At 62.7% G+C, this 57,315-nt stretch carries 55 protein-coding genes and 1 other annotated feature (2 of these 56 running past the window's edge); of the genes, 38 read left to right on the forward strand and 17 right to left on the reverse strand.

Annotated features, from left to right (window positions below; genetic code table 11):
• A protein-coding gene (locus tag PH256_RS03450; RefSeq protein ID WP_270912987.1) for an APC family permease crosses the window boundary here: on the forward strand, positions 1-146 show its final stretch. The gene continues 1,249 nt to the left of window position 1, outside the view; only the last 146 of its 1,395 coding nucleotides appear in the window; its start codon lies off the left edge, out of view; the stop codon is at positions 144-146.
• 78 nt (positions 147-224) lie between these two features.
• A complete protein-coding gene (locus PH256_RS03455; RefSeq protein ID WP_270912988.1) occupies positions 225-1,466 on the forward strand; it encodes a metal-dependent hydrolase family protein in 1,242 nt (413 codons plus the stop codon).
• A gap of 142 nt (positions 1,467-1,608) precedes the next feature.
• Here PH256_RS03455 and PH256_RS03460 read toward each other — a convergent pair whose 3' ends face one another.
• Positions 1,609-2,970 (reverse strand): PFL family protein, encoded by a 1,362-nt coding sequence (locus PH256_RS03460; RefSeq protein ID WP_270913085.1) that lies wholly within the window; start codon positions 2,968-2,970, stop codon positions 1,609-1,611.
• 22 nt (positions 2,971-2,992) lie between these two features.
• Positions 2,993-3,262 carry an ACT domain-containing protein gene (locus tag PH256_RS03465; protein WP_087183511.1) on the reverse strand — a complete coding sequence of 90 codons (270 nt, stop codon included), beginning with the start codon at positions 3,260-3,262 and terminating at the stop codon, positions 2,993-2,995.
• Positions 3,263-3,475: 213 nt separating this feature from the next.
• Between PH256_RS03465 and PH256_RS03470 the strand changes: the two genes are divergently transcribed.
• The 9 genes from PH256_RS03470 (at position 3,476) to PH256_RS03510 (ending at position 10,701) form a co-directional block, all read left to right on the forward strand.
• On the forward strand, positions 3,476-3,955 hold the full coding sequence (locus tag PH256_RS03470) for an Lrp/AsnC family transcriptional regulator (RefSeq protein ID WP_087181664.1): 480 nt from the start codon (positions 3,476-3,478) through the stop codon (positions 3,953-3,955).
• Positions 3,955-5,142, forward strand: coding sequence for a pyridoxal phosphate-dependent aminotransferase (locus tag PH256_RS03475; protein WP_270913086.1), 1,188 nt, complete (start codon positions 3,955-3,957; stop codon positions 5,140-5,142). The genes PH256_RS03470 and PH256_RS03475 overlap by 1 nt, the downstream gene beginning before the upstream one ends.
• Positions 5,135-6,277: a DUF362 domain-containing protein gene (locus PH256_RS03480; RefSeq protein ID WP_270912989.1), complete on the forward strand. Its 1,143-nt coding sequence runs from the start codon at positions 5,135-5,137 to the stop codon at positions 6,275-6,277. The genes PH256_RS03475 and PH256_RS03480 overlap by 8 nt, the downstream gene beginning before the upstream one ends.
• 13 nt (positions 6,278-6,290) lie before the next feature.
• Positions 6,291-7,226: a 4-(cytidine 5'-diphospho)-2-C-methyl-D-erythritol kinase gene (ispE, locus tag PH256_RS03485; RefSeq protein WP_270912990.1), complete on the forward strand. Its 936-nt coding sequence runs from the start codon at positions 6,291-6,293 to the stop codon at positions 7,224-7,226.
• 96 nt (positions 7,227-7,322) lie between these two features.
• Positions 7,323-7,913: a stage II sporulation protein R gene (locus tag PH256_RS03490; protein ID WP_270912991.1), complete on the forward strand. Its 591-nt coding sequence runs from the start codon at positions 7,323-7,325 to the stop codon at positions 7,911-7,913.
• A 53-nt stretch (positions 7,914-7,966) separates the two neighbouring features.
• Positions 7,967-8,752: a peptidoglycan-binding domain-containing protein gene (locus tag PH256_RS03495; RefSeq protein ID WP_270912992.1), complete on the forward strand. Its 786-nt coding sequence runs from the start codon at positions 7,967-7,969 to the stop codon at positions 8,750-8,752.
• A gap of 194 nt (positions 8,753-8,946) precedes the next feature.
• A complete protein-coding gene (locus PH256_RS03500) occupies positions 8,947-9,909 on the forward strand; it encodes a hypothetical protein (protein WP_270912993.1) in 963 nt (320 codons plus the stop codon).
• A gap of 13 nt (positions 9,910-9,922) precedes the next feature.
• Positions 9,923-10,435 (forward strand): InlB B-repeat-containing protein, encoded by a 513-nt coding sequence (locus tag PH256_RS03505; RefSeq protein ID WP_270912994.1) that lies wholly within the window; start codon positions 9,923-9,925, stop codon positions 10,433-10,435.
• Positions 10,432-10,701, forward strand: a complete 270-nt coding sequence (locus PH256_RS03510; RefSeq protein WP_270912995.1) for a hypothetical protein — start codon at positions 10,432-10,434, stop codon at positions 10,699-10,701. The genes PH256_RS03505 and PH256_RS03510 overlap by 4 nt, the downstream gene beginning before the upstream one ends.
• 72 nt (positions 10,702-10,773) lie before the next feature.
• On the opposite strand, the gene PH256_RS03515 is transcribed toward PH256_RS03510, so the two are convergent.
• Positions 10,774-11,346, reverse strand: coding sequence for an HD domain-containing protein (locus PH256_RS03515; protein ID WP_087183502.1), 573 nt, complete (start codon positions 11,344-11,346; stop codon positions 10,774-10,776).
• Between the two features lie 216 nt (positions 11,347-11,562).
• Positions 11,563-11,845 (forward strand) — a binding site (T-box leader).
• 74 nt (positions 11,846-11,919) lie between these two features.
• Here PH256_RS03515 and ilvD point away from each other — a divergent pair.
• From ilvD to addA, 4 genes are all read left to right on the forward strand, one after another.
• Positions 11,920-13,578 (forward strand): dihydroxy-acid dehydratase, encoded by a 1,659-nt coding sequence (gene ilvD / locus PH256_RS03520; RefSeq protein WP_270912996.1) that lies wholly within the window; start codon positions 11,920-11,922, stop codon positions 13,576-13,578.
• A gap of 70 nt (positions 13,579-13,648) precedes the next feature.
• Positions 13,649-14,671: a bile acid:sodium symporter family protein gene (locus tag PH256_RS03525; protein ID WP_270912997.1), complete on the forward strand. Its 1,023-nt coding sequence runs from the start codon at positions 13,649-13,651 to the stop codon at positions 14,669-14,671.
• A 118-nt stretch (positions 14,672-14,789) separates the two neighbouring features.
• Positions 14,790-18,038 carry a PD-(D/E)XK nuclease family protein gene (locus PH256_RS03530; protein WP_270912998.1) on the forward strand — a complete coding sequence of 1,083 codons (3,249 nt, stop codon included), beginning with the start codon at positions 14,790-14,792 and terminating at the stop codon, positions 18,036-18,038.
• Positions 18,039-18,056: 18 nt separating this feature from the next.
• Positions 18,057-21,560 carry a helicase-exonuclease AddAB subunit AddA gene (gene addA / locus PH256_RS03535; RefSeq protein ID WP_270912999.1) on the forward strand — a complete coding sequence of 1,168 codons (3,504 nt, stop codon included), beginning with the start codon at positions 18,057-18,059 and terminating at the stop codon, positions 21,558-21,560.
• Between the two features lie 55 nt (positions 21,561-21,615).
• Here the strand turns inward: addA and PH256_RS03540 are convergent, their stop codons facing one another.
• Together PH256_RS03540 and PH256_RS03545 are read right to left on the reverse strand one after the other, a co-directional pair.
• Positions 21,616-21,840 (reverse strand): hypothetical protein, encoded by a 225-nt coding sequence (locus tag PH256_RS03540; protein ID WP_270913000.1) that lies wholly within the window; start codon positions 21,838-21,840, stop codon positions 21,616-21,618.
• Positions 21,841-21,864: 24 nt separating this feature from the next.
• Entirely contained in the window at positions 21,865-22,032 is a 168-nt protein-coding gene (locus PH256_RS03545) for a hypothetical protein (RefSeq protein ID WP_158096358.1), read from the reverse strand.
• Between the two features lie 348 nt (positions 22,033-22,380).
• Between PH256_RS03545 and infC the strand changes: the two genes are divergently transcribed.
• The 23 genes from infC (at position 22,381) to PH256_RS03660 (ending at position 45,341) form a co-directional block, all read left to right on the forward strand.
• Positions 22,381-22,932, forward strand: a complete 552-nt coding sequence (gene infC, locus PH256_RS03550; protein ID WP_270913001.1) for a translation initiation factor IF-3 — start codon at positions 22,381-22,383, stop codon at positions 22,930-22,932.
• Positions 22,933-22,957: 25 nt separating this feature from the next.
• Positions 22,958-23,155, forward strand: a complete 198-nt coding sequence (gene rpmI, locus PH256_RS03555) for a 50S ribosomal protein L35 (RefSeq protein WP_058963212.1) — start codon at positions 22,958-22,960, stop codon at positions 23,153-23,155.
• 68 nt (positions 23,156-23,223) lie between these two features.
• Positions 23,224-23,577, forward strand: coding sequence for a 50S ribosomal protein L20 (gene rplT, locus PH256_RS03560; protein ID WP_058963213.1), 354 nt, complete (start codon positions 23,224-23,226; stop codon positions 23,575-23,577).
• Between the two features lie 131 nt (positions 23,578-23,708).
• Positions 23,709-24,491 carry a TrmH family RNA methyltransferase gene (locus tag PH256_RS03565; RefSeq protein ID WP_270913002.1) on the forward strand — a complete coding sequence of 261 codons (783 nt, stop codon included), beginning with the start codon at positions 23,709-23,711 and terminating at the stop codon, positions 24,489-24,491.
• Positions 24,488-25,591: a DNA-processing protein DprA gene (dprA, locus tag PH256_RS03570; RefSeq protein WP_270913003.1), complete on the forward strand. Its 1,104-nt coding sequence runs from the start codon at positions 24,488-24,490 to the stop codon at positions 25,589-25,591. The genes PH256_RS03565 and dprA overlap by 4 nt, the downstream gene beginning before the upstream one ends.
• A 51-nt stretch (positions 25,592-25,642) precedes the next feature.
• Positions 25,643-27,727 (forward strand): type I DNA topoisomerase, encoded by a 2,085-nt coding sequence (gene topA / locus PH256_RS03575; protein WP_270913004.1) that lies wholly within the window; start codon positions 25,643-25,645, stop codon positions 27,725-27,727.
• Positions 27,728-27,736: 9 nt separating this feature from the next.
• Positions 27,737-29,047, forward strand: a complete 1,311-nt coding sequence (gene trmFO, locus PH256_RS03580) for a methylenetetrahydrofolate--tRNA-(uracil(54)-C(5))-methyltransferase (FADH(2)-oxidizing) TrmFO (RefSeq protein ID WP_270913005.1) — start codon at positions 27,737-27,739, stop codon at positions 29,045-29,047.
• A gap of 42 nt (positions 29,048-29,089) precedes the next feature.
• Complete coding sequence (plsX, locus tag PH256_RS03585) at positions 29,090-30,097, forward strand: phosphate acyltransferase PlsX (protein WP_087183491.1); 1,008 nt, start codon at positions 29,090-29,092, stop codon at positions 30,095-30,097.
• A 3-nt stretch (positions 30,098-30,100) separates the two neighbouring features.
• Positions 30,101-30,766, forward strand: a complete 666-nt coding sequence (gene rnc, locus PH256_RS03590) for a ribonuclease III (RefSeq protein WP_087181543.1) — start codon at positions 30,101-30,103, stop codon at positions 30,764-30,766.
• Positions 30,767-30,915: 149 nt separating this feature from the next.
• Positions 30,916-34,473: a chromosome segregation protein SMC gene (gene smc / locus PH256_RS03595; RefSeq protein ID WP_270913006.1), complete on the forward strand. Its 3,558-nt coding sequence runs from the start codon at positions 30,916-30,918 to the stop codon at positions 34,471-34,473.
• Between the two features lie 91 nt (positions 34,474-34,564).
• On the forward strand, positions 34,565-35,482 hold the full coding sequence (gene ftsY, locus PH256_RS03600; protein ID WP_087183489.1) for a signal recognition particle-docking protein FtsY: 918 nt from the start codon (positions 34,565-34,567) through the stop codon (positions 35,480-35,482).
• Positions 35,483-35,502: 20 nt separating this feature from the next.
• Entirely contained in the window at positions 35,503-36,138 is a 636-nt protein-coding gene (gene rdgB / locus PH256_RS03605; RefSeq protein WP_270913007.1) for an RdgB/HAM1 family non-canonical purine NTP pyrophosphatase, read from the forward strand.
• A 41-nt stretch (positions 36,139-36,179) separates the two neighbouring features.
• The gene (locus tag PH256_RS03610; protein WP_087181547.1) at positions 36,180-36,485 is read left to right on the forward strand and encodes a YhbY family RNA-binding protein; all 306 of its coding nucleotides are present in this window, start codon (positions 36,180-36,182) and stop codon (positions 36,483-36,485) included.
• Between the two features lie 121 nt (positions 36,486-36,606).
• Entirely contained in the window at positions 36,607-37,194 is a 588-nt protein-coding gene (gene nadD / locus PH256_RS03615) for a nicotinate (nicotinamide) nucleotide adenylyltransferase (protein ID WP_270913008.1), read from the forward strand.
• 6 nt (positions 37,195-37,200) lie between these two features.
• Positions 37,201-37,788 (forward strand): bis(5'-nucleosyl)-tetraphosphatase (symmetrical) YqeK, encoded by a 588-nt coding sequence (gene yqeK / locus PH256_RS03620; protein ID WP_270913009.1) that lies wholly within the window; start codon positions 37,201-37,203, stop codon positions 37,786-37,788.
• Complete coding sequence (locus tag PH256_RS03625) at positions 37,781-39,097, forward strand: LCP family protein (protein ID WP_270913010.1); 1,317 nt, start codon at positions 37,781-37,783, stop codon at positions 39,095-39,097. The genes yqeK and PH256_RS03625 overlap by 8 nt, the downstream gene beginning before the upstream one ends.
• A gap of 56 nt (positions 39,098-39,153) precedes the next feature.
• The gene (gene rsfS, locus PH256_RS03630) at positions 39,154-39,528 is read left to right on the forward strand and encodes a ribosome silencing factor (protein WP_087183484.1); all 375 of its coding nucleotides are present in this window, start codon (positions 39,154-39,156) and stop codon (positions 39,526-39,528) included.
• Between the two features lie 200 nt (positions 39,529-39,728).
• Positions 39,729-42,149 carry a leucine--tRNA ligase gene (gene leuS / locus PH256_RS03635; protein ID WP_087183529.1) on the forward strand — a complete coding sequence of 807 codons (2,421 nt, stop codon included), beginning with the start codon at positions 39,729-39,731 and terminating at the stop codon, positions 42,147-42,149.
• Between the two features lie 185 nt (positions 42,150-42,334).
• Entirely contained in the window at positions 42,335-42,511 is a 177-nt protein-coding gene (rpsU, locus tag PH256_RS03640) for a 30S ribosomal protein S21 (RefSeq protein WP_058963227.1), read from the forward strand.
• A 119-nt stretch (positions 42,512-42,630) separates the two neighbouring features.
• The gene (locus PH256_RS03645) at positions 42,631-43,134 is read left to right on the forward strand and encodes a YqeG family HAD IIIA-type phosphatase (protein ID WP_087183483.1); all 504 of its coding nucleotides are present in this window, start codon (positions 42,631-42,633) and stop codon (positions 43,132-43,134) included.
• Positions 43,131-43,985: a TIM barrel protein gene (locus PH256_RS03650; protein WP_270913012.1), complete on the forward strand. Its 855-nt coding sequence runs from the start codon at positions 43,131-43,133 to the stop codon at positions 43,983-43,985. Before PH256_RS03645 ends, PH256_RS03650 begins: the two co-directional genes overlap by 4 nt.
• A gap of 200 nt (positions 43,986-44,185) precedes the next feature.
• A complete protein-coding gene (efp, locus tag PH256_RS03655) occupies positions 44,186-44,743 on the forward strand; it encodes an elongation factor P (protein WP_058963230.1) in 558 nt (185 codons plus the stop codon).
• A gap of 154 nt (positions 44,744-44,897) precedes the next feature.
• Positions 44,898-45,341: a CD1247 N-terminal domain-containing protein gene (locus PH256_RS03660; RefSeq protein WP_143424497.1), complete on the forward strand. Its 444-nt coding sequence runs from the start codon at positions 44,898-44,900 to the stop codon at positions 45,339-45,341.
• A gap of 140 nt (positions 45,342-45,481) precedes the next feature.
• Here the strand turns inward: PH256_RS03660 and PH256_RS03665 are convergent, their stop codons facing one another.
• From PH256_RS03665 to PH256_RS03720, 12 genes are all read right to left on the reverse strand, one after another.
• Positions 45,482-46,885, reverse strand: a complete 1,404-nt coding sequence (locus tag PH256_RS03665; RefSeq protein ID WP_270913016.1) for an MATE family efflux transporter — start codon at positions 46,883-46,885, stop codon at positions 45,482-45,484.
• Positions 46,886-46,998: 113 nt separating this feature from the next.
• The gene (locus PH256_RS03670) at positions 46,999-47,298 is read right to left on the reverse strand and encodes a hypothetical protein (protein WP_087183480.1); all 300 of its coding nucleotides are present in this window, start codon (positions 47,296-47,298) and stop codon (positions 46,999-47,001) included.
• A gap of 79 nt (positions 47,299-47,377) precedes the next feature.
• On the reverse strand, positions 47,378-47,743 hold the full coding sequence (locus tag PH256_RS03675) for a DUF2304 domain-containing protein (protein WP_087183479.1): 366 nt from the start codon (positions 47,741-47,743) through the stop codon (positions 47,378-47,380).
• A gap of 5 nt (positions 47,744-47,748) precedes the next feature.
• A complete protein-coding gene (locus PH256_RS03680; RefSeq protein ID WP_087183478.1) occupies positions 47,749-48,471 on the reverse strand; it encodes a glycosyltransferase family 2 protein in 723 nt (240 codons plus the stop codon).
• A 6-nt stretch (positions 48,472-48,477) separates the two neighbouring features.
• Positions 48,478-49,644 carry a glycosyltransferase family 4 protein gene (locus tag PH256_RS03685; RefSeq protein WP_270913021.1) on the reverse strand — a complete coding sequence of 389 codons (1,167 nt, stop codon included), beginning with the start codon at positions 49,642-49,644 and terminating at the stop codon, positions 48,478-48,480.
• Between the two features lie 28 nt (positions 49,645-49,672).
• Entirely contained in the window at positions 49,673-50,740 is a 1,068-nt protein-coding gene (locus tag PH256_RS03690) for a bifunctional glycosyltransferase family 2/GtrA family protein (protein ID WP_270913023.1), read from the reverse strand.
• 37 nt (positions 50,741-50,777) lie between these two features.
• Positions 50,778-52,952, reverse strand: a complete 2,175-nt coding sequence (locus tag PH256_RS03695) for a DUF2142 domain-containing protein (protein WP_270913025.1) — start codon at positions 52,950-52,952, stop codon at positions 50,778-50,780.
• A gap of 22 nt (positions 52,953-52,974) precedes the next feature.
• Complete coding sequence (gene araD, locus PH256_RS03700; protein ID WP_270913027.1) at positions 52,975-53,664, reverse strand: L-ribulose-5-phosphate 4-epimerase AraD; 690 nt, start codon at positions 53,662-53,664, stop codon at positions 52,975-52,977.
• A gap of 4 nt (positions 53,665-53,668) precedes the next feature.
• Positions 53,669-54,178, reverse strand: a complete 510-nt coding sequence (locus tag PH256_RS03705; protein ID WP_270913028.1) for a KdsC family phosphatase — start codon at positions 54,176-54,178, stop codon at positions 53,669-53,671.
• 7 nt (positions 54,179-54,185) lie between these two features.
• Positions 54,186-55,736, reverse strand: coding sequence for an aldolase catalytic domain-containing protein (locus tag PH256_RS03710; RefSeq protein WP_270913029.1), 1,551 nt, complete (start codon positions 55,734-55,736; stop codon positions 54,186-54,188).
• A gap of 34 nt (positions 55,737-55,770) precedes the next feature.
• Positions 55,771-56,835 carry a glycosyltransferase family 2 protein gene (locus PH256_RS03715; RefSeq protein ID WP_270913030.1) on the reverse strand — a complete coding sequence of 355 codons (1,065 nt, stop codon included), beginning with the start codon at positions 56,833-56,835 and terminating at the stop codon, positions 55,771-55,773.
• A 13-nt stretch (positions 56,836-56,848) separates the two neighbouring features.
• Positions 56,849-57,315 carry the 3' portion of a 3-deoxy-manno-octulosonate cytidylyltransferase gene (locus PH256_RS03720; protein ID WP_270913031.1) on the reverse strand. 274 nt of this gene lie beyond the right edge of the window, so the window shows 467 of its 741 coding nt (coding positions 275-741); its start codon lies beyond the right edge, outside the window; its stop codon occupies positions 56,849-56,851.

The raw sequence follows: 57,315 nt of genomic DNA on the forward strand, positions 1-57,315 counted from the left end.
TCGCCGCCGGTTCCATCGTGATCCTGCTGATGGTGGTACCCTTCAGCCCCGCCGCTCTGAACGGTGTGGAATGGGGCATCGTTCTGGGCTGGCTGGTCATTGGCCTGATTTTGATGGCCGTTACCAAGGCAGCCAAGAAAAAGTAATTTTCCAAATGAACCTATAAGCGCTCAAACTACGCTTCGGTACATACACAAACAAAGAAACAGGAGGTTTGTTTCATTATGAGTAAGGTAGCATTCGTTGGCGGTCTGCTGATCGACGGCACCGGCGCTGAGCCGGTCAAGGACTCTCTGGTCCTGGTGGAAGACAAGAAGATCGTATACGCCGGTCCCAAGAAGGAATACGGCCCCGATTACGAGACCCACGACATCACCGGCAAGACCATCATGCCCGGCCTGACCGATACCCATCTGCACTTCTCCGGCAACTTGACCGACGACGATACCGATTGGGTACTGGAAGATCCCATCCAGAAGACCGTTGTTGCCGTTCAGCAGGCTCACGAGTGCCTGGAGCACGGCCTGACCACCGTTGGTGAGATCAGCCGCAGCGGCCTGCAGATCCGCGATATGATCGAGCGCGGCGTTATGACCGGCCCCCGCGTGGTGGGCACCGGCCTGGGCTTCGCCCGCACCTGCGGCCACGGCGACAGCCACAAGCTGCCCAGCTGGTACAACGACGAGAGCCATCCCTGGGCAGAGCGTGTAGACGGTCCCTGGGAGCTGCGCAAGGCAGTTCGCCGCCGTCTGCGTCAGAGCCCTGACGCCATCAAGATCTGGTCCACCGGCGGCGGCATCTGGCGCTGGGACAAGAAGACCGATCAGCACTACACCTACGAAGAGATCAAGGCCGTTGTGGACGAGTGCAACATGGTCGGTATCCCCGTGTGGAGCCATGCCGAGGGCTTCGGCGGCGCTCTGGACTCCGCCAAGGCCGGCGTGCATCTGATCATCCACGGCCAGGCTCTGAACGACGAATGCCTGGACATCATGGCCGAGAAGGGCATCTACTTCTGCCCCACCATCCAGTTCCTGCATGAGTGGTTCAAGACCTATCCCCCCGTGTACATCCCCGAGATGCACGACTCTCAGCCCGGTGAGACCGTGGTTGAGAAGGAGCTGAACCGCATCTACGCCAACCTGCGCAAGGCCAAGGCCAAGGGCATCGGCCTGACCATCGGTTCCGACTCCTTCTGCAGCAGCCTGACTCCCTATGGCACCACCGCCATCGGCGAGATGTACTCCTTCGTGGAGTGCGCCGGTATCTCCGAGATGGATACCATCGTGGCCGCCACCAAGGTGGGCGCCGAGATGCTGAAGGTGGACGACGTGACCGGTACTCTGGAAGCCGGCAAGTCCGCTGACCTGCTGGTCATCGAGGGCAACCCCCTGGAGAACATCCGCGCCATCGCCGTGGACAACATGAAGGTCATCATGAAGGAAGGTGCCTTCGTCAAGGGCTGATCTCCATCACTCCTTCCATAACAAAATGCCCCTGGCCCGAACCTCTCCCCGGGCCGGGGGCTTTCCTGTCCTTATATAATGTAAGCGAAATGAAAAAGAGGCCTCCCGGCGGGAGACCTCTTTTTGTGCGTTTTGAAAAAAATCAGTTTTTCAGCGCCTGCAGGGGAGCGGGGATGCGGCCGCCCCGGTTGATGAACACGCTGGGGCTGTAGGTGCTGATGGGCATGATGGGCGCGTAGCCCAGCAGGCCGCCGAAGTCCAGCTCCTCGCCGGCCTTGCGGCCGATGGCGGGAATCACGCGCACGGCGGTGGTTTTGGTGTTTACCATGCCGATGGCCGCCTCGTCGGCGATCAGAGCGCTGATCACCTCGGCGGGGGTGTCGCCGGGCAGAACCACCATATCGATGCCCACGCTGCACACGGCGGTCATGGCTTCCAGCTTCTCCAGGCACAGGCTGCCGCAGCGAGCCGCCTGGATCATGCCGTCGTCCTCACTCACGGGGATGAAAGCGCCGGACAGGCCGCCCACGTGGTTGGAGGCCATTACGCCGCCCTTCTTCACCGCGTCGTTCAGCAGGGCCAGGGCAGCGGTGGTGCCGCAGCAGCCGCAGCTTTCCAGACCCATCTCCTCCAGAATGTTGGCCACGCTGTCGCCGATGGCAGGGGTGGGAGCCAGCGACAGGTCCACAATGCCGAAGGGCACGCCCAGCTCCTTGGCGGCCAGGTTGCCCACCAGCTGACCCATGCGGGTGATCTTGAAGGCAGTGCGCTTCACCAGCTCGGCCACCTCGTCCAGCGGGGCGTCCTTGGGCAGCTTTGCCAGGGCGGAGCGCACCGCGCCGGGGCCGGAAACGCCCACGTGTACCACGCAGTCCGGCTCGCCCACACCGTGGAAGGCGCCCGCCATGAAGGGGTTGTCCTCGGGGGCGTTGCAGAACACCACCAGCTTGGCAGCGCCCATGCACTGGTTGTCGGCGGTGACCTCAGCGGCCTTGCGCACCACGTTGCCCATCAGCTTCACCGCGTCCATGTTGATGCCGGTCTTGGTGGAGCCGATGTTCACGCTGCTGCACACGATGTCGGTCTCAGCCAGCGCCTGAGGGATGGAGGCGATCAGCCGCTCGTCCCCGGCGGAGAAGCCCTTGTGTACCAGCGCGCCGAAGCCGCCGATGAAGTTCACGCCCACGGCCTTGGCCGCGCGGTCCAGAGTCTTGGCGTATTCCACCGGATCGGCGGTGGGGGCGCTGGCCAGCAGCATGGCGATGGGGGTCACGCTGATGCGTTTGTTGATGATGGGAATGCCGTAATCGGTGGAGATCTTCTCCACCACCGGCACCAGGCGGGCGGCCTTTTCGGTGATCTTGTTATAAATCTTCTCGCAGGCCTTTTTGGGGTCCGGGTCGGCGCAGTCCAGCAGGCTGATGCCCATGGTCACGGTGCGCACGTCCAGATTTTCCGAGGTGATCATCCCGATGGTTTCCAGGATGTCGCTGGTGTTGATCATGCTCAATGGAACGGCCCCCTTCTCAAATGTGATGCATCGCGTCGAACACTTCTTCGCGGGTGATGTGCAGCTCCATGCCCATCTCTTCGGCAATGGCGGCAAAGCGGGCGCGCACGGTGTCCATATCCTGGGTGCAGCGGCTCAGGTTCACCAGCATGATCATGCAGAACATATCCTGCATGATGCTCTGGGTCACGTCCTCCACATTGATGTTCAGCTCGGCGCACACGGCGCTGACCTTGGCGATTACGCCAACGGTGTCCTTTCCGACAACGGTGATAACAGCTTTCATAAACCAAAATCCTCCCTCTGCGGCGGCACAGCGCGCGGCGCGGTGCCCGGTTTGCGGCGGTTTGCAGCCGCTGGCGGCTGCAAGACGTTATTGCCATTATAGCAGATTTTGCAGCCCCGTGGTTTACTTTAAGAGTATTTTTTTTTATAATAAGGTAAATTGCCGAATTTGCCCCAAAGGGGCCAATCAACAAAGAAAGAAGTGACCCATTGTATGGAACGTTTGCTGAAATTGTTGGAGGAAAACGCCCGCCTGAGCGTGGAGGAGCTGGCCGCCATGCTGAGCATCAGCCCCGAGGAAGTGGCCGCCCAGATGGATGACTACGCCAAGAAGGGCGTAATCCGTGGTTACCGGGCCATGGTGGACTGGGAAAAGGTGAGCACCGATAAGGTGCAGGCCGTGATCGAGCTGCGGGTGCGCCCCAAGAAGAGCCACGGCTTTGATGAGATCGCCATGGCCATCAGCCAGTTTGACGAGGTGCAGAGCGTGCTGCTCATGAGCGGCGGCTACGACCTGCAGCTGGTGATCGCGGGCCACAGCTTCCAGGAGATTGCCCTCTTCGTGGCCAAGCGCCTTTCTCCCATGGACGACGTGCTTTCCACCGCCACTCACTTTGTGCTGCGCACCTATAAAAAGGACGGCGTGATGTACGCCGAGGAAGAGCCGGACGAAAGGGAGTGGGCTACGCTGTGATGGACTACAGCCGTTTGATTGCCCCGGCCGCTGCCGCCATGCGGCCCTCGGGCATCCGTAAATTCTTCGACATCGCCGCCGAAATGGACGATTGCATCAGCCTGGGCGTGGGCGAGCCGGACTTCAAGACCCCCTGGCGCATCCGGGACGCGGGCATCAAGAGCCTGCAGAAGGGCAAAACCAGCTACACCGCCAACGCCGGTATGAAGGAGCTGCGGCAGGAGATCGCCGCCTACATGGACCGGCGGTTCGGCCTTTCCTACGACCCGCTGGGCCAGATCCTGGTCACGGTGGGCGGCAGCGAGGCCATTGACATGTGCATCCGCAGCCTGGTGGCCCCGGGCGACGAGGTCATTATCCCCGAGCCCTGCTTTGTATGCTACCAGCCCATCACCACCCTCACCGGCGGCGTGCCGGTGCCGGTGCCTCTGAAGGCGGAAAACCAGTTCCGCCTCACCGCCGCCGAGCTGAAGGCGGCCATCACCCCCAAGACCAAGCTGCTCATCACGCCCTTCCCCTGCAACCCCACCGGCGCGGTGATGGAGCGGGAGGACCTGGAGGCCATTGCCGAGGTGCTGCGGGATACCGACATCATGGTTCTCTCGGATGAAATCTACGCCGAGCTGAACTACTGCGACCATCCCCATGTGAGCATCGCCAGCCTGCCCGGTATGGCCGAGCGCACCGTGGTGGTGAACGGCTTCTCCAAGGCCTTCGCCATGACCGGCTGGCGCATGGGCTTTGCCTGCGGCCCCCGCGAGGTGATTGCCGTGATGACCAAGCTGCACCAGAACTGCATCATGTGTGCGCCCACCACCAGTCAGTATGCGGCGGTGGTGGCCATGCGGGAATGTGACGATGAGATCGAGCGCATGCGCCAGGAATACGACATGCGCCGCCGTTTCCTGGTCAGCCGCCTGAACGAGATGGGCCTTTCCTGCTTCGAGCCGAAGGGCGCCTTCTATGTGTTCCCCAGCATCCAGTCCACCGGCCTGTCCAGCGATGAATTCTGTGAAAAATTGCTGTATGCCAAGCGGGTGGCGGTGGTGCCCGGCACCGCCTTCGGCGACTGCGGCGAGGGCTTTGTGCGCATCAGTTACGCCTATTCCGTGAGCCATCTGAAGCAGGCGCTGGATCGGATCGAGGCCTTTCTGCAGCAGCTGCGGGACGAGGGCGTGAATGGATAACAACGTGTACTTTGCCGCGGCGGCAAGCTATGACCAGCAGACGGTGGATGCCGCGGTGGAGCGGCTGTTCTGCCAGCTGCCCGCCGCCGAAGCGCTGGCGGGCAAGAAGGTGCTGCTGAAGCCCAACCTGCTGGCCAAACACACGCCGGAACGGGCGGTAACCACCCACCCGGCGCTGGTGCGGGCGGTAATCCGGGCGGTGCGCCGCCGGGGCGCTGCCTCCATCATGGTAACGGATTCCCCCGGCGGGGTCTACAACCCGGCCATCCTGCGCAGCATCTATAAAGTGAGCGGCCTGGCCGACGTGTGTCGGGAGGAGGGCGCGGCCCTCTATACCGACTGCAGAAGCCGGGAAACCGCATCCGGCGGAAAGCTGGTCCGGGCCTTTACCCTGGTCGAGCCGGTGCTGGACTGCGATGTGCTCATCAACCTGCCCAAGCTCAAGACCCACATGATGACCGGCCTTTCCGCCGCCACCAAAAATCTGTTCGGCTGCATTCCCGGCCTGCAGAAGGCTGAGTGGCACATGCGCTTCCCGGATAAGGAGCGCTTCGGCGAGATGCTCATCGACCTGCTGGGCTGCGTGAAGCCCGGCTTTGCCGTTCTGGACGGCATTCTGGCTCAGGAGGGCGACGGCCCGGCGGGCGGCACGCCCCGCATGGTGGGTCTTATGGCAGCGGCAGAGAACCATCTGCAGATGGACCTTGCCCTCTGCCATATGCTGAACATCCGCCCCAAGGACGTGCCCTACTTAAACGCGGCCATCGGCCGGGGTCTGTGCCCGGAGCGGTTCGACCTGGCCTGCGCCAGGGGGGAAGGGGAGCTGTGCCGCCCCATTCCCGGCTACCGGCTGCCCTCCAGCTGGGGCAGTGTGGACTTTGCCGACAAGGCCCCTCGGGCGGTGCGCTGGGCGGTGCCTGCGGTGGAGCGGCTGCTGGCCCCCCGCCCGGTGATCAACAAACGCCTGTGCATCGGCTGCGGCAAGTGCGCCGAGATCTGCCCTCAGCACACCATCACGGTGCAGGGCAAGGCGCACATTCATCCGGCCAAATGCATCCGGTGCTTCTGCTGCCACGAGATGTGCCCGGTGAAGGCCATCGACACCCGGCGGTCTTTTCTTTTAAAAAAATTATAACGAGGTGTGAGCCATGAAACAGGTAACCGTGCTGGCCCCGGCCAAGCTGAACCTGACGCTGGACGTGACCGGCCTTTTGCCCGGCGGCTACCACGCGCTGGATATGATCATGCAGACCATCACCCTGCACGAGCGGGTGGTGCTGCGCAAAAGCCGGGATCTGATCCTGCGCCTGCCCGGCAGCCGTATCCCGGCCAACGAAAAGAACACCGCCTACAAGGCGGCGCTGGCCTTCTTCCACTATACCGGTCTGCTGGCCGGTGTGGAAATCGAGATTCACAAGGCCACCCCGGTGCGGGCGGGCATGGCGGGCGGCAGCGCCGACGCCGCCGCCGTGCTGGTGGGCATGAATGAGCTGTACGGGGCAAAGCTGTCCATCACCGAGCTGTGTGCCATCGGCGCCACCATCGGTGCGGACGTGCCCTTTGCCATTTTGGGCGGCACCTGCCGGGTGCAGGGCATCGGCGACATCCTCAAGCCCCTGCCCCCCTGCCCGGACTGCTGGTTTGTGGTGGTTATGCCCAGCGTGGGCGTGAGCACCCCCGAGGCCTTCGCCCGTTACGACGAGGTGGGCAGCAGCGTCCACCCGGATTCCGCCGCCGCGGAGGCAGCGGTGAAGGCGGGGGACCTGAACGCGCTGTGCGCCGCCAGCGGCAACGCCCTGGAGGAATGCAGCGGCGCAAAGGAGACCCCGGCCATCAAGCGGCTGCTGAACGAAAATGGCGCACTGGCCAGCCTGATGACCGGCAGCGGCGCGGCAGTGTTCGGCGTGTTTGATGACGAAGCCGCCGCAAAGCAGGCCGCCGCCGCCCTGCGCCGGGAGTACAGTCAGGTTTATCTGGCCCGGTCGGACCGCTGGGGCGCCCGTGTGGTCCACAGCCGCCGACCGGCCCCCGCCCGGAACAAGGGCGGAAAAAATCCCGAGCAAAAATCCCATCCGGCGGAATAAAAAACGGAACGCACGTCCATTCTATTGGCAGAAGCTGCCAAGGAAAGGACGTGCGTTTTTATGTTTTTTGCGGTACTTAAAGAAAATAAATCTTGGGTGGCCCATGTGGCCCTGGCTGCCGGGCTGGTGCTGTCAATTACTGTGAGCGGCTGGCTGGGCCCTTTCTCGGCGGCCTGCGCCTCCCTGCGGCAGGACACCCTGCGCCTGCACGTGCAGGCCAATTCCAACAGCGAAGAGGACCAGGCCCTTAAGCTGCTGGTGCGGGATGCGGTGCTGAAGACCGCCCAGACCCTGTTCGCCGGTCTGCCGGACCAGCAGGCTGCCCTGGAAACCGCCCGGGCCCATCTGCAGGACTTCCAGCGCGCGGCCGAGCGGGTGGTGCGCGAAGAGGGCAGCAACCAGACGGTGCGGGTCTATGTGACCAACATGTATTTCCCCACCACCGCCTACGAGGCGTTTACTCTGCCCGCGGGCCGGTACGATGCGCTGCGGGTGGAGCTGGGGGACCACGCGGGCCGCAACTGGTTCTGTGTGCTCTATCCGGCGCTCTGCCTGCCCGCTGCACAGCCCGCCGAATACCCCGAGGCGGCCCAGCAGGAGATTTTGGAAAACAGCCAGGGCTACGAAGTCCGCTTCGCCGCGCTGGAGGCGGTGGAGCGGCTGGAGGAGTGGCTGCACGAAAATTGAGAGGAACATCCCGTAACGTTAGCGCATACAATGGCGCAAGGAGGGATGCAGATATGGCAACAATCACAGCAGTGCCCCCGTACTTCGGAACGGTGCTGCAAAACGGAAGCAAGGGGCCGGATTCGGCCCAGGTACAGACCTGGCTGAACGGCATCCGCAAGCAATGGCCCCAGATCCAGAGCGTCGCGGTGGACGGCCAGTACGGCGGGGCCACGGTGCAGGCGGTGAAGCAGTTCCAGACCATGGCGGGCCTGACCGTGGACGGCATGACCGGCCAGAGCACCTGGAACGCCTTGTACACCCAGTATGCGGGCATCTACGGCGCGGGTGAAATCTACCCGGGCATCGTGGCAGTCCCCGGCGCGAAGGGCGCGGTGGTGAAGAGCATGCAGCAGAAGCTGGCGGCTCTGAGCAAGGTGTACACCGGCATCCAGACCATCTCGGCGGATGGTGTGTTCGGCGGCGGCACCTCGGCGGCGCTGCGCCGGTTCCAGCCCCAGTTCGGCCTCACCGCCGACGCATTGCTGGGCAAGAACACCTTTGCCGGGCTGGCCAAGGTGTATGAGGCCGTGCGGGCCGGGAATCCGCCCAAGGTGGTCACCCGGTATGCGGGCTATGTGATGCAGCAGGGCAGCAGCGGCGACTGGGTACGCTTTTTGCAGAGCTACCTGAACGGCGTTGCGGGTGTGCCCCAGCTGACCGTGGACGGCAACTTCGGGTCCGGTACCAAAAAATCGGTGGTGGCTTTCCAGGGCCAGCAGGGCCTGACGGCGGATGGCAAGGTGGGTACCGCCACCTGGAGCCGTCTGATTACGGTGTTCAACCAGCAGCTGGGCTGACCCAAAAGCGGTAAATACCGGATAGAAAGTAGGACTTTTCTCCAATCCGCAGGGAGAAAGGTCCTGCTTTTTTGTGCTTTTGATGTTTTTATTCTCTCTGTGTTGGTAGGTTAATGATACAATGATATAGTCTGTGAAAGAGTGATCATATTTACTGCTTGTGCTTGCAAAAGCAGAGGGAGGTTGATTGTTCCATGAGAAGGAATGCCTTGCGCCGGGGCCTGTGCCTGCTGGCCGCAGTGATGATGCTGGCAGCGTCGCTGCCGGTTTCCGCCTTCGCCCAGGAGCTTCCGGCTGCGGTCCACGCAGATGCCGGGGGACAAAGCGGCGAGGAAGCTCCGCCTGCCGGGGAGGATGCTGCCGCTGCGGAAGCTGGAGCTGTAGAGGATGCAGCCAGCGGTGAGAATGCCGAAGAAGCTGCGACCCGGCCTGCCACCGTGGAAGAGCCCGCCGCCCCCGCGGCAGCGCCCGCCGAATCGGAAACTGCCCCCGCGGAGGAAAACAGCGCCGCCCAGGGCGTGGCAGTGAACGAAACGAACTTCCCGGACGCCGCCTTCCGCGCCTGGCTCCTGCGGCCGGAAAATCTGAACGGCGCTGGGGTGGACGGTCTGCTCACCGATGCAGAGCGGCAGGCTGTAACCGCCATGGACGTGAGCAATCAGGGCATCGCCAGCTTACAGGGCATCGAGCATTTCACCCAGCTGAAGAGCCTGAACGCTTCCGGCAACCAGATGACCAGCCTCACCCTGAAGCTGCCTGTGCTGGAGGGGCTGTATGTGGCCTATAACCAGTTCACAATGCTGGATGTGACCGGCTGCCCTAAGCTGGTGGATTTGAACTTCGAGATGAACCTGCTCACCCAGGTGGACCTTTCCGGCAACCCGGAGCTGGTGCAGCTTTATTCCCGGCACAACCTGCTCACCAGCCTGGATCTGAGCCACAACACCAAGCTGGAGGACAGCGGCTTTGTGGGCCGCAACAACGACCTGCGCACCCTCATTCTGCCCAACGTGCCCGGTCTGCAGGTGGACACCGAGGACTTCCTGGAGCAGGACCCCATTGTGGGCTCCGAGCGGTCGGAATGGTTCTACGACAGCCAGTACACCCAGCCCATCCAGGAAAAATACATCGCCGGACGGCAGTGGCACCGCCTATGAAAACGGCCAGCAGGTGAGCAGCCTGGGCGGCAAAAAGAGAGACGGCGACAAGGTAGATCTGTACGCCCAGTGGAAGGCCAATTCCTACACCATCCGATATGAAGCCGGAGAGGGGCAGGGCAGCATGGAACCCACCCAGGCCCGCTACAACACCGAAGTGAAGCTGGCTGGCTGCGCCTTTTCCAAGGAGGGCAGTGCCTTCGCCGGCTGGAGCACCCGGCCCGGCGGGCCGGTGCAGTACACCGACGGCCAGACCGTAAAAAACCTCACCGTTGAGGAGGGCGGCGTGGTGACCCTGTATGCGATCTGGAAGAGCGCCCCGGTCACACAGCCCACCGTAACTCCGGCGCCCACCGCGACCCCGGTACCCACCGCAACGCCGCAGCCCACTGCAAAGCCGGAGGCTACCCAGGCTCCACAGGCCATCACAAAGCCGGAAAGTACCTCGGCGCAGCAGACACCGCAGGCCACGCAGGCCCCGGCTGCCGTTCCGTCTGCAGGCAGAGCAGCGGCCAGCAGACGGTGAGCCAGCCCAATAAAACCCAGGCAAAGCAGCCTGCCCAGAGCCCGGAGCCGTCCCCGACGCCCGTGCCCACCCAGGTCCCGGCCCAGCCCACCGCCAAGCCTCAGGAGCAGCCGGAACGCACCGCCGCTCCGGAAAGTGAGAGCAGCGAAACCGCCGCCTCGAAAACCAAGGCGGGCAAGCCGCTGCCGCTGCTGATTGCAGCAGGCGCGGCTGCCTCCGCCGGTGTTCTGGCGCTGGCCTGGACGCTGATCCGCAAACACAAATAACCAAAGCAAAGACCGGTATCCCAGTGGGATACCGGCCTTTTTCTGCCGTTCAAATCTGAAAAACGGGGCGGTTCAGCCCTCCTTGGGGCCAAGACCCAGCGCGTCCATCTGCTCGCGCATGCCCTGGATGCACAGCTCGATCACGTCGCCCAGTTCCATGCCCAGCATCTCGCAGCCCTGCTTGATCACCGCCCGGTCGATCTTGGCGGCGAACTTTTTGTCCTTGAACTTTTTCTTCACGCTGGAGGCCTCCAGGTCGGAAAGCCCGCCCGGCCGCATGCGTGCGGTGGCCCCGATCAGACCGGTGAGCTCGTCCACCGTGAACAGGCTCTTCTCCATGGGGGTCTGGGGCTCCACTTCGCTGCAAAGGCCGTAGCCGTGGGCCAGAATCGCCCGGATGCTCTCCTCGTCCACACCGGCGGCGCGCAGGGGCTCCTCGGTGTGCTTCAGGTGCTCTTCGGGGTATTGCTCGTAATCGTAATCGTGCAGGTAGCCCACCGCCTGCCAGTAGGCCTCGTCCTCGCCGAAGTGGCGGGCCATGGCCCCCATTGCGGCGCTCACGCCAATGGCGTGCTCGAACAGATGAGCCTCGGTGGTGGTGCTGTGCAGCAGCTCTTTGGCGCGTTCCATCGTCAAACCTGCCATTTGAATCAACCTCATTTCTCGGTTCCGCGCGGGGAGAATGAAGACTCCGGTGCGGTGCGTTTTTTGTTATTGTAACAGAAAAAATCCCGGTTGCAAAGTGCGGAATGTACGAATAAATTCAAACAAATTGACGTGAATTTATTCAAAATAATCAGCCGAAAACTGCTTGACAACGGCGCAAACAGTGCTATAATGATCACAACGACAATTCAATACGCAAAAGCATTGAAGAGGAAAAGTACCCTGTGTACTGCGCCCAGAGAACTGCCGGTTGGTGCGAGGCAGCGCGATCAAGGCCGGGAGAAAAATCACCTCTGAGCTGCCGCCTGAAAGGCCCTTCGGGGCGCGAGTAAACGCGGACGGAAGGCAACCGTTATCCCGCCGTCTGGTTAGAACCGGCTAGAAAAAGCCGGGGAGTCCGGGCATGAGGTGGCTTCGCCGTCTGGCGGGGCAACAAGAGTGGTACCGCAGAGCGCTTTCAAAAGCCTTTGTCTCTTGCATTCGAACGAGTTCGAGTGCGAAAGACAAAGGCTTTTTTATTTTGATTTTACGATAAAAAGGGGATTTGGAACCATGAGAAGTGACAACGTGAAAAAAGGTGCCGAGCGCACCCCCAACCGCAGCCTGTTCTACGCACTGGGCTACACTGACGAGGAGCTGGACCGGCCGCTCATCGGCGTGGTGAGCGCCTTCAGCGAGATCGTGCCCGGCCACTCCCACCTGGACAAGCTGGCCCAGGCGGTGAAGGACGGCGTGCGCATGGCGGGTGGCACCCCGGTTCTGGTACCGGCCATCGGCGTGTGCGACGGCATCGCCATGGGGCACACCGGCATGAAATATTCGCTGCCCAGCCGCGAGCTGATTGCCGACTCGGTGGAGACCATGGCCCTGGCCCATTGCTTCGACGGCCTGGTGCTGGTGCCCAACTGCGATAAGATCGTGCCCGGCATGCTGATGGCCGCGGCCCGGCTGAACATTCCCTCCATTCTGGTGAGCGGCGGCCCCATGCTGGCGGGCCGTCAGGGCCAGCGGAAGGTGAGCCTGTCCCAGATGTTCGAGGCGGTGGGCAGCTACAAGGCGGGCCTGATCGACGACGCCACCCTGGACGACTTCACCAAGAACACCTGCCCCGGCTGCGGCAGCTGCGCGGGCATGTACACCGCCAACAGCATGAACTGCCTGAGCGAGGCCATCGGTATGGCGCTGCCCGGCAACGGAACCATCCCGGCGGTCTACTCCGCCCGCACCCAGCTGGCAAAGAACGCGGGCATGCAGGTGATGAAGCTGGTGGAGCAGAATCTCTGCCCCCGGGACATCCTCACCCCCGCCGCCTTTGAAAATGCCCTGGCCACCGACATGGCCCTGGGCTGCAGCACCAACAGCGTGCTGCACCTGCTGGCCATCGCCAATGAGGCGGGCGTTCCCATGGATCTGGCCACCATCAACGCGGTCAGCGCCCGGGTGCCCAACCTCTGCCACCTGGCTCCGGCGGGCCCCACCCACATTGAGGACCTGTATGCCGCGGGCGGCGTGCAGGCGGTGATGAAGCAGCTGGCGGACGCGGGCCTGCTCCACACCGAGCTGCCCACCGTCACCGGCAAGACCCTGGGCGAGAATCTGGCCGGGGCCGAAAACCGGGACCCCTCCGCCATCCGTCCCATGGACAATCCCTACAGCACTACCGGCGGCATCGCGGTGCTCTGGGGCAACATCGCAAAGGACGGCTGCGTGGTCAAGCGCAGCGCCGTTGCCCCCGAGATGCTGGTGCACGAGGGCCCGGCCCGGGTGTTCGACAGTGAGGACGAGGCCATCGCCGCCATCTACGCGGGCCAGATCCACCCCGGCGACGTGGTGGTCATCCGGTATGAGGGCCCCAAGGGCGGCCCCGGCATGCGAGAGATGCTCAACCCCACCAGTGCTCTGGCCGGCATGAAGCTGGACAAGACCGTGGCCCTGATCACCGACGGCCGCTTCTCCGGTGCATCCCGCGGCGCATCCATCGGCCATGTGAGCCCGGAGGCCGCCCAGGGCGGCGAGATCGCCCTGATCGAGGAGGGCGACACCATCTCCATCGACATCCCCGCCGGCAAGGTGGAGCTGAAGGTGAGCGAGGAGGAGCTGGAGCGCCGCCGTGCAGACTGGAAGGCCCCCGCCCCCCGCATCACCACCGGCTGGCTGGGCCGCTATGCAAAGCTGGTGAGCAGCGCAAACACCGGCGCGGTGCTCAAATAATCCTTTGGGAACAATAATTTCTTGCGGAATTTTGCAAAATCGAGTGTGAAACAACAGGAGGAACGAAAGAATGAACGCGTTGAAAAAGGTGAGCAAATTTGTGGGCCGGTACATGGCCTTCATCGTGGTGGCGGTTGCCGCTCTGGCCTTCTTTGTACCCGAAAGCTTTTTGTGGGTGGGCAAGGACTGGAACGTGGTGACCCGTCTGGTCACCGTGAACAACCTGCTGATGGTGGTCATGTTCGGCATGGGCCTGACCCTCAAGCTGGAGGACTTCAAGGTGGTCTTCACCCGCCCGAAGGACGTTCTGGTGGGCTGCGCGGCCCAGTTCGTTATCATGCCGTTCCTGGCCTTCCTGCTCATCAAGCTGTTCAACCTGCCTCCCGAGCTGGCGGTTGGCGTGATGCTGGTGGGCACCTGCCCCGGCGGCACCTCCTCCAACGTGATGACCTTCCTGGCCAAGGGCGACGTTGCCCTGAGCGTTGGCATGACCGCCTGCTCCACCGTGCTGGCCCCCTTCATGACTCCCGCGCTGACCTACCTGTACCTGCGTGAGACCGTTTCCGTGGATGCCATGAGCATGTTCGTGAGCATCGTGCAGGTGGTTGTAGTACCCATCGCCCTGGGCTTTGTGGTCAACAAGTTCTTCGGCGAGTTCACCCAGGCCGCCGTGGAGGTTCTGCCTCTGGTCAGCGTGGCCGCCATCGTCACCATCGTGGGCGCCGTGGTTTCCGGCAACCAGGCCAAGCTCTTCGCCAACGGCCTGCTGATCCTGGGCGTGGTCATCCTGCACAACGTTCTGGGCTACGCCTGCGGCTATGGCGTGGGCAAGCTGCTGGGCATGTCCGATCCCAAGTGCAACGCTCTGTCCATCGAAGTCGGCATGCAGAACAGCGGCCTGGCCACCAGCCTGGCAGGCACCGTCTTCCCCGACCTGGCCCTGGCCACCGTTCCCGGCGCGCTGTTCAGCGTATGGCACAACATCTCCGGCTCCATCGTGGCCAACCTGATGGCTGCCATGGCGGAGAAGAAGGCCCAGAAGGCCGAGCAGGCTGCCGCTCCCGCACAGGACGCCGCCACCGCCACTGCCTGATTTTACCTTATCAATATGTTCAGCGGGCGCTCCCGGCATGGGGCGCCCGCTTTTTGTTTGCGGGGGCGGGGCGGTGTGTTATAATCAAAAGCACAGACCAAACAAGGGAGGGATCGCCATGCTGCATCTGGTGCTGGGAGTGTCCGGCAGCGGCAAGTCGAGCCATTTGTTACAAACCATCCGCACACGGGCGCTGGCAGGGGAAAAGAGCGTGCTCATCGTGCCCGAGCAGTTCACCTCCTCCACCGAGGGGCGGCTGTATCAGCTGCTGGGGGACGAGCTGTCCGGCTATGTGACCAGCTACAGCTTCACCAGCCTGGCGGAGGATATTCTGCAGGCCTACGGCGGCGCGGCGGTGCGCACCCTCACCGACGCGGGCCGGGCGGTGCTGGTGCGCCGGGCGCTGCAGTCCATGGGGCCGAATCTGGTGTACTACAGCCGCCACCGGCGCAGCGCGGCCTTCTGCGAAAAATGCGCCGAGACCCTGGACGAATTCAAGAGCGCCGGTCTTGACCCCCGGCAGCTGGAGGAATTGGCCAAGAACACCGGCCACAGCAGCCGCAAGCTGGGCGAGCTGGCGGGCATCTTTGCCGCTTACGAGGCATTGCTGGAGGGCTCGGCCATGGACCCGGGCGACCGGGTGCTGGCGGCGGCCAAAGCGCTGCAGCCGGACTTCTTCGCCGGGCGCGCGGTGTTTATCGACGAATTCGATACCTTCAACGCGCCCAAGCGCCGCCTGCTGGAGGCGATGCTCACCATGGCCGAGGATGTGACGGTGGCCCTTTGCTGCGACGGGCTGGAGGACTACGAGGGAGGCCTCGGCCTGTTCAGCGGAGCCAAGCAGATGGCGGCGGCCCTGCGCCAGCTGGCCCGCAAAAACAGTGTGCCGGTGGCCGCGCCTTTGGTGCTGGACACCGACTTCCGCCACAGCGAAGCGCCGGACCTTGCCCGGCTGAACCGGCTGCTGTCCGGCCAATTGGAGGACCCGGCCCCCGCCAGCGAAGCCCGGCTCACCCTCTGGCAGGCCCCCACCCGGGCGGACGAGGCCAAGCAGGTGGCGGCAGCCATCCAGGCCCTGGCCCGGCAGGGAGTGCCCTACGGCAAAATGGCGGTCATCTGCCGGGACAGTGAGAACTATCTGGCCCCCATCCGGTACGAGTTCCGGCTGGCGGGTATCCCGCTCTTCTGCGACGAGGCCACCACCGCCGAGCACGCCGCCCCGGTGCGGCTGGTGCGGGCGCTGCTGGCTCTTTTGCGCCGGGGCCTGTGTACCGACAATCTGCTGGCCGTGGCCAAAACCGGCCTGACCAGTCTCACCGATCCCCAGCTCTGCGCGCTGGAAAATTACGCCTATACCTGGCAGCTCTCCGCCGCCCAGTGGCGGCAGCCCTTCACCCTGTCGCCCGCAGGCTTCGGGGCCAATACTCTTTCAGAAAAGGCGAAGAAGGAACAGGAGGAGCAGCTGGCTCTGGCCGAAGAGGCCCGGGCCTTCCTGGTGGGCGAGCTGGACGGCTTTGCCGCCCGCTGCAAGGACCTGCCCGCCTCTCAGGTCTGCGCCGCGCTGTATAAACGGATGCAGGCGCTGGGCGGCGAGGAGGCCATGGGACTAATGTGCGCCGAGCTGAAAGCCAGCGAGGGCATCCCCGCGGCCAGTGAGGCGGTGCGGGTGTGGAACCTGACGGCGGACCTTCTGAACCAGATGGCCCTGCTGCTGGGGGACGAGGTGCTGCCCGCTACCGAGCTGGCCGACCTGTTCGAGCTGCTGGTGCGAAGCACCGACCTGGGCCACATTCCCCAGACGCTGGACCAGGTGATCTTCACCACCGCGGGCCGGATGCGGCTGGATAACCCGGACTGGTGCTTTGTGCTGGGGCTGGCCGAGGGCGAGTTCCCCAAGGCCCCCGGCGACAAGGGCCTGCTCACTCACGCCGAGCGGGAAAGCCTGATGCGTCAGGGCGTGGAAATGCCGGACTGCTTCGAGAACCGGGCCATCCGGGAGCAGGTGTGCTTTTACAAGGCCCTCACCGCCCCGGCGAAAGGCCTGTGGCTCAGCTGGGCGGCGGGCAGCGCCGCCATGCCGGTGACCAGTGCCCTTGTGCCGGTGATCGAGTGCTTTACGCCAAAGGAACCGGCGCTGGAGCGGGCGGACCTGGCCGCCACCCCGGCCATGGCGCTGGACCTGCTGGGCCAGAGCTGGGATGCGGAAAGCGGCGAGACCGCGGCCCTTTTCCAAAGCCTTGCGGAATACCGGGACGAGACCGAGCAGGGCAAGCTGCTGAACCCGGTGAAGCAGGCGGCGGGGGCCGAGCCCTTTGCGGTGCACAACACCGCCGCCATGAAGCAGCTGCTGGGCCGGGAGCTGTGGCTCACCCCCAGCCGAATGGAGCGGTACTATTCCTGCCCCTTCGCCTATTTTCTGGAATACGTGCTGGGGGCAAAGCCCCGCAAGCAGGCGGCCCTCACTGCCGACCAGAGCGGCAATCTGGTGCACTATATCCTGGAGCAGGCGCTGCGCCGGGCGGGCGAGGGCTTTGTGGACCTGAGCGAGGAGCAGGTGAAGGCCCTGGCCGCCGCCATCGCAGAGGAATATGTGGAGGAGAACATGCCCGGCCAGGCCCGGCGGTTTGGTTATCTGGTGGAGCGGCTGAAAAAGAGCGCCGCCAGCCTGCTTTTGTATATCCAGGCGGAGCAGCGGCAGGGCAGCTTTGTGCCGGTGGCCTTTGAAAAGGGCATCGGCACAAGCCCGGAGGATGTGCCCCCGGTGGTGCTTACCACCTCCACCGGCGAGACGGTGCGCATGGTGGGCAAGATCGACCGGGTGGACGCCTTTGAGAAGAACGGCAACACCTGGCTGCGGGTGGTGGACTACAAGACCGGCAGCAAGGAGTTTTTGCTGGAGGACGTGAAAAACGGCCTCAACTGCCAGATGCTGGTCTATCTGTTTACCCTCACCCGCAACGGCGGGCAGCAGTTTGCCGACCCGGCCCCGGCGGGCGTGCTCTACCTGATGGCCGACCCGGCCCCCACCCGGGGCAGCCGCCAGCAGGCGGCCAAGGGCCTGGAATACAAGGTGGAGGGCCTGGTGGCGGACGAATACGCCGTGATCGACGCCATGGACCGGGAGCGCAAGGGCCTGTTCGTGCCCTTTAAGTTCGACAAGGACGGCACCCCAAAGCCCGGCCCGGCGCTGGCCAGCCTGGAGACTCTGGACGGGCTCCGGCAGGAGCTGGACGGCCTGGTGGTCCAGATGGCCGAGCGGCTTTACGCCGGGCAGGTGGCCGCCGAGCCCATCGGCCACGGCAAACGCAAGGAAACCAACTGCAAATACTGTGATTACCGCAGTGTCTGCGGCCACGAGGACGACTAAAAGGAGGACCGGCAATCTATGGCAACCATCAAATTTACCCCCCAGCAGAGCCGGGCCATCGACCACACCGGCAGCGCCCTGCTGGTCAGCGCCGCCGCGGGCAGCGGCAAGACCGCCGTACTGGTTGAGCGGGCGGTGCGCATCCTCTGCCGGGAGGAAAACCCGGTGGACGCGGACCGGCTGCTCATCGTCACCTTCACCCGGGCGGCGGCGGCCAGCCTGCGTGCAAAGCTGGCCCAGCGCCTTTCCGCCGAGCTGGCAAAGCGCCCCGGCTCGGGCCATCTGCGCCGCCAGCGGATGCTGCTGCAGCGCGCGCCCATCTGCACCATCGATTCCTACTGCCTGCAGCTTTTGAAGACTCATTTCAGTGCGCTGGACATCCCGGCGGATTTCACCACCGCCGACGGTCCCCAGCTGGCCCAGCTGCGCCGTCAGGCACTGGCGGACGCACTGGAAAACGCCTACAATGACCCGGACTTCTGCGCCTTCGCGGACCTGTACGGCAAGGGCCGCAGCGACGCCATGGCCAGCCGAGTGGTGGAGCAGCTGCACGACTTCTTGAGCAGCATGCCCCGGCCGGAGAAGGTGCTGGAGGCCTTCTGCGCCCAGTGGGAGGAGGACGCGCCCCTGGACGAGACCCGCTGGGGCCAGACCCTGCGCACCGAGGCCCGGCGGGCGGCCCTCTGCGCCCGGGAGCTGGCGGCCCAGAACCTGGAGGATTTGGCAAACGACCCGGCCATCGACGAGGCCTACCGCCCGGCGCTGGAATCGGACGAGGAGGCGGTGGACCAGCTTCTGGACGCCATCGACTCCCAGCCCTGGGATGCCATGTGCGAGGCCAGCCGCTCGCTGAGCTATGCCCGATTGAAGGCGGTGCGGGGCCATTCCAGCGAGGCGATGACCCGCATCAAGGACCGGCGGGATTTGCTGAAGGATACCCTCAAGCGTTTGCAGGAAACGGTTTTTCTGTGCAGCGAGGAGGAGTTTTTGCAGGACCGGCGCACCGCTGCTCCGCTGGTGCGGGCGCTGGCCCGGGCCGAGCGGGAATTCAACCAGCGGTTCTATCAGGCCAAGCTGGAAGAGAAGATGCTGGAATTCAGCGACGTGGAGCAGCTGGCGCTGCAGCTGCTGCAGAACGAGGACGGCACCCCCACTCCGCTGGCGGCTCAGCTGAGCGAGCAGTTCGAGCAGGTGATGGTGGACGAATACCAGGACACCAACGCCCTGCAGGACACCCTCTATCACTGTCTGGCCCGGCCGGACGGTTCCAACCTGTTCTTCGTGGGCGATCTGAAGCAGAGCATCTACCGCTTTCGCCAGGCGGACCCCACCATCTTTCAGCAGAAGCTGGACCGGTTTGTGGAATACGGCCAGCCCGGCCCCCAGAAGCTGTTTCTGGATGCCAACTTCCGCAGTGCGCCGGGAGTGATCGGCGGGGTGAATGCCCTGTTCACCCCCCTGATGAGCCGAAAGCTGGGCGGCGTGGACTACGGCCCCGGCGAGCGGCTGGTGCCCGGCCTGGGAGATCTGGAAAATTACGGCGGCTATGCCGGTGACTGCGAGTTCCGGCTGGTACAGAGCGAGCGCCCGGCGGGAGACGCGGAGTACATCGCCCGGCGCATCCGCCAGCTGATGGACCCGGCCGGCGGCTTTACCGTGCGGGGCGAGACCGGCCCCCGGCCGCCCCGGTACGAGGACTTCTGCATCCTGCTGCGCAGCCGGGGCGCCTTCGGGGACTACGCCGCCCAGCTGGAGGCGGAGGGCATCCCGGTGTATGTGGACCGGGCCGAGAATCTGCTGGACGCGCCGGAGATTCGCCCGGTGGCAAGCCTTTTGCGGGTGCTGGACAACCCCGCCCAGGATGTGCATCTGGCGGCGGTGATGCTCAGCGGAATGGGCGGTTTCACCCCGGACGATCTGGTGAACCTGCGCCTTGGCCGCAAAAACGGCAGCTTTTACGGCGCGGTGATGGCCAGCGAGGACGAAAAGGTGAAGGCCTTCGGCCAGTGGCTGCACACCCTGCGCCAGCTCAGCCAAACCATGCCGGTGGACCGGCTGATGGAGGAGATTTTTGCCCGCACCGGCTGCCTTGCCGCGGCGGGTGCCATGCCGGACGGCAGCGCCCGGCGGGAGAACCTGCGCCAGTTCGCCGCCTTTGTCTCCGGCTGCGGCGGCCATGGCCTGGCCGGTGTGGTGCGGGCCATGGACGCGGCTCTGGCGGGGGACGGCGTGCCCGGCCCGGAGCAGGGCCAGAGCCGTCCCGGCTGCGTGACCATCATGACGGTACACCGGTCCAAGGGGCTGGAGTTCCCGGTGGTCTTCGCCGCCGATCTGGGCCGGGAGTTCAATAAAGAGGACCTGCGGGCCGCGGCGGTGTTCCACCCGCAGCTGGGCATCGGCCTGACCCTGCGGGCCGGGCAGGGCGGCACCTACGTGACCGCTCCCTACCGAGCGGTGCAGTCCGCCCTTGCCCAGGAGGGCCTGAGTGAGGAGATGCGGGTGCTGTATGTGGCCTTCACCCGGGCGCGGGACAAGCTGGTCATGACCATGGCCACCAAGAACGCCCTGAAGCTGGCCCAGAAGCTGGCCCTGCGCATCTTTTCCGGCGCGCCGGAGCCATATCTGCTGGAGCACTGTGCCAGCCGGGGCGAGTGGGTGATGCAGGCCGCCATGGCCCACCCCCGGGCGCAAGACTTCTGCCGCCAGCTGGAGGTGGAGGTGCTGCCCCAGCCCCCGGTGAGCGAAAAGGAGCTGGCGGACCGGTTCACCGTGAGCCTGGAGGCGGACGAATTCACCGAGCCCGCCCCCGCCTGCCCGGTGCGGCTGCCGGAGGGCGCGCCGGACGAAACGCTGCTGGAGGCGGTGCGCAGCCGCTTTGCCTGGCAGTACCCGGCCGCGGCGCTGACCCAGGTGCCCGCCAAGGTCAGCGTGACCGCCCTCACCCACGAGGCCCAGGACCCGATCCTGGAGCGGCCCGGCTTCCTGTATAAGGAGGGCCTGACCGCCGCCGAAAAGGGCACCGCCCTCCACGCCTTTTTGCAGCACGCGGACCTGGCCGCCGCGGCAGCCGACCCGGAAGGGGAGGCAAAGCGGCAGGTGGAGGCAAAGCTGCTGGACGAGGCCCTCTACGACAAGATGGACTTTGCCAAGCTGCGGCAGTTCTTCGCCGGTCCGCTGTTCGCCCGGATGCAGTCCGCACAGCGGATTCTGCGGGAATACGAGTTCATCACCGCCCAGCCCGCCGCCCGGGCCGCTGTGGACAAGGCGGCGGATTACGGCGCGGCCCAGGTGCTGGTGCAGGGTGTGGCGGACGTGATCCTGGAATTTGAGGACCATCTGGAGCTGGTGGATTACAAAACCGACCGGCACAAAACGCCGGAGCAGTTTCTGGCCGCCTACCGGCCCCAGCTGCTTTTGTACGCGGCGGCCATCCGCCGCCGGTTTGCAAAACCGCTCACCAAAATGACTCTCTACAGCTTTTCGCTGGGCAGGGAGATCGACGTGCCGCCGGAAGCGGAATAAAAAGAAAACAGCCCCTGGCGCTGCATCGCACAGCGTCAGGGGCTGTTTGTCTTGTTTATTGGGCCTGACCGGGGAGCTCCTCAGGAGCAATCTCCTCAGGGGTAGGGGAGTATGCCTCCTCCGGTTCCTCACAGAAGGAGGAGAAGCCGTGGGTGTCGTGGAATTTCACCAGCGCCCGGTAGAAGGCTTTTTTCAGGATAAAATACAAGATCAGCATCTTGATTGCCCAAATGGCAATGGTGGGCACAAGATACATCAACGAAACCAATACAGCATCCATAGTGATCCTCCTTCACATCGCTGTTCACAGCACAAACGCCAGCAGCACCGCCGCACCGGCGCAGCACAGGCAGGCGTAGGCCCGCTGGTCCGAAAGGGTCTCATCGTCCTTCGCGCGGATTGCACCAATGGTGAAATAGGGCACAAGTCCCGCCAGCAATGCCAGCAGCCCGAGCAGGATGAGTTCCGCCATAAGACCATCATCCCTTCACAACAGTTTCTCTGCTTTCAGTGTAAAAAACAGGGAAGCGTTTGTCAATAAAAAGAGCGAAACCTTCGGGGAATGAATGTCGTTTTTTGTGGAAAGAGCTGATTCAAAAAATACTTGGCGAAAACGGCAAAAATCCCTTGACGGCGGCATCCCGGCGTGCTATACTAGACCGGTAAAGAAAGCAGCAACCGGTTTAGCCGCCGTGCTCACCTTGCGGCCCAATGGGGCCCGGGTCATATGTGCGACGATCTGTTTTGAAGCAAAACGGGTCCATTGCGTGTGTACTGCGCGGCTGCCGATTCGGCGGCCGCGTTTCATTTTATCACAGTTTTGAAATCAAATTGGAGGTGTATCCACATCGCTACGAACGGCAAAAAAGAGCTTGAGATCAACGAGGGCATTCGTGACAAAGAGATCCGTCTGATCGGCGCGGATGGCAGCCAGCTGGGTGTAATGTCCAGCCGTGAGGCGCTACGCATGGCCGAAGAGCAGAATCTGGACCTGGTAAAGATCGCCCCCCAGGCGGTCCCCCCCGTGTGCAAGATCCTGGACTACGGCAAGTACCGCTTCGAGCAGCAAAAGCGTGAGAAAGAGGCCAAGAAGAACCAGAAGGTCATCGAGATCAAGGAGATCCGCCTCTCGCTCAACATCGACACGAACGACTTCAACACCAAGGTCAACCAGGCCGCCAAGTTCATCAAGGCCGGCCACAAGATCAAGGTGTCCATCCGGTTCCGCGGCCGTGAGATGGCGCACACCAACCTTGGCCTGGAAGTGGAAAAGCGCTTCGCCGAGGCTCTGCCCGACGCGGTGGTGGATAAGCAGCCGAAGCTCGAGGGCCGCAGCATGCAGATGTTCATGAGCCCCAAGCCCAACAAGTAATTCAAACAACTAGGAGGAAATTACAATGCCTAAGATCAAAACTCACTCCGGTGCGAAAAAGCGTTTCAAGCTGACCAAGAACGGTAAAGTAAAGCGCGGACCCGCCTACCACAGCCACATCCTGACCAAGAAGAGCACCAAGCTCAAGCGCGGCATGCGTAAGAACGCCTACGCCGACAAGACCAACGCAGCTGCCGTGAAGGCCATGCTGCCCTACGCCTAAGCCTTATTTCGCTTAGACGGAACGGACTTTTTAACTTTTAGATTGTGACTGTAAAGGAGATATAAACAATGGCACGTATCAAAGGCGCTATGATGACCCGCAAACGCAGAAAGAAGACTCTGAAGCTGGCCAAGGGCTACTTCGGCAGCAAGTCCAAGCACTTCAAGATGGCCAAGCAGCAGGTCATGAAGAGCGGCAACTACGCTTTCGTTGGCCGTAAGCTGAAGAAGCGTCAGTTCCGCAACCTGTGGATCACCCGCATCAACAACGCTGTTCGCGCTCAGGGCATGAACTACTCCAGCTTCATGAACGGCCTGAAGAAGTCCGGCATCGAGCTGAACCGCAAGATGCTGAGCGAGATGGCCATCAACGATCCCGCTTCCTTCACCGCTCTGGTGGAGACCGCCAAGAAGGCTCTGTAAGTTGATAACCAAAAGCAACGCCCGCGCACGCGCACGGGCGTCGCTTTGTATATGGGCGGCTGCCGCGCCCTTTGCGCAAACGAGCGACGCCGCTTTCTCCACACAAGCAGACCAAATAAGGAACTGAACACATGCCAGAACGCATTACCAGCCGTGAAAACGGCAAAATAAAATATGCCTGCAAACTGGCCCAGAGCGCAGCCTTCCGCCTTGAAGAAAAAGCTTTCTTCGCGGAGGGCTTAAAGCTCTGCCTGGAGCTTGCAAAATCCTGCCCTATAAAGGTAATATATTATACGGAGAAGGCCCTGGCCAAATCGCCGGAGCTGAAACGCTTTGACTGCGAGCAGTATCTGGTGCAGGACCATGTGGCCGAAAAGCTGGCGGGCACCCAGTCCAATCAGGGCGTGTTCGCGGTGTTCGGCCAGCCTTCTGCCAACTTCCTGGACCTGCCTCACAACGGCCGCTTTCTGGCGCTGGAGCGGGTGCAGGACCCGGGCAACGTGGGCGCGCTCATCCGCAGCGCCGCCGCCTTCGGGTTTGACGGGGTGATCTTAAGCCCCGGCTGCGCCGATTCCTTCGGCCCCAAGGTGCTGCGCGCCAGCATGGGCGCGGCGGGCCGGATGCCGGTGGTCACCTGCCCGAACCTGGCCGACGCACTGGCTCAGCTGCGGGCTTGGGGCAGCACCTGCCTTGCCGCCGCGCTGTACAACAGCCGCCCGCTGAACGAGGTGGACGGCGCGTACCCCAATGGGGTGTGCGTGGTCATCGGCAGCGAGGGGCAGGGCCTTTCCGACGGGGTGATCGCCGCCTGCGACGCGGCGGTGCGCATCCCCATCACCGGCAAGGTGGAAAGCCTAAACGCCAGCGTGGCGGGCAGTGTACTTCTGTGGCATTTTCGGGGGGAGATTCAGTGACGGAGCGGCGGCAGCTGGAATGGCTTTGGCTTTCGGCGGTGCTGGGGCCGGGCGCGGCCCATTGCGGCCGGGTGCTGGCCCTTTACGGCACCCCGGGAGAGCTTTATGAAGCAGTGGGCAGGGAGGACATGTCCGGCCTGCTCACCCCGGCCCAGCTGCGCCGTGCCGAACAGCTGACCCCGGAGCGGTTTGCGCCGCTTCTGGCCCGCTGTCATCACATGGGCGTGCGGGTGCTCTGCCAGGATGAGGAAGACTATCCCGCCCGGCTGTCCGCCCTTTCCGACGCGCCCCCGGTGCTCTACTGCACCGGCGATGTGTCCGCCCTTTCCCAGCCGTCGGCTGTGGCCATGATCGGCAGCCGCCGCCCCAGCAGCTACGGGGTGGAGGCCGCCGCCCTCATCGGCGGCCAGCTGGCCCAGGCGGGCGTCTGCCTGGTGAGCGGTCTGGCCGACGGGCTGGACAGTGAGGCTCACAAGGCCGCTGTGGCCGCCGGTGCTCCCACAGTGGGAGTGCTGGGCACCGCCATCGACAAGACCTACCCGGTGACCAACCGCCGCCTGCGCTCTCAGATGGAGCAGGGCTGCGGCGCGGTCATCAGCGAATTTGCCCCGGGGGAAGCCACCGGGGCGGGGGGCTTTCTGCAGCGCAACCGGATCATCGCCGCCCTGGCGGATGCGGTCTGCGTGGTGGAGGCCCGCCAGAAAAGCGGCACCATGAACACCGTAGGCCACGCAAAGCGCTACGGCCGCACCGTCTTCGCGGTGCCGGGCGCCATCTTCAGCCCCCTGTGCGGGGGCACCAACCAGCTGCTGGAGGAGGGCCAGGCCTATGCCGCCCCCAGCGCAGCACCAATCCTGCGGCATCTGGGCATCGAGCCCGCGCCGCAAAAAAGCGTTTCCCGCCGGGCACGCCCGGCAACCCCACCTTTGAGCGCCGAGGCGAAGGCCATGCAGAAGGCGCTCACCAGCCAGGCCCAGGGCCTGGAACCACTGGCCAAAGCGGCCGGCCTTTCCGCCGGTCAGGCGCTGGCCGCCCTGATGGAGCTGGAGGTCAGCGGCATTGCCGTTTCCGGCGCCGGAGGGCAATACCGGCGCGCATAAACAGCTGCCCGCCCGTTTTGCGGCAGGGCGCTCTGTGCAAGGGAGAGTACTATGTCTAAGCTAGTTATCGTGGAGTCGCCTGCCAAGGCGAAGACCATTCGGAAATATCTGGGCGATGGCTATGAAGTCACCGCCAGCATGGGCCACATCCGCGATCTGCCCGCCAGCCAGCTGGGCATCGATGTGGACCACGACTATACCCCGCAGTATATCAACATTAAGGGCAAGGAAAAGCTCATCAAGGAATTGAAGAGCGAGGCCAAAAAGGCCGACCAGGTCTTCCTTGCCACCGACCCGGACCGCGAGGGCGAGGCCATCAGCTGGCATCTGGCCCATCTGCTGGGTCTGAACATCGAGGACGCCAACCGGGTCACCTTCGGCGAGATCACCAAGAAGGGCGTTACCGAGGGCATGGCCCATCCCCGGGCCATCGACATCGACCTGTTCAACGCCCAGCAGGCCCGCCGCATCCTGGACCGTCTGGTGGGCTATAAGCTCAGCCCGTTTCTGTGGCGCAAGGTGCGCCGGGGCCTGTCTGCCGGACGGGTGCAGAGCGTGGCCGTGCGCCTGATTGTGGACCGGGAAAAGGAGATCGAGGACTTCAAGCCCGAGGAGTACTGGAACCTGGACGCCACCCTGTCGCCGCCGTCCAGCCAGAAAAAGTTCACCGCCCGCTTCTACGGCACCGCCGCGGGCAAAAAGATGGAGGTCACCAACGAGGCCCAGGCCATGGGCATCGTGAAGGACCTGGAAGGCGCGGACTACACCGTGACCGAACTCAAGCGCGGCCACCGCAAGAAGGTTCCCGCACCGCCCTTCATCACCTCCACCCTGCAGCAGGAGGCCAGCCGCCGCCTGGGCTTCACCGCCACCCGCACCATGCGCGCCGCCCAGACCCTGTACGAAGGCGTGGACATCGCCGGGCGGGGCACCATGGGTCTGATCACCTACATGCGTACCGACAGCCTGCGCGTCTCCGACGAGGCAGTGGCCGGCGCCAAGGAGTATATCACCGAAGCCTACGGTGAGCGGTACGTCTGCCCCACCAAGCGCACCTACAAGAGCCGCAGCGCCACCGCCGCCCAGGACGCTCACGAAGCCATCCGGCCCAGTGTGCCGTCCCTGACCCCGGATGAGGCGGAAAAAAGCATCTCCGGCGACATCGCCAAGCTCTACCGGCTGATCTGGAGCCGGTTCATCGCCAGCCAGATGAGCGACTGCGAGCAGGACACTGTCTCCGCTCACATCACCGCGGCGGACTACCAGTTCCGGGCCAGCGGCTACGTGGTCACCTTCGAGGGCTTCACCGCCCTGTACGAGGAGGCCACCGACGAGAAGGAGAAGAAGGAGACCGCCCTGCCTCCGCTGGAACAGGGCCAGACCCTGAAGCTGCGGGCTCTGACTCCGGAGCAGAAGTTCACCCAGCCCCCCGCCCGCTACACCGAGGCGACGCTGATCCGCAGCCTGGAGGAAAACGGCATCGGCCGCCCCTCCACCTACGCGCCCATCATCACTACCATCATCGACCGTGGTTACGTGGAGCGGGAGCAGAAGAAGCTCAAGCCCACCCTGCTGGGCCGCACCATCAACGATCTGATGATGCAGGAATTCCCGGACATCGTGGACGTGACCTTCTCCGCCGGCATGGAAAAGAACCTGGATAAGGTGGAAAACGGCAGCGCCGACTGGCGCGAGACCATCGACGCCTTTTACAAGGGCTTTGCCGCCGCGCTGGAAAAGGCCGAGAAAGACATGGAGGGCAAGAAGATCAAGGTGCCCGACGAGGAGACCGACGAGATCTGCGAAAAGTGCGGCCGCAAGATGGTCATCAAGACCGGCCGCTACGGCAAGTTCCTGGCCTGCCCGGGCTTCCCGGAATGCACCAACACCAAGCGCCTGGTGAAGGACACCGGCGGCAAGTGCCCCAAGTGCGGCGGCCGTATGCTGCTGCGTAAGAGCGCCAAGGGCCGTGTGTACTATGGCTGCGAGAATTACCCCAACTGCGACTTTATGACCTGGGATGAGCCGGTGGCCCAGACCTGCGAGAAGTGCGGCGCGACCCTGTTCAAGAAGGGCAGCCGCCTGTACTGCGCAAAGGAAGGCTGCGGCTTTGAGACTCAGGTGAACAAACAGTAACGGAGAACTATGGAAAAACAAGTAACGATTTTAGGGGCGGGCCTTGCGGGCTGCGAGGCCGCCCTCTGGCTGGCCGAGCAGGGCGTACAGGTGGACCTGTACGAGCAGAAGCCGGTCAAATTCAGCCCCGCCCACAAAAGCGAGGGCTTTGCCGAGCTGGTCTGCTCCAACAGCCTGAAAGCCGGCCGGCTGGACTCCGCGTCCGGTCTGCTCAAGGCCGAGATGAAGCTGCTGGGCAGCCATCTGCTCAAGGCCGCCGAGGCCACCCGCGTGGCAGCGGGCGGCGCGTTGGCCGTGGACCGGGACGCCTTCAGCGCCGCGGTCACCGAGATGGTGAAGAGCCAGCCGAACATCACCCTGCACACCGGCGAGGTGACTGCCATTGACGAGAACCGGCTGACTCTGGTGGCCACCGGCCCCCTGACTGAGGGCGCTCTGGCCGACGAGATCACCCGGCTGACCGGGGGCGATAAGCTGAGCTTTTACGACGCGGCGGCTCCCATCGTCACCGCCGAAAGCCTGGACATGAACAAGGTCTTCGCCGCCAGCCGCTACGGCCGGGGCGACGCGGACTACCTGAACTGCCCCTTTAATAAGGAGGAATACGAGGCCTTCCACGCGGCGCTGGTCGGCGCCGAGCGGGCCCCCCTGCATGAGTTCGACGGCAAGCTCACCGTCTACGAGGGCTGCATGCCCATCGAGGTGATGGCGGGCCGCGGGGCCGACACCATGCGCTTCGGCCCCCTGCGCCCGGTGGGCCTCACCGACCCCCGCACCGGCCACCGGCCCTGGGCCAACGTGCAGCTGCGGCGGGAGAACGCGGGCGGCACCCTCTACAACATCGTGGGCTTCCAGACCAACCTGAAATTCGGCGAGCAGAAGCGGGTGTTCTCCATGATTCCCGGCCTGGAAAATGCCGAATTCGTGCGCTACGGTGTGATGCACCGGAACACCTTCCTGAACAGCCCCCACCTGCTGAGTGCGGGTCTGAACCTGAAAAAGCACCCCAAGGTGTATTTCGCGGGTCAGATCACCGGCTTTGAGGGCTACATGGAAAGTGCCGCCTGCGGCCTGCTAGCAGCCCGCAGCATCCTGGCCGCACTGGAGGAGCGTCAGCTGCCCGAGCTGCCCGCCGAGACCATGCTGGGCCAGCTGGTGCGCTACATCACCACCGAGAACAAAAACTTCCAGCCCATGGGCGCGAACATGGGCATTCTGCCCCCGCTGGCCGAGCATATCCGGGACAAGCGGGAGCGGTACCTGGCCATTGCCAACCGGGCGGTTGCCGCCATGGAGCAGTGGACCGAAAACGCGCAGTAAAAACGAAGCGAAACACAGCAGCATAGAAAGGGTGTGCAAACCATGAAAATCATTCTGGACGCAATGGGCGGCGATAACGCCCCCGCCGAGATCCTGAAGGGCGCGGCCGACGCAGTGGTTACCTTTGCGCCGGATCTGGAGATCATCGCCGTGGGCGATGCTGAGAAGATCGCCGCCTGTGCCAGGGAAAACAACCTGAAGCTGGATCACATCGAGATCGTGAACGCCACCGAGACCATTGAAATGTGCGACGAACCCGCCAAGGCCGTGCGCACCAAAAAGGACTCTAGCATGGTGGTGGGCCTGAAGCTGCTGGCCGAGGGCAAAGGCGACGCCTTTGTGTCCGCCGGCTCCACCGGCGCGCTGCACGTGGGCACCAGCCTGATCGTGCGCACCGTGAAGGGCATCAAGCGCCCGGCGCTGGCCACCATCATCCCCGGCAAGACCCCCTTCATGCTGCTGGATTCCGGCGCCAACGTGGAATGCCGCCCCTCCATGCTGGAGGCCTTCGGCGTGATGGGCAGCGTCTACATGGAAAAGGTCATGGGCGTAAAGAACCCCCGCGTGGCGCTGGTGAACAACGGCGCAGAGGAGTCCAAGGGCACCCCCACCTATGTGGAGGCCCACGCCCTGCTGAAAGCAAATAACCGCATCAACTTTGTGGGCAACGTGGAGCCCCGGGACATCCCCGCCGGCGTGGCCGACGTGGTGGTGGCCGACGGCTTCACCGGCAACGTGATCCTGAAGCTCACCGAGGGCCTGGCCAAGTTCTTCGGCGCAAAGCTGAAGGGCCTGTTCAAGAGCGGCGTCAAGGGCGCACTGGCCTACCTGCTGCTCAAGGGCGGCGTGGCCGACTTCAAAAAGGGCATGGATGCCGACGAGTACGGCGGCGCGCCCTTCCTGGGAGCAGCCAAGCCGGTCATCAAGGCCCACGGTTCCTCCAATGCCCGGGCCATCCATCAGGCCATCCGCCAGGCGAAGCTCTGCGTGGAGAACGATCTGTGCGGCGTGATGGCCCGCAACCTGACCAGCGAAGAGAAAGAAGCGTAAAACATGCATCAGTTGGAAACCATCATCGGTTATACATTCAAAGATCCCACCCTGCTGGAAACCGCCCTCACCCACACCAGCTTTGCCAACGAGAGCAAGACCCCCATCCACCACAACGAGCGGCTGGAGTTTCTGGGCGACAGCGTCTTGTCCATCGTGGTGGCGGATCACCTGTTCCACCAGTGGAAGGACCGTCCGGAGGGTGAGCTGACCCGGGCACGGGCCAGCCTGGTGTGCGAGAGCGCCCTGTATGAGTTCGCCAAGGAGATCGACCTGGGCAGCTTTCTGCGCCTGGGCAAGGGCGAGGAGCGGGGCGGCGGCCGCCACCGCCCCAGCGTGGTGAGCGACGCCTTCGAGGCTCTCATCGCCGCTCTGTATCTGGACGGCGGCATCGAGGTGGCCCGCTCCTTCATTCTGCCCTTCATCACCGAGGGCAAGACCGCCGAGGCGGACTACAAGACCCAGCTGCAGGAGGTCATCCAGCAGAACCCGGAGGAGCGGCTGCGCTACGAGCTGGAGGGCGAGGACGGTCCGGACCACGACAAGCGGTTCTCCATGGCCGTGTACCTGAACTCCAACCTGATCGGCCGGGGCGTGGGTCACAGCAAAAAGGCCGCCGAGCAGGCGGCCGCCAAGGAGGCCCTGCGCCTGATGGGCCTGGTGGACTGAATCGGGCCGGTGTGGCGCGGGGAACCCCCTGTGCCGCGCCGTTTTTGCCCGGCACGAGAAAACAGCGCAGCCCAAAACGCTGCTGCGCGGCTTTCTCCTGCCGGAGCGAAGCAACAGCATTCGCATCCAAATGATCCCAGGGAGGATTTATGGTATTAAAGGAACTAGAGATACAGGGCTTCAAAAGCTTCCCGGACCGCATCAAGATCCCCATTGACCGGGGCATCACCGCGGTGGTGGGGCCGAACGGTTCCGGCAAAAGCAACATCTCCGACGCCATCCGCTGGGTGCTGGGCGAGACCAGCAGCCGCCAGCTGCGCGGCGCGGGCAAGATGGAGGACGTGATCTTCGGCGGCACCCAGAGCCGCGGAGCCATGGGCTTTGCCAGCGTGAACCTGACGGTGGACAACTCCGACCGCCGCATCGACGTGAACGCCGACGAGGTGGTCATCGGCCGCAAGTACTACCGCAGCGGCGAGAGTGAGTATTCCATTAACGGCCAGAACGTGCGCCTGAAGGACATCTACGAGCTTTTCCTGGACACCGGCCTCGGCCGGGACGGCTACTCCATCATCGGGCAGGGCCGTATTGCCGAGATCGTGGGCGCGAAAAGCGCCGAGCGCCGGGAGATTTTTGAGGAGGCCAGCGGCATCGCCCGCTACCGCTACCGCAAAAACGAGGCCGAGCGCCGTCTGGCCAGCGCCGAGGACAACCTGGAGCGCCTGCACGACATTCTGGACGAGCTGGAAAGCCGGGTGGGTCCCCTGGAAAAGGAGAGCGCCAAGGCCCAGCAATTCCTGGAGCTTTCCGCCCGCCGCAAGGAGCTGGAGGTCACCCTCTGGGTGGACAGCGTGAAAACCGCCAAGGAAACCGTGCGCGGCCAGCAGCGCCGCTACGAGACCGCCCAGGCGGACTACGACCGGATGACCGCCGAGATCGAGGCCATCGACGCCTCCACCGAGGGCATCCGGGCCGAGATGAACCGGCTCACCATGGAGGTGGACCGGCTGAACGGCGAGATCCGCACCATCACCGAGGAAGTGGCGGGCAGCGACAGCCGCATCGCCGTGCTGCACAACGACATCCGCCACAACACCGAGACCATGGCCGACCTTGCCCGTCAGCTGGAAGAAAGCGGGGCCGGGCGCGAGAGCTTCGCCGCCCAGATGCAGGAGCACCGGGCAGGCATTGAGGCCATTCAGAAAACCATCGAACAGCTGGACGGCCAGATCCGGGAAAAGGAAGAGATGCTCCGGCGCATCCAGGCGGAAAACGCCGCCACCGGCGAGCGCCGGGGTCAGGTGACCGGGGTGCTGGCCGAGCTGACCGAGCGCCAGACCGCAGAAAAGGTGCGGGCCGCGGGCTGCGAAAGCACCGCCGCCACCGCCGCCCAGCGGCTGGAAGCGTTGCAGAACGAACCCACTTCCGGACAGGGGCTGGAGGAGCTGGAGAGCGAGCTGGCCGATACCAGGACTTACTTAAACACCCTGGAGGAAAGCCTGACCCGGCTGGAAAATGTGAAAAACGGCCTGAACCTGAAGCTGTCCAGCCGGCAAAAGCAGCTGGAGGAGGCGGACGGCGCGGCCGCCCAGCTGAACCGTCAGCTGGAGGCCTCCACCCAGCGGCTGCAGCTGCTGACCGACCTGGAACGGAATATGAACGGCTACCAGCACAGCGTCAAGACCGTGATGAAGGCCGCCCAGAACCACCGGCTGCGGGGCATCATCGGCCCGGTGAGCAGCATCCTTACGGTGCAGCCGGGCTATGAGGTGGCCATCGAGACCGCCCTGGGCTTCGCGCTGCAGAACATCGTGGTGGACGGCGAAACCGCCGCCAAGGCAGCCATGGCTTTCCTGCGCAACGAGCGTGCGGGCCGGGCCACCTTCCTGCCGCTGGACACCGTGAAGGGCAGCCACTTCGACGCCTCCCGCCTGACCGGCAGCGCCCGGGTGGCATCCAGTCTGGTGGAATACGACCCCAAATACAACAACATCGTGGCCAACCTGTTGGGCCGCATCATCGTGGTGGACGAGATCGAGGAGGCCAGCCGGGTCGCCCGTGCGCTGGACTACCGCAACCGGATCGTCACCGCCGACGGTCAGGTCATCAACGCGGGCGGTTCCTTCACCGGTGGTAGCGTGAGCCAGTCCGCCGGTCTGTTCAGCCGCCGCCAGGAGATCGAGGACCTGCGCAAAAAGATCGGCTCCCTGCAGAATAAGCAGGGCCAGGCCCAGGCCGCGGCGGATAAGCTGAAGGCCGAGGTGGAAGCTCTGAACGCCCAGCTGACCGCCGCCTCCAGCGAGGCCATCACCGCGGGCGGCGATAAGATCCGCGCCGAGGGCGAGCTGCGCCGCATCGAAACGGCCATCAGCCAGGCCCAGGCCGCCGCCCAGCTGCGTGCCGCCGAGTGCGAGCAGCTGAACGAGACCATCCGCGGCAGCCGCAAGGAGCTGGAGGAGGCCAAGGCTGAGGAGACCCGCCTGGGCGAGCAGATCGCCGCCCTGGAGGCCGAGCTGACCGAGCTGGCCGGAAGCGACGACAGCTTCCTTGCCACCCGGGCCCGCCTGTCCGACGAGCTGAGCGAGACCCGCCTGGCCCGTCTGGCCGCCGAGAAGGACGTGAGCCTGCACGAGGCCTCCATCCGGGACCTGGAAAGCCGTCACGGCGAGAGCGGTCAGCGGGAGCTGGCTCTGCGGGAGAACATCGAGCGGCTGAAAAAGGCCAACGAGGAGCACGAGCAGAGCATCCGCACCATCCAGGAGGAAAAGGAAAAGAGCGCCGGGCGCATCCGCGAAGCTGAGGAGGCCATCCGCAAGGCCGCCGAGGAGCGGATGCAGAAGGAAGGCAGCATCAGCCGCGAGAGCCAGCGCCAGCGCGCGGTGAGCGACGAGCGTGAAAAGATGAGCCAGGAGATGGCCCGCCTGAACGAGCGCAAGGCCGCCGCCGAAAAGGAATACGACGAGCTGATCGCCAAGCTGTGGGAGGAATACCAGCTGACCATGAGCGACGCGCAGCCGCTCTGCGTGCCCTTTGAAAGCGCCGCCGACCTGCGCCGCCAGGTGGCCGAGACCCGAAGCCGCATCCGTGCTCTGGGCAATGTGAACGTGGGCGCCATCGAGGAATACAAAGAGGTGAGCGAGCGCTACACCTTCCTGAAGAACCAGGTGCAGGACGTGGAGAAGAGCCGCACCGAGCTGACCCGGATGATTGCCGAGCTGTCTGCCGAGATGCAGGACATCTTCACCCGCAGCTTTGCCGAGATCAACCGGAACTTCGGCCGCATCTTCACCGAGCTGTTCGGCGGCGGCACCGCCTGCCTCAAGCTGGACGACGAGCTGAACGTGCTGGAAAGCGGCATCGAAATTCAGGTGTCGCCCCCGGGCAAGGTCATCAAAAACCTGGCTGCCCTGTCCGGTGGCGAGCAGGCGCTGGTGGCCATCAGCATCTACTTCGCCATTCTGGCGGTGAACCCGGCGCCCTTCTGCATCCTGGACGAGATCGAAGCCGCGCTGGACGACGTGAACGTGGCCCGTTACGCCCAGTACCTGCGCCGCATCACCGACCACACCCAGTTCATCGTGATCACCCACCGACGCGGCACCATGGAGGCCGCAGACGTGCTGTACGGTGTGACCATGCAGGAGGACGGTGTGTCCAAACTGCTGCGTCTGGACCTGGAACAGGTGGACGCGACGCTGGTTTCGTGATATAAAAGAAGAGTACCGCCTGCCAGAGAGCAGGCAAATCGAACCACCCGCCCGCACTACCGGGCGATGAAAGGAAACGAGGGGAGACATTATGGGACTTTTCAGCCGGAAGAAAAAGCTGGATGAAGGCCTGGCCAAAACCCGCAAGGGCTTTTTTGCCGGCATTCTGGACATGCTCAACGCGGGCGAGATTGACGACCATATGTACGAGGACCTGGAGGAGCAGCTGATCCTGGCCGACACCGGCGCCGACGAGGCGGTGCGGCTGGTGGAGGAGCTGCGCAGCCGGGTGCGCAAGGACCACATCAAGACCGCATCCGACGCACTGGCCGCCCTGAAGGACATCATCACCGGCGAGCTGGTGGCGGACGCCCCCATGGACATGAGCGGCAAGCCCGCCGTGATCCTGATGATCGGCGTGAACGGCGTGGGCAAGACCACCAGCATCGCCAAGCTGGCCAAGCTCTATAAGGACCAGGGCAAGCGGGTGATGCTGGCCGCGGGCGATACCTTCCGCGCCGCCGCCGCCGAGCAGCTGTGCATTTGGGCCGACCGGGTGGACGTGCCGGTGGTGCGCCACAGCGAGGGCGCCGACCCGGCCGCCGTGGTCTTCGACGCGGTGCAGTCTGCTGCCGCCCGGGGCTACGATATCGTGATCTGCGACACCGCCGGCCGCCTGCACAACAAGCAGAACCTGATGAACGAGCTGGGCAAGATCAGCCGCAGCGTGCACAAGGCCTGCGAGACCGCCAGCGTGGAGACCCTGCTGGTGCTGGATGCCATCACCGGCCAGAACGCCATCAATCAGGCCTCCCAGTTCATCAGCGCCGCCGGCGCCACCGGCATCGTGCTCACCAAGCTGGACGGCACCGCCAAGGGTGGCGCGGTCATCAGCGTGAAGCAGAAGCTGGGCCTGCCGGTGCGCTTTGTGGGCGTGGGCGAGGGCGTGGACGACCTGATGGAGTTCTCTCCCCACGATTTTGCCGACGCTCTGTTCGCTGAAAACTGATCCGAAGGAGACAGATTCCAATGCTCATCTGCGCAGCCACCGGCAACGCCGGTAAATTGAAAGAAATCCGCCGCATTCTGGAGGCTCAGGGCCACCAGGTCAAGAGCCAGAAGGAGCTGGGCATCACCCTGGAGCCGGAGGAGACCGGCACCACCTTTGCGGAGAATGCCCTCATCAAGGCAAAGGCCATCTGCGAAGCCAGCGGCCTGCCCACCCTGGCCGACGACTCCGGCCTGATGGTGGAGGCCCTGGGCGGTGCGCCCGGCGTCTACAGCGCCCGCTACTGCGGCCGCCATGGTGACGACGAGGCCAACAACGACAAGCTCCTGGCTGAGCTGGCCGGGGTGGAGGAGGGCAAACGGGCGGCAAAGTTTGTGTCCGCCGTCTGCTTCTATCTGCCCGAGGGCCGCTTCGTCACCTATCTGGGCGAGTGCCCGGGCCGGGTGATCTTCGAGCGCCGGGGCACCAACGGATTTGGCTATGATCCTCTGTTCGTGCCCGATGAGGTGGGGCTGGCGGAAGGCGGCGTGCGCCCCAACAGCGAGGGCCGCACCTACGCCGAGCTGGAGGCCATTGAAAAGGACGCCATCAGCCACCGGGGCAAGGCCATGGCCCTGCTGGACAAAAACCTGGCCGCCTTCCTGAACGAGGGCTGAGCCGCCAATCAACTGATTCTGTAAATAATAAGGAGAACACTATGCTCACCAGTAAACAACGCGCCGCGCTGCGCGCCGCCGCCAACACCCTCGATCCGGTCTTCCAGGTCGGCAAGGGCGAGATCGACGAGATGCTCATCAAGTCCACCGCCGATTGCCTGGCAGCCCGGGAGCTGATCAAGATGAAGGTGCTGGAGACCAGCATGTACAACGCCAAGGAGGCCGCCGCCATTCTGGCCGAGGCCACCGGCGCCGACGTGGTGCAGGTCATCGGCTCCAAGTTCGTGCTGTTTTTGAAGAAAAAGAAGGAGTCCAAGTTTGAGGATATCCTGAAGGCCGCCCGCTGAGCAGCCGCAAAACAGCGCGAAAAACAGATTGTTTACAATTTGTTTGTAACTTTTTTGAAATATCTGCCCGGCAAGCCTCGTTGTTTGAATGCATGGCCGGGCAGGATGGGGGAATGGTGCAATGAAACTGCTGTTGTTCGGGGGCACCTTTGACCCGCCCCACAACGGCCATATGCGACTTTTGCAGAGCGCCATCGACGCGGTGCAGCCGGATAAGGTGGTGGTCATGCCTGCGGGCATCCCGCCTCACAAGGCGGCCAGCGCCACCCCGGCCAGCCTGCGGCTGACCATGTGCCAGTGCTTTGCGCCGCTGCATCCGGATCTCGCCGTCTCGGACTGGGAGATCGGCCGCGGCGGTAAAAACTACACCATCGACACGGTGCGCATGCTGGAAGAACGCTACCCGGGCGCCGAGATCTTTCTCAGCGTGGGCAGCGATATGCTTACCACCTTCACCCAGTGGAGGGAATGGCAGAGCCTGCTTCAGAAAACCACCCTGGTGGTGCAGAGCCGCTACAGCGGCGATGCGGCGTCCCTTGCGGCCGCAGCCCAAAAGCTGGAAGCGGCGGGCGGCCGGGTGATCTTCGCCCACGCCCCGGTGCTGCAGGCAGCCTCCAGCGACGTGCGCGCCGGGAAGCTGGGCATGGATGCGCTGCCGCCTCTGGTGCAGCACATCTGCAAACAGTATCATTTATACGAAAAGAGCTGAGGACCCATGAACGCAAAAGAAGCGCAGAAGATGGTAAAGGCGTGCCTTTCCCAAAAGCGCTACACCCACACCATCAACGTGCGGGACGCGGCGGTGCATCTGGCCGAAAAGTACGGGGCAGACCCGGACAAGGCCGAGCTGGCCGCTCTGCTGCACGACGCGGTGAAGGAGCGCAGCCGGGAGGAATTGTTGCAGATCCTGCAAAACAATGCTATAATGGCACAAAATGCCGAAAAAAGCCCCCCGCCGGTCTGGCACGGCATCTGCGCCGCCATCCTGGCCCAGACCGAATGGGGCGTTACCGACCCGGAGATCGTCAGCGCCATCCGCTGCCATACCACCGGCAAGGCCGGGATGTCCAAGCTGGACAAGATCATCTATCTGAGCGATATGATCAGCGCCGAGCGGGACTATCCTGAGGTGTACGAGCTGCGCAGGCTCGCCGAGGAGGATCTGGACAAGGCCGTCTGTACGGCCGTGGAGAAGAACATTGGATGGATGAAGGAATGCGGCAAATCCATCGACCCCTTGTCGCTCGAGGCCCTGGAGGACCTGAAGCGCGGCATGCAAACCAGGGAGGATACCCATGAATGAACCCAAACAGCCCCGTAAACTGAACACCGGCTCCGCTTCGGGCCGTTCGTCCGCACCCAGCGGCTCCACCGGCCGCCGGATCAACCGCAGCGGCTCTTCCGCTTCCACCGGCAGCCAGCAGCGCACGGTTTACCATGCTAGCGAGCAGCCCCGCCGTCAGGCCCAGCCTCAGCGGCAGGCTCAGCCGGCAGCTCACCAGGGCCAGCCCCGCCGCCGCCCGAAAAAGAAAAAGAGCCCGCTGAAAATCGCCCTGATCAGCCTGCTGACCCTGGTGGCCGTGGTCTGTGTGGGCCTGTTCGGCCTGTACCAGTGGGTGGTGCACAGCATCAGCCCCGAGGGCGGCGCCCCCAGCCTGAGCGAGCTGATCAACACCCCCAGCGAGTTCAAGGGTGACGTGGTGAACATTCTGGTCTGCGGCATCGACAAGGACGAGACCCGCAACTACGGCGGCAGCTCCAGCTCCAACGACGGCATGACCGATATGATCATGTACGTGAACTTCAACGTGAAGGAAAAGAAGATCAACATGCTGCAGATTCCCCGCGACACCTACGTGGGCGAGGAATACAAGACCGGCGGCACCGGCAAGATCAATGCGGTGGCCCTGCGCAACGAGGGCGGCATCGCCGATCTGGCCAAGCTGATCAGTGAGCAGTACAAGCTGCCCATCGACTACTATGTGACCATCGACATGCAGTCCCTGCGTGAGATCGTGGATCTGTTCGGCGGCATCGAGGTCTATGTGCCCGAGTACATGGAGTACGACGGCAGCATCCTGTATCCGGGCCTGCAGACCATGGACGGCAACGCGGTGGAGTTCTTTGTGCGTAACCGTAAGACCTACGCTCAGGGCGACATCAAGCGTCTGGACATGCAGCGTTACTTCTACCAGGGCCTGTTCGCCCGCATCCGCACCGCCACTGTGTGGGATATCGCCAAGCTGACCCCGGTGGCCCTGAAGTATGTGACCACCGATATGCCCGGCGATGTGCTGGTGAGCGTGGGCGTAAGCTTCCTGCAGGTGGACAGCGCCAACATTATGATGTGCAAGGTGCCCACCTACAGCGCCGCGGAATACTACAACGGCAACGCCATCCAGGTGTGCGACACCGAGAAGACCCTGGATCTGATCAACACCTATTTCCTCAGCTACACCACCCCTGTGGACAGCCTGGATGTGCCCACTGTGCCTACCGTCGGTTCTTCCACCGACTCCAATGTGCAGTACATGGGCCAGCTGGACACGGCAGCCGGGGATACCGGCGAGAGCAGTACCGGGGATACCAGCACTGCCCAGAGCGGGGAATAAACAGGAAAACACCACTCTGACTTTTCCGGAAAGGAAAGGCGAAAGGAGAAAAATTAATGGAAAGCTTGCAGCTTGCAACCAGCATCGCAAAAGTGCTGGACACCAAAAAAGCCGCGAACGTGAAGGTGCTGAAGGTGCGGGATCTGACCGTGCTCACCGATTACTTTGTGATCGCCAACGGTACCTCCACCACCCACGTGAAGAGCCTGGCCGAGGAAGTGGAGTTCCAGCTGGAGCAGCAGGGCGTGAAGGCTCTGCGCACCGAGGGCTACGACGCCAAGAACTGGATTCTCCTGGACTACGGCACTGTGATTGTTCACGTGTTCTATCCCCAGGCCCGGGAGTTCTATGACCTGGAGCACCTGTGGGCGGATGCCGAGGAGTGCGACATCCAGTTCGACGCACCCGCCGAGGGCGGCGCAAACGAATAAATCAAACGGAACGCCGCCCCGTGTGCAAGCATGGGGCGGCCATGAGCCAGTTTTCCACAGCGGGACAAGCCTGCGGTGGAAAACTGGCTGTCGCCGTTTTATTTTAACGGCGCGGCCGCATCCTTCCGGGGCAAAACGCGGAGTGATGCGGCAGTGCCGTAAGGGGCAAAACGCTCAAATTTTGGTTGGAGTTGATAAAGGTGAAATACGATTTCAAAGCCATTGAGAAAAAATGGCAGAAAGTCTGGGCGGACGAAAAGACCTTCGCCGCCAAGATCGACCACACGAAACCCAAGTTCTACGCTCTGGTGGAGTTCCCGTACCCCAGCGGCCAGGGCCTGCATGTGGGCCATCCCCGCAGCTACACCGCGCTGGACATCGTGGCCCGCAAAAAGCGGCTGGCTGGCTACAATGTGCTGTACCCCATGGGCTGGGATGCCTTCGGCCTGCCCACCGAGAACTTCGCCATGAAGAATCACATCCATCCCGAGATCGTGACCAAGAACAACGTGGCCCGCTTCAAGAGCCAGCTGCAGGCGCTGGGCCTGTCCTTTGACTGGGACCGTGAGATCAACACCACCGATCCCAGCTACTACAAGTGGACTCAGTGGATCTTCCTGCAGCTGTACAAGCACGGTCTGGCCTACAAGAAGGAAATGAGCGTGAACTGGTGCACCAGCTGCAAGGTGGTGCTGGCCAACGAAGAAGTGGTGAACGGCTGCTGCGAGCGCTGCGGCGGCGAGGTGGTCCACAAGGTGAAGAGCCAGTGGATGCTGAAGATCACCGCCTATGCCGACCGCCTGATCGACGATCTGGACGGCCTGGACTTCATCGAGCGCGTGGCCACCCAGCAGAAGAACTGGATCGGCCGCTCCACCGGCGCCGAGGTGAACTTCCCCACCACCACCGGCGACACCCTGACCGTATACACCACCCGCTGCGACACCCTGTTCGGCGCCACCTACATGGTGGTCAGCCCCGAGCATGCCCTGGTGAACCAGTGGCTGGAAAACGGCACCATCCAGAATGCCGACGCCGTGCGCGCCTACCAGGCGGAGGCCGCCCGCAAGAGCGACTTCGAGCGCACCGAGCTGAACAAGGAAAAGACCGGTGTGAAGCTGGAGGGCGTGATGGGCATCAACCCGGTGAACGGCAAGGAGATCCCCATCTTCATCTCCGACTATGTGCTGGCCACCTACGGCACCGGCGCCATCATGGCCGTGCCTGCCCACGACACCCGCGACTACGAGTTCGCCAAGGTGTTCGGCCTGCCCATCGTTGAGGTGGTCAAGGGCCAGGGCGAAAGCCACCTGGACAAGGAAGCCTTCACCGACGTTGCCACCGGCACCCTGGTGAACAGCGGCTTCCTGGACGGCCTGAGCGTGGAAGATGCCAAGAAAAAGATGATCGAATGGCTGGAGAGCGAGGGCAAGGGTCACGCCAAGGTGAACTTCAAGCTGCGTGACTGGGTGTTCAGCCGCCAGCGTTACTGGGGCGAGCCCATCCCCATGGTCTACTGTGAGAAGTGCGGCTGGCAGCCCATCCCCGAGAGCGAGCTGCCCCTGAAGCTGCCCGAGATCAGCGACTTCGAGCCCGGCGAGGGCGGCGAGAGCCCGCTGGCCCGTCACACCGAATGGGTCAACACCACCTGCCCCTGCTGCGGCGGCCCCGCCAAGCGCGAGACCGACACCATGCCTCAGTGGGCCGGTTCCTCCTGGTACTTCCTGCGTTATATGGACCCCCACTGCGACACCGCTCCCGTGAGCAAGGAGGCCGTGGAATACTGGGGTCCTGTGGACTGGTACAATGGCGGCATGGAGCACACCACCCTGCACCTGCTGTACAGCCGCTTCTGGCATAAGTTCCTGTACGACATCGGCGTGGTTCCCACCAAGGAGCCCTACGCCAAGCGCACCAGCCACGGCATGATCCTGGGTGAGAACGGCGAGAAGATGTCCAAGAGCCGCGGCAACGTGATCAACCCGGACGACGTGGTGAACGAGTACGGCGCCGATACCCTGCGCCTGTACGAGATGTTCATCGGAGACTTCGAGAAGGCTGCTCCCTGGTCCACCAAGGGCATCAAGGGCTGCAAGCGCTTCCTGGATCGCCTGTGGGGCCTGGGCGAGATGATCGTTCCCGGCGAGGGCTACCGTCCCGAGCTGGAGACCGCCTTCCACAAGACCATCAAGAAGGTGGGCGAGGACATCGAGGTGCTCAAGCACAACACCGCTATCGCCTCCATGATGAGCCTGCTGAACGATCTGTACGCTGCCGGCGGCGCCACCAAGGACGAGCTGCGCACCCTGCTGATCCTGGTCAACCCCTTCGCTCCCCACATCACCGAGGAGATGTGGCAGCAGCAGGGCTTTGAGGGCCAGATTGCGCACGCCAAGTGGCCGGAATACGACGAGGCCAAGTGCGTGGAGAGCACCGTGGAGGTGCTGGTGCAGCTGAACGGCAAGCCCAAGGCCCGCCTGAACCTGGCCTCCGGCCTGGATAAGGACGCCACCCTGGCTGCCGTGAAGGCGGACGCCTCCGTGGCCGCTCTGCTGGAGGGCAAGACCATCGTGAAGGAGATTGCCGTGCCCGGCAAGCTGGTCAACCTGGTGGTCAAATAAGCAATGCTGTTGACGATTTGCGGTTGAAGACCGGAAAACGGTCTTCAACCGCAGAAAGTTTTGAATTTGCACAAGATTTTAGTTGACAGAACTAACTGTGGCATAGTATAATCGATATGTTGAATACCCTAATTTGGGGCTATGCAACGAAACTCCTGCCTCAGGTCCAAGGGAGGGAAAAATAGATGTCGGAAATTCGTGTCAAGGACAACGAGTCGCTGGAGAGCGCGCTGCGTCGTTTTAAGCGTTCTTGCGCCCGCAGCGGTGTGCTTGCCGAGGTTCGCAAGCGTGAAGCTTACGAGAAGCCCTCTGTGCGCCGCAAGAAGAAGTCCGAAGCTGCCCGCAAGCGCAAGTTTAAGTAATTGCGGTTAGCCGGAACAATGGCTGAAATGCGTGCAAACGCCTGAGCGGGTCCCCTTGGGGGCCCGCTCATTTTTTATCGGTTCGCGGGGCAGTGCCCCGCTTGTATGGGAGAAGCGCTATGTTCATCACACCGGAGTATCTCTTTTGTGGCGCGGCGGCCATCACGCCGGAATTTTTACAGCAGAAGGGCATCACCGCCCTTGTGCTGGATGTGGACAACACCCTCACCGGCCACGACAGCCAGCAGCTGCCCGAAGCAATCCGCGACTGGCTGGACCGGATGCGGGCGGCGGGGATTCAGCTGGCCATTGCCAGCAACAACAATGAGGCCCGCGTGCGGCCCTTTGCCCAGTCCATCGGGCTGGATTATGTGGCCATGAGCTGCAAGCCGCTCACCTTCGGTCTGGCCCGGGCCCGCAAAAAATTCGGGGTGCCCCGGCGGCAGATGGCCATCGTGGGCGACCAGCTGTTCACCGACCGGCTGGCCGGAGCGCTGTACGGCATTCCGGCTTTGGTGGTGCAGCCTATGTATGAGGATTTCAAAAAGGGCATTCGCTTCAAGCGCAGGCTGGAAAAGCCCTTTCTGGCCCGCTATTTCAAAAAGGGAGGGAAGCTGCTGTGAGCATCTTATTCGGAACCGCCGGCACAAGCCAGAGCTTTGCCGAGCAGGGCTATAAAAACAGCGTGCAGGTGCCGGAATACACCGCGAAAATGGGCCTGGATGCCTTCGAGTATCAGTGCGGCCGGGGCGTGCGCATCAAGGAGGAGCTTGCCTCCAAGATCCGCGCCCAGGCGGCGGTGCACGGCATCTACTTCAGCCTGCACGCCCCTTACTATATCTCCATGAGCAGCCTGGAGGAGGAAAAACGCCTGAACAGCGTGGACTACATCCTGCAGAGCGCGGCGGCTATCCGGGCGCTGGGTGGCCAGCGGGTGATCTTCCACTCCGGCAGCTGCGGCAAGCAGAGCCGGGAAGCCGCCCTGGAAAAGGCACTGGACACCATGCACCGCATTGTGGCGGCGGTGGACGAGGCCGGTTTCTCCGACATCGTGCTCTGCCCCGAGACCATGGGCAAGGTGGGCCAGCTGGGCACCCTGGACGAGGTGCTGGCCCTCTGCGGAGTGGACAAGCGCATCACCCCCTGCATCGACTTCGGTCACCTGAACGCCCGGGACCAGGGCTCCATCAAGACCAAGGCGGACTATGCCGCCATCCTGGACCGGATGGGCGAGGTGCTGGGCGACGAGCGGGCCAGTAAGTTCCATGTGCACTTCAGCAAGATCGAATACACCACCGGCGGCGAAAAGCAGCATCTGACCTTCGCCGACAGCGTTTACGGGCCGGACTTTGAGCCGCTGCTGGAGCTGTGCTACGAGCGGGGGCTTTCGCCGGTAATCATCTGCGAGTCCGCCGGTACTCAGGCGGAGGACGCCGCCACCATGAAGCGGTATTACCAGAGCCTGGGCAAGTGAGCCCCGGGTCCGCCCCGGGCCCTTGAAAAGGGCAAGAAAGGGCTTGAAAAATAGCCGTTTCTGGGGTAGAATAATAACAGATATGTCAGTGAATGCCCGCGCCGCATCGCTGCCGCTCAACAGCAGCAGCCAGGCCGCGGCGCTGGCAGCGCAAGGCCGGTTTGGCCGGGCCAGAATAAATTTTAATTGGAGGATCATTTATGATTTCTGCAGGCGATTTTCGCAATGGCGTAACTTTTGAAGAGAACGGCAACGTGCTCCAGGTTGTGGAGTTCCAGCATGTTAAGCCCGGCAAGGGCGCTGCCTTCGTGCGCACCAAGACCAAGAACGTGATCACCGGTGCCGTGACCGAGAAGAGCTACAACCCCAGCGACAAGTTCCCCACCGCCTTCATCGAGCGCCGTGAGATGCAGTACCTGTACGAGGACGGCGGCCTGTACTACTTCATGGACACCGAGACCTACGAGCAGATCCCCCTGAACGAGCATGATCTGTCCGACTCCTTCAAGTTCGTGAAGGAGAACGAGATGGTTAAGATCCTGAGCTACAAGGGCAACGTGTTCGGCCTGGAGGCTCCCAACTTTGTTGTGCTGCAGGTCACCGAGACCGAGCCCGGCTTCAAGGGCAACACCGCCACCAACACCCTGAAGCCCGCCAAGCTGGAGACCGGCGCCGAGATCCGCGTGCCTCTGTTCATCAACGAGGGCGACATGATCCGTGTGGACACCCGCACCGGCGAGTACATGGAGCGCGCCTGATTTTAGGCTTGACCCCTGAACGCATTCACCTGGGCGGCGGCTTTGCCGCCGCCCAGGTTTTGTTTTACCCAGTGTGAGCGCCTCGCCGCCGGTTTTCGGGGGCGGGAGCGTGGTCATAAAAATGTTTGATACTTCTTCAAAGGAGGAATGAACAATGGAACTGAAAGAGCGTGCTGCATACCTGAAGGGCCTGATGGAGGGTCTGGAGATCGGCGACAGCAAGGAAGGCAAGGTCCTGAAGGCCATGTACGACCTGCTGGAGGATCTGTGCGACACCGTGGCTGATATGGATGACGACCTGGACCAGGTCTACGATGAGCTGGACGCCATGGACGAGGATATGGACGACTTGGAAGAAGCCGTGTTCGGTGACGACGAGGACGAGGACGACGAAGAAGAGGAAGACGACGAGGACGAGGAAGTGGAAGCCGAGTACGAGCTGACCTGCCCCAACTGCGGTGCGGTGACCGTCGTGGACGAGGACACCCTGCTGAACGAGCAGGTTTGCTGCGGCAACTGCGGCGCCGAGTTCGAGATCGAATTCAGCGAGTGCGGTGAGGACTGCGAGTGCGAGGACTGCACCGAGGAGAACGAGTAATCCTCTGATTGCTCCTTAAGTCAAACAAAATAAAAAACGGCGGATGGCAATTACCATCCGCCGTTTTTTGCGGTTAAAACAGTTTTTGCATAAAAGATAAAGTTTCTCTCTGCAAGTGAAAAAAACGCTGGAAAGGCTCTTTATCGGGCGGATTTGGCCCGCTCCATGGCCGAGAGCTCCGGCATCACGGTACGGCGCATGGTGATGTAGCAGGCGAGGCCGCCGATCAGGTTGGAGATGGGCTCGGCCAGGAATACGCCGTTTACGCCAAGCCCGCCCACATGGGGCAGCAGCAGGGTGAGAGGCACCACAATGATCGCCTTGCGCAGCAGCGAGAAGAAGATGGCCAGCTTTGCCTTGTTCAGCGATTTGAACACGCTCTGGCCGGAGAACTGGAAGGCCATCATCACAAAGCCGAAGAAATAGATGTGCAGCGAGGGCACCGCAATGGCCATCAGCTCCGGGTCCGGGTTGAAGATGCGGATGAAGGTCTCCGGAAACAGGGAGATCAGCCCCCAGATCAGCAGGGTATAGCCGAAGCCCAGCTGAGTCATGAAACGGATGGCCGCCCGCACACGATCCGCCATCCGTGCCCCGTAGTTGTAGCTGATTACCGGGGATGCACCGTCGGAAAGAGCCAGCACCGGTGTCTGCGCAATCTGCCGCACCGAGTTGATTACCGTCATCACACTGATGTACAGATCCCCGCCGAAGGCGCTCAGGGTGGAGTTGCAGGCCACCTGGACCAGGCTGTCGGTGAAGCCCATCACAAAGCTGGAGGTACCCAGCGCCAGAATGCGCTTGATGATGCCGACGTCCGGCCGGAAGCCCTTCAGCACCAGCCGCAGCTCCGCCTTCGGCCCGGTGAGAAAGGCCATCACCCATACCGCCGAAAGCAGCTGGGAGAGCACGGTGGCAATGGCAGCACCCCGCACGCCCAGTCCCAGACCGAAGATCAGGATGGGGTCCAGGATGATGTTGGACACTGCACCCAGCAGCACGGTGAGCATACCGGTGCGGGCAAAGCCCTGGCTGTTGATGTAGGGGTTCATTCCCAGCGAGGTCATCACGAATACGGTACCCAGCAGATAGATGGTTATGTACTGGGCCGCGTAGGAGTAGGTGTCGCCGCTGGCACCGAACAGATAGAGCAGCGGCTTGTGGAATACGATGCCCACAACCGTAAGTACCAGCCCACAGGCCATCAGCATGAACCAGGCGTTGGCCAGGATGGTCCGGGCACTGTTCAGGTCCTTCTGGCCCCGGGCGATGGAGCACAGCGGCGCGCCGCCTACCCCGAACAGATTGGCAAAGGCGGTGATCAGGGTAATAAGAGGGAAGCAAAGCCCCAGTCCGGCCAGCGCCAGCGTGCCGTGACCGGGAATTTTGCCGATGTAGATCCGATCCACGATGTTGTACAAAAGGTTCAGAATCTGGGCCACCAGCATGGGCGCTGCCACCGCAAGCACGCTGCGGCGCACGTTGGGGCCAGAAAAATCCACCTGCCCGCCTCCGGCTGTCCGGTGAAAATGGGGAAATGTCATCTTGCTGCAGCCATCCTTTCCTGCTGTCCGCGCCTTTTCGGAGCGAGGGCAAAATTAATGCGCACTGCTCCGGGCGTGGAACAGTGCGCGTTGTTTTTTGTGGGGAAGCGGCGTTATTTCTTGGCGGGTGCTTCCTTCAAAGCACGCTCCAGCCACATGGAGCCGATCTCCAGAGCGGTGTACAGGCCGGTTTTGCTGCTCTGCTTTACCACACGCTCGGGCAGGGGCTTGGAGGCGTCGGTGCTCATGAGCATCACATGGATCTTATCGGCCATCTTCATGCCGTTTTCTTCCTTTTCGGTGAGAATCTGCATAAAAATCACAAAGGGATCAGCCAGGCTGCCGTAGTAGATCTCGTTGCCGCAGCGCACCAAAGGCTTGCCCTTGTAGGTCAGTTTCGGGGTATATGCCATTGTAAAAACCCTCCAGTCGGTTGATATATATTATTTTTATTATACCATAAACGACTCAGAAACACAATGGCACGCCGGTTTACAGGTCCAGCTTGCCCCGTTCGATCTTTTCCTCGTTCAGAGCCACCTTCTGGGTCAGGCTCTTCAGCTTGGAATCCATCTGGCTGATCCGCACCGACATGTAAAACTGCTTGATGAGCAGCAAAAAGATGATGGCAAGATACACCACATTGATTTCGCTCACAAAACCGAATTTGCGGGCCACCCAGGTGGTGATCTCCGGGAACAGGCTAAGCAGCAGCAGGCAGCCGGAAAACAGCAGCCAGAAGATGGAATCCTCGATTTGAACCTTTGCCTGGCGTACCCGGCGAAGGATGAACAGGGTGGTGCACAGGCTGCCGCAGATCAGAAGTGCGCGCAGCGCAAAGGGAAGCAGTGGGGACATGGCGTTCAGTCTCTCCTTTCCGGGTAATAGAAGGTCACGGGCTCCCGTTTGCGGAACCACTGGATCAGCAAGATGGACAGGCCCATCTTGAGCATGTATTCCACCGAGCGGGCGAAGTTCAGGTAACTGGTGCCGGTGAGCCGTTCGCCCATCTCCACCTGGATCTCCCGCACTACCGCGCCGTTCTTGATCAGGTAGCTGATGGTGTCCGGCTCGGGGCCGTAGTTCAGATTCAAGGCGAATTCCTCCACCATGCGGCGGTTGAACATCCGCATGCCGCTGGTGGGATCGCAGATGGCCTGGCCGGTGGTCAGGCGGATGGCCCAGCTGATCAGATAGCTGCCCAGCATCCGCAGGCTTTTGGGCTTTTTCACGGTGAGGAACCGGCTGCCGATTACAATATCGGCTCCGTTTTCCAGCTCATCCAGCATGGGCTGGATGTATTCCGGCTTGTGCTGGCCGTCCGCGTCGAACTGCAGGGCACAGTCGTAACCGTTTTCGGCAGCATAGCGCAGCCCGGTCTGGAAGGCTCCGGCCAGACCCAGGTTCACCGGCAGGTCAATCAGCCGGAACCCGTGCTGGCGGCAGAGTGCGGCGGTGCGGTCACGGCTGCCGTCGTTCACCACCACATAGTCGTATTGGGGGTAACGGGCCACAAGCTCGTTCACCACACGAACGATGTTTCCTTCCTCGTTGTAGGCGGGGATGACGATCAATAGCTTGGACATAAGCGTTCAATTTCCTTTGCAGTCAGGTTGTTGGGCTTCGGCAAGCCGCAGAAGCTCGCGGGTCACGGCGTCCCAGGTGAAGTGCTCCTCCAGACGGGCGGCGGTCTTTTGGGCCGCTGCAGCGCCCCATGCATGATCCGTCAGGCAGCGTTTCAGCGCAGCGGTCAGTGCCTGGGGGTCCACCCCGTCCAGCTGGACGCCGTAGCTTTCATCCGGCAGCAGCTCGTCACTGCCGCCGGTGCGGGTGGTCAGAATAGGGCAGCCGCAGGCTGCCGCTTCCAGAAAGGTGGTGGGGAAACCTTCGGCGTAGTAGGTGGGCAGGCAGTACAGCTGGGCCTGGGCCAGCAGCTGCATGGCCTGGGCATAGGGCACTGCCCCTGCCAGATGCACCTTCGGCGGGCAGTTTTCCCGCAGCTTGGGCAGCAGCGGACCGTCGCCCGCCACCACCAGGCTGCACCCGGGCAGATCGGCGTGGGCAAAGGCCTCGATCAGCTCGGCCACACCCTTTTCCGGGATCACCCGGCCCAGAAAGACCACCAGTTTTTCATCGGTGGGAAGACCCAGCCGGACCCGCCAGTCCACAGCGTCCGAAGCTTGGGTCAGCGCCCGCACCTCGGCGGGGTCCACCGCGTTGTACAGCTGCCCCTCCGGCTGGATGCCAAAGTGCTCCAGCCAACGGCACACCGCACGGCTCACGCCGAAAAAGCGGGGACGACAGGCCTTCAGCCAGACCGCCGCCAGATGCTCATAGCAGGCTCCGGCGGCATTCAGCAGCGGATTGCCCATGGGCAGATGACCGGTGGAGTGGTCCACCACAATAGCGGGAATGCCTCGCTTGCGGCACTGCCGGGCCGCGTACAGGCTGCTGATGTAAAAACGGGTGTTGATGACACAGAAGCCGATGGGCTCGGCCCAAAGCTTCTGTGCCAGCGCCCGGAACGCCCGCCCCGGTTTCAGCACCGGGAACCGGCCGTTCATCAGCGGCCAGACCGGCAGCCGGTAGATGCGGATGCCGTGCTCGTCGGTTTCAAGCTCCGGCAGGCCGGGAAGAGCGCTGGTCACCACAATGGCGGTGTGTCCGGCAGCCACCACCCGGCGGGCCAGATTGAAGGTGTAGCGCTCCACGCCGCCAACGGTGGGCAGATACTGAGCGGAGAAAAAACAGATGGTCACGAAGCGAAACCTCCTGTGTACGGCGGGGTTATGCCCCGCGCTTTTTGTAAACGAATTCCCGCTGAATCTGGAAGCTGATGAAGAACAGGAACACGTCCACAAAGATCTTGATCACCAGTTCCGAGAATCCGCCGGTCAAGGCGTACAGCAGGCTGACCAGCCCGGCGGAGCAGGCCATCTGCACCACTGCCAGCAAAAAGTATTTGCCCGCGGCCATGCCATGGTGCTCCCGGCTCTTGAACACCAGTTTGTAGTTCAGCAGGTAGTTGTAGGTGGCCGAGATCACCCGGGCGCAGACGGTGGCCAGGGTAATATACAAAGTACCGGACACAAAGGAGTTCAGCAGCATGCAGAACAGGCTGAACAGCACCAGGTCCACCACGCTGGAGGACAGGGACGAGAACAGAAACTTGCCGAACACCGCGTAGATGCGGGCGGAGTCCCGCAGGGGGTTGAAGTGGCTGGTCTTATTTTCCTCGATGTATACCGTCTCGATGGGCACCTCCACGATGGGCACCCCGGCTTCCTTGGTGTCGATGAGCATGTTGGATTCAAATTCAAACCGCTCGCCGCCGGAATGCATCAGAGTCTTCATGAAGGAGGTGGGAATGGCCCGCAGGCCGGTCTGGGTATCGGTGATGGAAAGGCCCACCAGCGCCTTGAATACAAAGCGGGTACACTTGTTGCCGAAGCTGGAGCGCAGCGGCACGTCCTTCTCGTCGAAGTCACGACAGCCCAGGATCAGGGCGTCCGGCCGTTCAGTAAGAGCCTTCATCACCTTGAGAATGCACTCCGGGGTGTGCTGGCCGTCGGAATCGGCGGTCACGCAGCCGGGGGCATCCGGCCAGGTGTTCAGGCAGTAGTTAAAGGCGGTCTTGAGTGCGCGTCCCTTGCCCAGATTCACCGCATGACGCAGCACAGGGCAGCCCCAGCGCTGCTGGGCATCTTCAAAGAAATGGGCGTAGGCGGGGCCGCTGCCGTCGTCCACCAGAACGATGTTCTGAATGCCCGCCGCGTGCAGCTGCTCCAGCAGGCGGGGTAGCTTTTCATCCGGCTCCAGAGAGGGGATGATCAGGGGAATTTGCTTGTAATCCATCAGATATCGTACTCCTTAACGGATGGCGTATGGCCGTTTAACGGGCCAGAATGGAAAGAAAAGCATTGAAAAGAACCAGAATATCCACCAGAGTTACAGCGTAGATCAGGCCGCGGGTACAGTCGGTCTGCAGCAGCAGCCGTTTGGGGCGGGCCAGCAACAGCAGGCTCAGTACCGGCAGGAAATAGCGGCCCTGCAGCCCGTAGATGGTGGTGTAATAGGTGGGGGTCCAGGAGATGCAGCCCAGCACCGCCAGACCGCAGCAGGCAAGCCCAATCAGCAGGCAGACCGCCTTGGCCCACACCGGCAGCTCAAAGCCGGGCTGCAGCCAGGCCAGAACCAGCAGAATCATCAGGGCGGCCACCCAGGTCCAGGCGATCTGTACGCCCGGGTCGAAGTAGCTCAGGGTACCGCCGATCAGGGTCTTCACGTAATGGTCGCCGTTTTCCACCACCGAGCGGATGGCCAGCTCCAGGGTGTCCAGCGGGTGAGAGAGAATGTAGGGCAGGGTGTAGCAGACGCTGTCGTCCTGCACAGGGGCCTCTTCCGTTTGCGGGGCGGTGGCTCCCTCGCTGCTCTCCGGCAGCGAGGCTGTGCTCTGTGCGGCGCTTTCCGACGCACTTTGAGCCGGCTCGGCGGTGCTTTGGGCCGTTTCTGCGGTTTCGGCGGAAACGCTGGTGGAGGCTGCTCCCGCTGCAACCTGAGTGTTGCCGCTCATAAAGTCGTTCAGAATCACCTGTCCGCCTGCGTTGAAGAAGAAAATCACCAGACACAGGGCCAGGAAGCCTCCCTTGATTGCCTTGGAAAAGCGGCCCAGCCGGGCGGCCGGAATCAGAAAGACCAGCAGCGCCAGCGGGAAATATACGATTTTGGAGGGCACGATCAGCAGTCCGGCCAGCGCGGGCAGAATCAATTGCTTCCAGCCGATCTGCTCCCGGGGGCCGAAGGCCAGGTCCAGCACCAGCGCTGCGAACAACAGGCAGAGCGCCAGCAGGTTGGAGTCCCGGCTGTAGGAGGCGGCCAGATGCAGCGTCATGGGCAGAAGCGCCACCGAGGCGAATACCGCCTTGGCCACCGGGGTGCGCTTCACCGCCCAGGCCGCCAGGAAGGCGAAGAACACAAGATTCGTAAACCTGCCCAGGAACAGGGTGGGGATGAAGCCCAGCCGGAGCAAAAAGCCTGCCAGCACCCCGAGGGCGCTGATCCAGTACATGGTGTAGCTGGAATCCACCTGATACTCGTCGTAGTCCTGGGTGTGGGTGAAGGGGTCGGAGTTGGTGGTAAGCAGATTCTTGGCAATGTGCTGCCAGGTGAATACCGTGGTTTCGTCGTCCTGCACGATCACGTCCACGTCCGAGGGACGGCGCAGGCTGCTGTGAATCTGGCTTTGGGCCACCGGCAGATAGGGGTTGTAGATGGTGGAGGCCAGGGTAAAGCTCTGGTTGATATGAAACTGCTCATCCGGCGCGGAGTAAGGGGGCAGCACCATGTTGAACAGGATGCCCAGCGCCAGCACAAAGCAGAAGACCATCCGGTGCAGGGGGCATTTCTTTCCGGTGAACAGCCACCATCCGGCACCGATGAGGATCAGAGCCAGCAGGGCGATGACCCAGTAGAACTTGGTCACAAAGCCGCCGATCTGGGCGTAGACGCCCAGGATGGCCAGCATGCCCTCGGTGGACTCGCCATTCACGGTCAGGCCCAGCCCGGCCTCGTTGGCGGTGGGGGTGTAGCCGATGAGCAGCCGCCCTTCGCCGGTGTAGTGGGCGGTCAGGCTCACCCGGTAATGGCGCTCGCCCGCCTCGGTCAGCTCCACCGGCTGGGAAAGCCCCAACGTGGTGTAGTAGGCTTCGGTGGTGTCCAGAATGTTGCTCATGTCGCCTTCACTGGTGGCCAGCACCTCGCCGGTATCCAGGTCGGTGAGGGTAAGCTCCAGCACGCCGGTGGGGCCTTCGTCGCCCGCTTTCTGCACCTTGAAGGCAAAGCCCATATAAAGCAGGTCCCGGTCGCAGACGAAATCCTGGGTCACGGTGTCGTCGATGAGGGCGAACTCGCTGAACTGGTCGTTGATCATCCAGCTGCGGCTCTTTTCGCCGTTGCCCCGCACCTGGGTGAGCCAGACACAGGCAAAGATGAAAAAGGCCACAGCCAGCAGTACTGCGCCGCCCAGCAGGCGGCGGTGCCGCTTGATTTGTGTGAGAAGTTTTTCCATGGGAAAACCCTTTCCGGTTGAATTATTTGCCCGTCTGGCCGTAGTAGGCACCCGGGCCATGCTTGCGCAGGTAGTGCTTGTCCAGCAGATAGCTGTCCACCGGCTGCGCACCCAGCGCAAGGCTATGGTAGGCCATCATGGCTACCTCTTCCAGAATGATGGCGTTTTCCACCGCACCGGCGGCATCCTTGCCCCAGGTGAAGGGACCGTGGGCCTTGACCAGCCCGGCAGGGATGGATTCGTAGCAGTCCGCACAGGCGGCGGCCAGCACCAGACCGGTGTTGGTTTCATAGTCGCCCTCAATCTGCTCTTTGGTCAGGGCAGGGGCACAAGGCACCGGGCCGTAGAAGGTGTCGGCATGGGTGGTACCCAGAGCCGGAATCTCCCGCCCGGCCTGGGCGAAGATGGTGGCCCACCGGCTGTGGGTGTGGACCACTCCGCCGATGGTGGGAAAAGCCCGGTACAGCTCCAGATGGGTTTTGGTGTCCGACGAGGGGCGCAGCTCGCCCTCGGCCACGCTGCCGTCCGAAAGGCGCACCACCACCATGTCCTCCGGACGCAGGGAGCTATAATCCACGCCGGAGGGCTTGATGGCAAAGACTCCGGCCTGGCGGTCCACCTGGCTTGCATTGCCCCAGGTGGCAAGGCAGAGGTTTGCCTTGGGCAGGGCCAGATTGGCAGCCCAGGCCGCCTGCTTCAGTGCTTCGTACATGGGCTCACACCCCCGCGCCGAAGGCGGCGTTCACCGCCTGCTCGAACAGACCGGCATCCTTCAGCAGCTTTTCCACTGCGCCGCGCACCGCACCCTCGCCGCCCTTCTGGGGGCAGACATAATGGGCAATGGCTTTCACCTCAGGGGCGGCATCGGCGGGGCAGGCCACAAAGCCGCACAGCTTCATGGCCGCCATGTCGTTCCAGTCGTCGCCCACATAGGCAACTTCCTCCCGGGCAAGGCCCTGCTCGGCCAGGAAGGCGGCAAGATACTCTGCCTTTTTTTTGCAGTTCTGCACGCAGTAATCCAGATGCAGCTCCTCGGCCCGGCGGCGCACAGGCACGCTCTCCCGCCCGGTGAGGATCATTACCTTGATGCCGGCGGTGCGGGCGATCACAAGGCCCGCGCCGTCCTTTACGGAAAATTTCTTGGTCTCGTTGCCGGTGGAATCCAGATACAGTCCCCCGTCGGTGAGGGTGCCGTCCACGTCCAGCACAAGCAGCTTGGTCTGCATGGGCATGTTACTCCTTTTCGTAATAGCTGGGGGTCACGAAGCGCACGCGCAGCTCCTGAGCCCGGATGGCTTCGGCCATGGCGTGGTTGTAGTCCGCGCCTCGCAGGGTGTGGTTCTTCATGCGGGGGTCACAGTAGTTGTCGCCCGCGGGACCGTAGCCGTCCGCACCGGCGATGGCAGCCTCGTCCACGCCCAGCTCGGCCAGCAGGTGCAGCAGCATGATCAGGCTGTTGGCGCCCTTGTCGAAGGCTCCGGCCAGGCTGTTGTAGTCCAGCCGGTAATCCGCCTCGCCCTGCAGGTTGCTGGTGGCAATCACCGCGCAGGGGCAGGCCTCCAGCTTTTCAAAGCGCTTGCCGTTGGTGAAGAAGGCGAAATCCGCCTTGTAGTGCTCGGGCACGAAGTTGGCGCTGATGATGACCGGGCTGTTTTCGGCGATGTAGGCCTCGATGGCCTGCCGGTGGGTGTCCAGCGTCTGGCCGGGGGCCAGGGCCAGGATCTTCCGGCCTGCCAGCAGCTCGGCCAGCTTGGCCCGGTCGGCCGCGTCGTCCAGGGCGCTGCCCTTGTACTGGGCATACAGCTCGTCCGCGTAGGCGGCGTCAAAGGCGGTCTTCTTTTCGGGAGCGATGCGGCTCAGAATGTGGTTGATGTCCCGGTTGGACAGATCGCCCTTGCCCAGCAGGTGCTCGGCGTAGTTGCGATGCAGGTTGTACCGGGCGGACAGGAAGTAGGGCGGGGAATAGCCCCAGGGCTCCTTTTCCCGGATGGGCATGATCTGATCCTGAATGGCATCCAGCATGCAGTCGATGTCGTACTGCTTGCCGAAGTTCAGGTTCAGATAATCGGCGATCAGCTCGATGCACAGGTTACCGGGGGTTCGGCCCATGCCCAGAAGGCTGGCGTCCACGATCACGTCCCGGTTCAGGTGCTTGTTCACAAAGCTCTGGGCCAGACTGGAGCTGAGGGCCATGTTTTCGTGCAGGTGCAGGCCCAGGGTGATATCTTTGGCCAGGTTGTTGTCCACCAGGCTCACGATGCGGTCCAGATCCTGCTGGCGCATGCTGCCGAAGGTGTCCACAATGGAGAATGCGTAGGGATGGATCTTGTTCACCTGCTCCACCAGCCAGAGTACGCCCGCATCCGAGTAACCCATGATGTTGATGGGGTTGCAGCTGATCTTGTAGCCCTTGTCCTGGGCCTTTTTGCAGAAGGCCAGTCCTTCTTCGATGTCGTAGTCGTGGAAGGTTACCCGGATCAGGTCGATGCCGGTGCCGTCCCAGGGCTCCAGCTTGTCGATGTCGTAGAAGTTGTGCAGGGCCATGCCGCTGAACATCACGTTTTTCCGGTCGGCGGGCAGAATTTTCTTCAGCTCAGCCACCGTGTTCCAGCGGGTGCAGTCCGGGTCGTAGTCCACATTGCGCAGGAAGCCCACCTCCACGATGTCGGTGCCCGCCTTCACCAGGCTGCGCACAATGTCGCGGATGTTTTCGTAGCCAAAGCGCCATTCGTTGATATAACCGCCGTCCCGCAGGGTGCAGTCCAGAAGTTTGATGCTGTGCATAAAAGCAGCTCCTTTCATGAGGAATGGTCTCAGTTCACAGGGTACGCCATTTCGAGAAGAAAAAACGGCGGGGATAAACGTTGAGATAGCCGTAGTAGAAGGCCTCGTTTTGGGTTTGCGCCCAATGCCAGAGGCGAATCAGCAAAGCGCTGTGCAGCCGGAAGGGAAGATAATAGATGGAATAGAATTTGTTTTGCTTGTGGTAATGCAGAATCCGGCGAGCCTGTTCACAACAGAACAGCCGGTGCAGTTCGGCCCGCTTTTTCAGGAAGGACAGCCCGGGGGCTGTGGCCACCCGATAGATGCCGTAGCAGACAGACTGCAGGTAATGGGCGTACATCAGATCGATCTGCTCCGAAGGGCACTGAAACTCCGCGGCTGCGTCGATCAGCTGCGGCACCACATTGTATTGCCGCTGGGTGTAGGCAAGCCCATGGTTCTGGGTAATGCTGTTCTCGTTATTGTGCTGGTACACATACAGCGGCAGCGAAAGATGCAAAAAGCTGCTGGCGCTGTTTTCCCGGCGCATGGCCCGGCAGTAGTCCAGCACGAACAGGCTGTCCTCCATATAGGGAATGCCGACGGGAAACCGAATGCCGTATTTCTGCAGCAGAGCGCGGCAAAACAGCTTGTTCCACACAAAGCCGACGGAATATTCCACCGCCCAGAGCCGCCCCAGGTCATGGAAGGGAACCGGCGTGAAGACCGGCTCGGAAAAGGGTTGGTCCGGCAGGGTGGCACAGTGATCCCAGTACAAAAAGTCGGTGGGGGCAATTTTGCGGCAAGCATCCTGAATCACCGCCAGCGCGCCTGCGGGCAGCAGGTCGTCCGCGTCCGCGAAAAGAATGTATTCGCCGGAGGCCTTCTCCAGGCCCAGGTTGCGGGCGGCGGAAACGCCCTGGTTCTCCTGATGAAAAACCAGCACCCTCGGGTCCTTTTGGGCAAAGCTGTCGCACAAGGCGCCGCATCCGTCCGGGCTGCCGTCGTCCACCAGGATCAGTTCAAAATCCGGGACGCTCTGGCTCAGGATGCTTTCCACGCAGGCGGGCAGAAAGGCTTCGGCCCGGTACACAGGCACGATGATACTGAACAAAGGCATGGTTGCGTGTACCTCACTGAGCAGTGGCGCCGCGCTGTTTCAGAATATCGCATACGATATCCACGTCCTTGGGTGTATCCACCGATACAGTCTTGTAGGGGGAAACCACAGCGTGTACTGTGTGGCCGTTTTCGATGAAGCGCATCAGGTCGTTTTCCTCGGCCTTTTCCAGCGCGCTTTTGGGGGTAGCGGCGTAGAAATCCAGCGCCTTTTTGCTGAACAGCTGGATGCCGGTGATCTTCTCGTACTCAAAATCCGCCGTTCCCTTCGGGTAGGGGATGGGGCTGCGGGAGATCAGCAGGATCTCCCGGCGGGCGTTGCAGGCCACCTTCTGGTTGGAGAAGTCGATCACATCCGCCGGGTGGTCCATGATGTTGGTCACGCCCGCCACGTAGTAGGGGTCCTCAGGCAGAGTGTCCGGCAGAATCAGGTCAAAGGCCCGGGCGTCGATCAGCGGCTCGTCGCCCATGATCTGCAGGT

This window comes from Allofournierella sp. CML151, from assembly GCF_027853465.1.
Lineage (GTDB): Bacteria > Bacillota > Clostridia > Oscillospirales > Ruminococcaceae > Allofournierella.

Coding starts and splice junctions, on each gene's coding strand:
- efp (WP_058963230.1), top strand. CDS start 44,186: ATGATTTCTGCAGGCGATTTTCGCAATGGCGTAACTTTTGAAGAGAAC.
- PH256_RS03715 (WP_270913030.1), bottom strand. CDS start 56,835: ATGCCTTTGTTCAGTATCATCGTGCCTGTGTACCGGGCCGAAGCCTTT.
- smc (WP_270913006.1), top strand. CDS start 30,916: ATGGTATTAAAGGAACTAGAGATACAGGGCTTCAAAAGCTTCCCGGAC.
- PH256_RS03660 (WP_143424497.1), top strand. CDS start 44,898: ATGGAACTGAAAGAGCGTGCTGCATACCTGAAGGGCCTGATGGAGGGT.
- PH256_RS03680 (WP_087183478.1), bottom strand. CDS start 48,471: ATGTCCAAGCTATTGATCGTCATCCCCGCCTACAACGAGGAAGGAAAC.
- PH256_RS03500 (WP_270912993.1), top strand. CDS start 8,947: ATGAGAAGGAATGCCTTGCGCCGGGGCCTGTGCCTGCTGGCCGCAGTG.
- trmFO (WP_270913005.1), top strand. CDS start 27,737: ATGGAAAAACAAGTAACGATTTTAGGGGCGGGCCTTGCGGGCTGCGAG.
- plsX (WP_087183491.1), top strand. CDS start 29,090: ATGAAAATCATTCTGGACGCAATGGGCGGCGATAACGCCCCCGCCGAG.
- PH256_RS03465 (WP_087183511.1), bottom strand. CDS start 3,262: ATGAAAGCTGTTATCACCGTTGTCGGAAAGGACACCGTTGGCGTAATC.
- nadD (WP_270913008.1), top strand. CDS start 36,607: ATGAAACTGCTGTTGTTCGGGGGCACCTTTGACCCGCCCCACAACGGC.
- PH256_RS03565 (WP_270913002.1), top strand. CDS start 23,709: ATGCCAGAACGCATTACCAGCCGTGAAAACGGCAAAATAAAATATGCC.
- PH256_RS03480 (WP_270912989.1), top strand. CDS start 5,135: ATGGATAACAACGTGTACTTTGCCGCGGCGGCAAGCTATGACCAGCAG.
- PH256_RS03525 (WP_270912997.1), top strand. CDS start 13,649: ATGAACGCGTTGAAAAAGGTGAGCAAATTTGTGGGCCGGTACATGGCC.
- rpsU (WP_058963227.1), top strand. CDS start 42,335: ATGTCGGAAATTCGTGTCAAGGACAACGAGTCGCTGGAGAGCGCGCTG.
- PH256_RS03475 (WP_270913086.1), top strand. CDS start 3,955: ATGGACTACAGCCGTTTGATTGCCCCGGCCGCTGCCGCCATGCGGCCC.
- PH256_RS03665 (WP_270913016.1), bottom strand. CDS start 46,885: ATGACATTTCCCCATTTTCACCGGACAGCCGGAGGCGGGCAGGTGGAT.
- PH256_RS03670 (WP_087183480.1), bottom strand. CDS start 47,298: ATGGCATATACCCCGAAACTGACCTACAAGGGCAAGCCTTTGGTGCGC.
- rdgB (WP_270913007.1), top strand. CDS start 35,503: ATGCTCATCTGCGCAGCCACCGGCAACGCCGGTAAATTGAAAGAAATC.
- PH256_RS03460 (WP_270913085.1), bottom strand. CDS start 2,970: ATGATCAACACCAGCGACATCCTGGAAACCATCGGGATGATCACCTCG.
- ftsY (WP_087183489.1), top strand. CDS start 34,565: ATGGGACTTTTCAGCCGGAAGAAAAAGCTGGATGAAGGCCTGGCCAAA.
- PH256_RS03530 (WP_270912998.1), top strand. CDS start 14,790: ATGCTGCATCTGGTGCTGGGAGTGTCCGGCAGCGGCAAGTCGAGCCAT.
- addA (WP_270912999.1), top strand. CDS start 18,057: ATGGCAACCATCAAATTTACCCCCCAGCAGAGCCGGGCCATCGACCAC.
- PH256_RS03710 (WP_270913029.1), bottom strand. CDS start 55,736: ATGCACAGCATCAAACTTCTGGACTGCACCCTGCGGGACGGCGGTTAT.
- PH256_RS03695 (WP_270913025.1), bottom strand. CDS start 52,952: ATGGAAAAACTTCTCACACAAATCAAGCGGCACCGCCGCCTGCTGGGC.
- PH256_RS03705 (WP_270913028.1), bottom strand. CDS start 54,178: ATGCAGACCAAGCTGCTTGTGCTGGACGTGGACGGCACCCTCACCGAC.
- PH256_RS03540 (WP_270913000.1), bottom strand. CDS start 21,840: ATGGATGCTGTATTGGTTTCGTTGATGTATCTTGTGCCCACCATTGCC.
- PH256_RS03645 (WP_087183483.1), top strand. CDS start 42,631: ATGTTCATCACACCGGAGTATCTCTTTTGTGGCGCGGCGGCCATCACG.
- rnc (WP_087181543.1), top strand. CDS start 30,101: ATGCATCAGTTGGAAACCATCATCGGTTATACATTCAAAGATCCCACC.
- PH256_RS03455 (WP_270912988.1), top strand. CDS start 225: ATGAGTAAGGTAGCATTCGTTGGCGGTCTGCTGATCGACGGCACCGGC.
- PH256_RS03625 (WP_270913010.1), top strand. CDS start 37,781: ATGAATGAACCCAAACAGCCCCGTAAACTGAACACCGGCTCCGCTTCG.
- rplT (WP_058963213.1), top strand. CDS start 23,224: ATGGCACGTATCAAAGGCGCTATGATGACCCGCAAACGCAGAAAGAAG.
- araD (WP_270913027.1), bottom strand. CDS start 53,664: ATGTACGAAGCACTGAAGCAGGCGGCCTGGGCTGCCAATCTGGCCCTG.
- PH256_RS03675 (WP_087183479.1), bottom strand. CDS start 47,743: ATGTCCCCACTGCTTCCCTTTGCGCTGCGCGCACTTCTGATCTGCGGC.
- rsfS (WP_087183484.1), top strand. CDS start 39,154: ATGGAAAGCTTGCAGCTTGCAACCAGCATCGCAAAAGTGCTGGACACC.
- rpmI (WP_058963212.1), top strand. CDS start 22,958: ATGCCTAAGATCAAAACTCACTCCGGTGCGAAAAAGCGTTTCAAGCTG.
- ilvD (WP_270912996.1), top strand. CDS start 11,920: ATGAGAAGTGACAACGTGAAAAAAGGTGCCGAGCGCACCCCCAACCGC.
- ispE (WP_270912990.1), top strand. CDS start 6,291: ATGAAACAGGTAACCGTGCTGGCCCCGGCCAAGCTGAACCTGACGCTG.
- PH256_RS03545 (WP_158096358.1), bottom strand. CDS start 22,032: ATGGCGGAACTCATCCTGCTCGGGCTGCTGGCATTGCTGGCGGGACTT.
- topA (WP_270913004.1), top strand. CDS start 25,643: ATGTCTAAGCTAGTTATCGTGGAGTCGCCTGCCAAGGCGAAGACCATT.
- PH256_RS03690 (WP_270913023.1), bottom strand. CDS start 50,740: ATGGATTACAAGCAAATTCCCCTGATCATCCCCTCTCTGGAGCCGGAT.
- yqeK (WP_270913009.1), top strand. CDS start 37,201: ATGAACGCAAAAGAAGCGCAGAAGATGGTAAAGGCGTGCCTTTCCCAA.
- PH256_RS03610 (WP_087181547.1), top strand. CDS start 36,180: ATGCTCACCAGTAAACAACGCGCCGCGCTGCGCGCCGCCGCCAACACC.
- PH256_RS03515 (WP_087183502.1), bottom strand. CDS start 11,346: ATGGCAGGTTTGACGATGGAACGCGCCAAAGAGCTGCTGCACAGCACC.
- PH256_RS03495 (WP_270912992.1), top strand. CDS start 7,967: ATGGCAACAATCACAGCAGTGCCCCCGTACTTCGGAACGGTGCTGCAA.
- PH256_RS03470 (WP_087181664.1), top strand. CDS start 3,476: ATGGAACGTTTGCTGAAATTGTTGGAGGAAAACGCCCGCCTGAGCGTG.